Annotated in this window: 49 protein-coding genes, 1 other RNA gene and 2 pseudogenes (2 of these 52 running past the window's edge); 26 read left to right on the top strand and 26 right to left on the bottom strand. The window is 73.2% G+C overall.

What is annotated here, in order from left to right:
• Positions 1-948, bottom strand: partial view of a small ribosomal subunit Rsm22 family protein gene (locus KME66_RS25400; RefSeq protein WP_216326294.1) — the 5' portion only. It extends 48 nt beyond the left edge of the window; only the first 948 of its 996 coding nucleotides appear in the window; it begins with the start codon at positions 946-948; the stop codon falls past the left edge of the window.
• A gap of 230 nt (positions 949-1,178) precedes the next feature.
• Between KME66_RS25400 and KME66_RS25395 the strand changes: the two genes are divergently transcribed.
• Positions 1,179-2,504, top strand: a complete 1,326-nt coding sequence (locus KME66_RS25395; protein ID WP_216326292.1) for a hypothetical protein — start codon at positions 1,179-1,181, stop codon at positions 2,502-2,504.
• 150 nt (positions 2,505-2,654) lie between these two features.
• Here KME66_RS25395 and KME66_RS25390 read toward each other — a convergent pair whose 3' ends face one another.
• Positions 2,655-4,085, bottom strand: coding sequence for a multidrug effflux MFS transporter (locus KME66_RS25390; RefSeq protein WP_216329626.1), 1,431 nt, complete (start codon positions 4,083-4,085; stop codon positions 2,655-2,657).
• A gap of 89 nt (positions 4,086-4,174) precedes the next feature.
• Here KME66_RS25390 and KME66_RS25385 point away from each other — a divergent pair, with 89 nt between their 5' ends.
• Positions 4,175-5,170: a Gfo/Idh/MocA family protein gene (locus KME66_RS25385; protein WP_216326289.1), complete on the top strand. Its 996-nt coding sequence runs from the start codon at positions 4,175-4,177 to the stop codon at positions 5,168-5,170.
• 99 nt (positions 5,171-5,269) lie between these two features.
• Here KME66_RS25385 and KME66_RS25380 read toward each other — a convergent pair whose 3' ends face one another.
• Positions 5,270-6,937, bottom strand: a complete 1,668-nt coding sequence (locus tag KME66_RS25380) for an alkaline phosphatase (protein WP_216326287.1) — start codon at positions 6,935-6,937, stop codon at positions 5,270-5,272.
• Positions 6,938-7,081: 144 nt separating this feature from the next.
• Between KME66_RS25380 and KME66_RS25375 the strand changes: the two genes are divergently transcribed.
• Complete coding sequence (locus tag KME66_RS25375) at positions 7,082-7,882, top strand: SDR family oxidoreductase (protein ID WP_073218354.1); 801 nt, start codon at positions 7,082-7,084, stop codon at positions 7,880-7,882.
• A gap of 63 nt (positions 7,883-7,945) precedes the next feature.
• Positions 7,946-8,800: a PhzF family phenazine biosynthesis protein gene (locus KME66_RS25370; RefSeq protein ID WP_216326285.1), complete on the top strand. Its 855-nt coding sequence runs from the start codon at positions 7,946-7,948 to the stop codon at positions 8,798-8,800.
• 451 nt (positions 8,801-9,251) lie between these two features.
• Here the strand turns inward: KME66_RS25370 and KME66_RS25365 are convergent, their stop codons facing one another.
• On the bottom strand, positions 9,252-10,274 hold the full coding sequence (locus KME66_RS25365; RefSeq protein WP_216326282.1) for a hypothetical protein: 1,023 nt from the start codon (positions 10,272-10,274) through the stop codon (positions 9,252-9,254).
• Between the two features lie 127 nt (positions 10,275-10,401).
• Positions 10,402-10,992 (bottom strand): TetR/AcrR family transcriptional regulator, encoded by a 591-nt coding sequence (locus KME66_RS25360; protein ID WP_073218846.1) that lies wholly within the window; start codon positions 10,990-10,992, stop codon positions 10,402-10,404.
• Positions 10,993-11,324: 332 nt separating this feature from the next.
• Here KME66_RS25360 and KME66_RS25355 point away from each other — a divergent pair, with 332 nt between their 5' ends.
• The 3 genes from KME66_RS25355 (at position 11,325) to KME66_RS25345 (ending at position 14,555) form a co-directional block, all read left to right on the top strand.
• Positions 11,325-12,713, top strand: coding sequence for an MFS transporter (locus KME66_RS25355; protein ID WP_216326279.1), 1,389 nt, complete (start codon positions 11,325-11,327; stop codon positions 12,711-12,713).
• A gap of 304 nt (positions 12,714-13,017) precedes the next feature.
• Positions 13,018-13,572 carry a GNAT family N-acetyltransferase gene (locus KME66_RS25350; RefSeq protein WP_216329624.1) on the top strand — a complete coding sequence of 185 codons (555 nt, stop codon included), beginning with the start codon at positions 13,018-13,020 and terminating at the stop codon, positions 13,570-13,572.
• Positions 13,573-13,652: 80 nt separating this feature from the next.
• On the top strand, positions 13,653-14,555 hold the full coding sequence (locus KME66_RS25345) for a glycosyltransferase (protein WP_216326276.1): 903 nt from the start codon (positions 13,653-13,655) through the stop codon (positions 14,553-14,555).
• A gap of 407 nt (positions 14,556-14,962) precedes the next feature.
• Here KME66_RS25345 and rnpB read toward each other — a convergent pair.
• Together rnpB and KME66_RS25335 are read right to left on the bottom strand one after the other, a co-directional pair.
• Positions 14,963-15,370, bottom strand: an RNA gene (gene rnpB / locus KME66_RS25340) — RNase P RNA component class A.
• 73 nt (positions 15,371-15,443) lie between these two features.
• Positions 15,444-16,013 (bottom strand): Uma2 family endonuclease, encoded by a 570-nt coding sequence (locus KME66_RS25335; RefSeq protein ID WP_216329623.1) that lies wholly within the window; start codon positions 16,011-16,013, stop codon positions 15,444-15,446.
• Positions 16,014-16,192: 179 nt separating this feature from the next.
• On the opposite strand from KME66_RS25335, the gene KME66_RS25330 reads away from it, so the two are divergent.
• The 4 genes from KME66_RS25330 to eda all read left to right on the top strand — a co-directional run bounded on the left by KME66_RS25330 (position 16,193) and on the right by eda (position 19,538).
• Positions 16,193-16,942 carry a MerR family transcriptional regulator gene (locus tag KME66_RS25330; protein ID WP_216326273.1) on the top strand — a complete coding sequence of 250 codons (750 nt, stop codon included), beginning with the start codon at positions 16,193-16,195 and terminating at the stop codon, positions 16,940-16,942.
• A complete protein-coding gene (locus KME66_RS25325; protein WP_216326270.1) occupies positions 16,939-17,823 on the top strand; it encodes a hypothetical protein in 885 nt (294 codons plus the stop codon). Before KME66_RS25330 ends, KME66_RS25325 begins: the two co-directional genes overlap by 4 nt.
• 174 nt (positions 17,824-17,997) lie before the next feature.
• Entirely contained in the window at positions 17,998-18,798 is an 801-nt protein-coding gene (yaaA, locus tag KME66_RS25320; RefSeq protein ID WP_216326267.1) for a peroxide stress protein YaaA, read from the top strand.
• 74 nt (positions 18,799-18,872) lie between these two features.
• Positions 18,873-19,538, top strand: coding sequence for a bifunctional 4-hydroxy-2-oxoglutarate aldolase/2-dehydro-3-deoxy-phosphogluconate aldolase (gene eda / locus KME66_RS25315; RefSeq protein ID WP_073218385.1), 666 nt, complete (start codon positions 18,873-18,875; stop codon positions 19,536-19,538).
• Positions 19,539-19,599: 61 nt separating this feature from the next.
• Here the strand turns inward: eda and KME66_RS25310 are convergent, their stop codons facing one another.
• From KME66_RS25310 to KME66_RS25290, 4 genes are all read right to left on the bottom strand, one after another.
• Positions 19,600-20,901, bottom strand: coding sequence for a bifunctional RNase H/acid phosphatase (locus tag KME66_RS25310; RefSeq protein ID WP_216326264.1), 1,302 nt, complete (start codon positions 20,899-20,901; stop codon positions 19,600-19,602).
• Positions 20,898-21,644, bottom strand: a complete 747-nt coding sequence (locus tag KME66_RS25305; RefSeq protein ID WP_178378956.1) for a C4-type zinc ribbon domain-containing protein — start codon at positions 21,642-21,644, stop codon at positions 20,898-20,900. Before KME66_RS25305 ends, KME66_RS25310 begins: the two co-directional genes overlap by 4 nt.
• The gene (locus KME66_RS25300; RefSeq protein WP_216326261.1) at positions 21,641-22,477 is read right to left on the bottom strand and encodes a Nif3-like dinuclear metal center hexameric protein; all 837 of its coding nucleotides are present in this window, start codon (positions 22,475-22,477) and stop codon (positions 21,641-21,643) included. Before KME66_RS25300 ends, KME66_RS25305 begins: the two co-directional genes overlap by 4 nt.
• Before the next feature lie 399 nt (positions 22,478-22,876).
• Complete coding sequence (locus tag KME66_RS25290; protein WP_216326239.1) at positions 22,877-23,914, bottom strand: ABC transporter substrate-binding protein; 1,038 nt, start codon at positions 23,912-23,914, stop codon at positions 22,877-22,879.
• Between the two features lie 566 nt (positions 23,915-24,480).
• Here KME66_RS25290 and KME66_RS25285 point away from each other — a divergent pair.
• Positions 24,481-25,692 carry a hypothetical protein gene (locus tag KME66_RS25285; protein WP_367303632.1) on the top strand — a complete coding sequence of 404 codons (1,212 nt, stop codon included), beginning with the start codon at positions 24,481-24,483 and terminating at the stop codon, positions 25,690-25,692.
• Between the two features lie 383 nt (positions 25,693-26,075).
• Here the strand turns inward: KME66_RS25285 and KME66_RS25280 are convergent, their stop codons facing one another.
• The 6 genes and pseudogenes from KME66_RS25280 to KME66_RS34160 form a co-directional block, all read right to left on the bottom strand.
• Positions 26,076-27,023 (bottom strand): 3-oxoacyl-ACP reductase, encoded by a 948-nt coding sequence (locus tag KME66_RS25280; RefSeq protein WP_216326233.1) that lies wholly within the window; start codon positions 27,021-27,023, stop codon positions 26,076-26,078.
• A gap of 34 nt (positions 27,024-27,057) precedes the next feature.
• Positions 27,058-28,134 carry a Zn-dependent alcohol dehydrogenase gene (locus KME66_RS25275; RefSeq protein ID WP_216326230.1) on the bottom strand — a complete coding sequence of 359 codons (1,077 nt, stop codon included), beginning with the start codon at positions 28,132-28,134 and terminating at the stop codon, positions 27,058-27,060.
• A gap of 73 nt (positions 28,135-28,207) precedes the next feature.
• Positions 28,208-29,062: a MaoC/PaaZ C-terminal domain-containing protein gene (locus KME66_RS25270; protein WP_073218411.1), complete on the bottom strand. Its 855-nt coding sequence runs from the start codon at positions 29,060-29,062 to the stop codon at positions 28,208-28,210.
• Between the two features lie 404 nt (positions 29,063-29,466).
• A complete protein-coding gene (locus KME66_RS25265; RefSeq protein ID WP_253208478.1) occupies positions 29,467-30,903 on the bottom strand; it encodes a DHA2 family efflux MFS transporter permease subunit in 1,437 nt (478 codons plus the stop codon).
• A 311-nt stretch (positions 30,904-31,214) separates the two neighbouring features.
• On the bottom strand, positions 31,215-32,417 hold the full coding sequence (locus KME66_RS25260) for a lipid-transfer protein (RefSeq protein ID WP_216326226.1): 1,203 nt from the start codon (positions 32,415-32,417) through the stop codon (positions 31,215-31,217).
• 31 nt (positions 32,418-32,448) lie between these two features.
• Positions 32,449-32,569, bottom strand: a pseudogene (locus tag KME66_RS34160) (acyl-CoA dehydrogenase); the annotation flags it as partial.
• A gap of 203 nt (positions 32,570-32,772) precedes the next feature.
• Between KME66_RS34160 and KME66_RS25255 the strand changes: the two are divergent.
• The 5 genes from KME66_RS25255 to KME66_RS25235 all read left to right on the top strand — a co-directional run bounded on the left by KME66_RS25255 (position 32,773) and on the right by KME66_RS25235 (position 38,393).
• Positions 32,773-34,344 (top strand): MFS transporter, encoded by a 1,572-nt coding sequence (locus KME66_RS25255; protein ID WP_216326224.1) that lies wholly within the window; start codon positions 32,773-32,775, stop codon positions 34,342-34,344.
• 133 nt (positions 34,345-34,477) lie between these two features.
• Positions 34,478-35,065 carry a class I SAM-dependent methyltransferase gene (locus KME66_RS25250; RefSeq protein ID WP_236726283.1) on the top strand — a complete coding sequence of 196 codons (588 nt, stop codon included), beginning with the start codon at positions 34,478-34,480 and terminating at the stop codon, positions 35,063-35,065.
• Between the two features lie 296 nt (positions 35,066-35,361).
• Positions 35,362-36,246 carry an N-acetylmuramoyl-L-alanine amidase gene (locus KME66_RS25245; protein WP_216326219.1) on the top strand — a complete coding sequence of 295 codons (885 nt, stop codon included), beginning with the start codon at positions 35,362-35,364 and terminating at the stop codon, positions 36,244-36,246.
• Between the two features lie 167 nt (positions 36,247-36,413).
• Positions 36,414-37,268: a DUF5336 domain-containing protein gene (locus KME66_RS25240; RefSeq protein ID WP_216326216.1), complete on the top strand. Its 855-nt coding sequence runs from the start codon at positions 36,414-36,416 to the stop codon at positions 37,266-37,268.
• A gap of 114 nt (positions 37,269-37,382) precedes the next feature.
• Positions 37,383-38,393, top strand: coding sequence for an LLM class F420-dependent oxidoreductase (locus KME66_RS25235; protein WP_216326213.1), 1,011 nt, complete (start codon positions 37,383-37,385; stop codon positions 38,391-38,393).
• Between the two features lie 272 nt (positions 38,394-38,665).
• Here the strand turns inward: KME66_RS25235 and KME66_RS25230 are convergent, their stop codons facing one another.
• Positions 38,666-39,463: a maleylpyruvate isomerase family mycothiol-dependent enzyme gene (locus KME66_RS25230; RefSeq protein ID WP_216326210.1), complete on the bottom strand. Its 798-nt coding sequence runs from the start codon at positions 39,461-39,463 to the stop codon at positions 38,666-38,668.
• A 159-nt stretch (positions 39,464-39,622) separates the two neighbouring features.
• Between KME66_RS25230 and KME66_RS25225 the strand changes: the two genes are divergently transcribed.
• Complete coding sequence (locus KME66_RS25225; RefSeq protein ID WP_073218440.1) at positions 39,623-39,913, top strand: hypothetical protein; 291 nt, start codon at positions 39,623-39,625, stop codon at positions 39,911-39,913.
• A gap of 23 nt (positions 39,914-39,936) precedes the next feature.
• On the opposite strand, the gene KME66_RS25220 is transcribed toward KME66_RS25225, so the two are convergent.
• From KME66_RS25220 to KME66_RS25210, 3 genes are all read right to left on the bottom strand, one after another.
• Positions 39,937-41,010 carry a prenyltransferase gene (locus KME66_RS25220; protein WP_216326208.1) on the bottom strand — a complete coding sequence of 358 codons (1,074 nt, stop codon included), beginning with the start codon at positions 41,008-41,010 and terminating at the stop codon, positions 39,937-39,939.
• Positions 41,007-41,738 carry a class I SAM-dependent methyltransferase gene (locus KME66_RS25215; RefSeq protein ID WP_216326193.1) on the bottom strand — a complete coding sequence of 244 codons (732 nt, stop codon included), beginning with the start codon at positions 41,736-41,738 and terminating at the stop codon, positions 41,007-41,009. The genes KME66_RS25220 and KME66_RS25215 overlap by 4 nt, the downstream gene beginning before the upstream one ends.
• 88 nt (positions 41,739-41,826) lie before the next feature.
• A complete protein-coding gene (locus KME66_RS25210; RefSeq protein ID WP_073218449.1) occupies positions 41,827-43,140 on the bottom strand; it encodes a glycosyltransferase family 4 protein in 1,314 nt (437 codons plus the stop codon).
• Between the two features lie 263 nt (positions 43,141-43,403).
• On the opposite strand from KME66_RS25210, the gene KME66_RS25205 reads away from it, so the two are divergent.
• Complete coding sequence (locus KME66_RS25205) at positions 43,404-44,027, top strand: TetR family transcriptional regulator (RefSeq protein ID WP_073218453.1); 624 nt, start codon at positions 43,404-43,406, stop codon at positions 44,025-44,027.
• A 205-nt stretch (positions 44,028-44,232) separates the two neighbouring features.
• On the opposite strand, the pseudogene KME66_RS34155 reads toward KME66_RS25205, so the two are convergent.
• From KME66_RS34155 to KME66_RS25190, 3 genes and pseudogenes are all read right to left on the bottom strand, one after another.
• Positions 44,233-44,778, bottom strand: a pseudogene (locus tag KME66_RS34155) (4'-phosphopantetheinyl transferase superfamily protein); the annotation flags it as partial.
• An 86-nt stretch (positions 44,779-44,864) separates the two neighbouring features.
• Positions 44,865-45,116, bottom strand: a complete 252-nt coding sequence (locus KME66_RS25195; protein WP_073218456.1) for an acetyl xylan esterase — start codon at positions 45,114-45,116, stop codon at positions 44,865-44,867.
• Positions 45,117-45,182: 66 nt separating this feature from the next.
• Positions 45,183-46,043: a hypothetical protein gene (locus KME66_RS25190; protein ID WP_216326186.1), complete on the bottom strand. Its 861-nt coding sequence runs from the start codon at positions 46,041-46,043 to the stop codon at positions 45,183-45,185.
• Positions 46,044-46,364: 321 nt separating this feature from the next.
• Here KME66_RS25190 and KME66_RS25185 point away from each other — a divergent pair, with 321 nt between their 5' ends.
• The 6 genes from KME66_RS25185 to KME66_RS25160 all read left to right on the top strand — a co-directional run bounded on the left by KME66_RS25185 (position 46,365) and on the right by KME66_RS25160 (position 54,361).
• Entirely contained in the window at positions 46,365-47,471 is a 1,107-nt protein-coding gene (locus KME66_RS25185) for a phytanoyl-CoA dioxygenase family protein (RefSeq protein ID WP_253208477.1), read from the top strand.
• Positions 47,453-48,763: a DUF6271 family protein gene (locus tag KME66_RS25180; RefSeq protein ID WP_216326181.1), complete on the top strand. Its 1,311-nt coding sequence runs from the start codon at positions 47,453-47,455 to the stop codon at positions 48,761-48,763. Before KME66_RS25185 ends, KME66_RS25180 begins: the two co-directional genes overlap by 19 nt.
• Positions 48,760-50,562 carry a condensation domain-containing protein gene (locus KME66_RS25175; protein WP_216326180.1) on the top strand — a complete coding sequence of 601 codons (1,803 nt, stop codon included), beginning with the start codon at positions 48,760-48,762 and terminating at the stop codon, positions 50,560-50,562. Before KME66_RS25180 ends, KME66_RS25175 begins: the two co-directional genes overlap by 4 nt.
• 1 nt (position 50,563) lies before the next feature.
• The gene (locus tag KME66_RS25170) at positions 50,564-51,844 is read left to right on the top strand and encodes an MFS transporter (protein WP_216326179.1); all 1,281 of its coding nucleotides are present in this window, start codon (positions 50,564-50,566) and stop codon (positions 51,842-51,844) included.
• 685 nt (positions 51,845-52,529) lie between these two features.
• The gene (locus tag KME66_RS25165) at positions 52,530-52,700 is read left to right on the top strand and encodes a hypothetical protein (RefSeq protein ID WP_216326176.1); all 171 of its coding nucleotides are present in this window, start codon (positions 52,530-52,532) and stop codon (positions 52,698-52,700) included.
• Between the two features lie 101 nt (positions 52,701-52,801).
• Positions 52,802-54,361 carry an FG-GAP-like repeat-containing protein gene (locus KME66_RS25160; RefSeq protein ID WP_253208476.1) on the top strand — a complete coding sequence of 520 codons (1,560 nt, stop codon included), beginning with the start codon at positions 52,802-52,804 and terminating at the stop codon, positions 54,359-54,361.
• A gap of 120 nt (positions 54,362-54,481) precedes the next feature.
• Here KME66_RS25160 and KME66_RS25155 read toward each other — a convergent pair whose 3' ends face one another.
• Together KME66_RS25155 and KME66_RS25150 are read right to left on the bottom strand one after the other, a co-directional pair.
• A complete protein-coding gene (locus KME66_RS25155) occupies positions 54,482-54,715 on the bottom strand; it encodes a ferredoxin (RefSeq protein ID WP_216326173.1) in 234 nt (77 codons plus the stop codon).
• Positions 54,715-56,184, bottom strand: coding sequence for an aldehyde dehydrogenase (locus tag KME66_RS25150; protein ID WP_216326170.1), 1,470 nt, complete (start codon positions 56,182-56,184; stop codon positions 54,715-54,717). Before KME66_RS25150 ends, KME66_RS25155 begins: the two co-directional genes overlap by 1 nt.
• 210 nt (positions 56,185-56,394) lie before the next feature.
• Here KME66_RS25150 and KME66_RS25145 point away from each other — a divergent pair, with 210 nt between their 5' ends.
• Positions 56,395-56,618: the start of an MBL fold metallo-hydrolase gene (locus KME66_RS25145; protein ID WP_216326167.1), read on the top strand. The gene runs 832 nt beyond the window's last position; the window shows 224 of its 1,056 coding nt (coding positions 1-224); it begins with the start codon at positions 56,395-56,397; its stop codon lies off the right edge, out of view.

The following is a 56,618-nucleotide window of genomic DNA, read 5'->3' as shown; positions in this document are numbered from 1 at the left end:
GGCCGCGCGGTACAGCTCGCCGTGGCGCTTGGTGACCGTGGAGCGGGCCAGTCCCTCGTCCCGGGTGCACAGCTCCAGCAGGACCTGGCCCTTGCGGATCTGCGGCCTGCGGGTGATCCGGGCGGCCGCCGGGGCGGCCGGGAAGCGGGTGCCGACGACGTAACTGAACTTCTCGTCCTCGTGGCTCAGCGAACCCCCCTTGACCCGGCGGTGCAACGAGGAGCGGCTGACCCGCGCCGAGAAGTGGCACCAGTCGGCCCCCGGCTCGATCGGGCAGGCGTCGCTGTGCGGGCAGGGGGCCGCGATGCACAGCCCGGCGGCGATCAGCCGGTCGCGGGCCTCGATGACGCGGGCGTAGCCGTCGGGGGTGCCGGGCTCGACGATCACCACGGCCCGGCCGGCCGCGGCGGCCGCGTCGACCAGCGCGGTCCTGGCCTCCGCGGTCAGCTCCTTGAGGACGTAGCTGACGGTGATCAGGTCGGCCGGGGCCAGCTCCAGGGCCGTGCCGATCCGGGCCCGCTCCCAGCGCGCGTCGCGGAGCGAGGGCACACCGGACGCGTCGGCCAGTTCGCGGCCGAGCGCGAGGGCCGGTTCGGCCCAGTCCAGGACGGTGGTCGCCGGGCCCTCCCAGGCCCCGGCGACCGCCCAGCTAGCCGCGCCCGTGCCGCCGCCGACGTCGGTGTGGGTGGCGGGGGCCCAGTCGGGCGCGGCCTCGACGAGGGCGTCCAGGGCGGACCGTACGGCCTCGAAGGTGGCGGGCATCCGGTACGCGGCGTACGCGACGACGTCGGACCGGTCCCGCAGGACCGGGGCGTCCGTCGGGGTCTCCCCGCGGTAGCTGGCGATCAGCCGGTCGACGGCCTGCGCGGCCTGCTTGGGCGGCAGTCCGTCGAGCAGCCCGGCCAGCGCCGCGCGCAGGGACTCTGCGGTGGGGAGGGTGACGTTCACCGGCGAATTGTAGGCGGAGGCGACCCGTCGGCCGCATTCCGCTTCGCCGGGGCGGGAGGGGGTACGCAGGGACGTACGCGTGCGGCACAGGGGCCGCGGCGGGCCCGCACCAGGCGTTCAGGTCACCGGTACGGAACGGGAATCCGGCGAACTCCACCCGGCCGGAGCCCTGTTGCTACGCTGACCCGCGCGTGCGGGGCACCGGGGCGAGATGGTCCAGCGGGGGAGCCATGAGGCAGAAGATCGTGCGGCTGACGCTGGTCGGCGGGGTGGTCTTTCTCGCCCTGCTCCTGCTGCTGGCGACCTGCGGCGGAAGCCCCGAGGACGGCGGGAGCACGGACGGCGCCACCTCCCCCGCCGCCGCGAAACCGGCGCTGCCGAGCGCGGGTCCGGTGACCCGGCTGACCGTTCCGCCCGCCTACGTGACGGACCGGGGGTGGGAGATCATCGGCGCCTCCCCCGATGTCGCGGTCTCCCACGCGACGGGTCTGCTGGCCTATCTGGAGCGGTCCGGGGAGAACCGGTACCGGCTGCGCACCGTCGACACGGCCACCGGCGAGCTGGGCTGGCGGGGACAGGCCTGGCAGCCGCCGGACCCGCTGCACTACCCGAAGCTCGCCACCGTGACCAAGGACGACCGGCAGTACTTCGTGACCTGGTCCTACGGGAAGGCCGGCGACGGTCTCTCGCCGTCGGGCACCTTCCTCGCCCTCGATCTGTACGACGTGACGAACGGGAACCGGCAGCGCGTCGAGGTGCCGTGGTCCGGGGCCCCGAAGGTGACCACGACCGGGCCGGGCATCGTGATCAGCGACGCGAAGGCGAACAGCACCCTGATCGACCCGGTCACCGGCGAGGTGACCGAACTCGGCGCGGACAGGCTCGGGTACCCCAAGGGCTGCCCGGCCTGCAAGCAGCTCACCGAGGTGCACGGGCAGACCGCCGAGGGCCTGCTCCTGGGCGGGGCACGCGAGTTCTGGGTGCGCGGCGGCTGGTTCAGCCGGAACGTCGCGCCCGAGGGGACGGAGAAGGGCAGCGGCGTGGTGACGTCGATGACCCCGGACCACGTCCTGGCGAAGTGGCGGCCCGCGAAGAAGACCGGGCGGGCGGCGACCCACGAGCTGTGGGCGGTGCACGACGCGGCGACCGGGAAGGTGCTCACCTCGGTGGAGTGCCACAAGCCGGCCATACAGCCGGGGCGCTACCCGCAGGCGGTCCTCTCTCCCTCGGGCGACTACCTGATCGCCGGGAACCTGGCTTTCGACCTGGCGGCGAAGAAGGGCCGCTGCTTCGAGGACGAGGGCGGCACCGCGCATCTGACGCTGGCCACGGTGACGGACGACGGGATCGCGTACGGGGCGGAGAACGCGCGCGACGCCTCGGAGGCGCTGTCCGGCGGCGGGCTCCCGGTCGTGATGGACTTCGCCACCTGGAGCACCGAGCGGCTGTCGCGCAACGCACGGCTGCCGGGGACGGAGACGACGGGGGTCGGGGTGTTCCGCTGGACCGACCGGCAGGACCGGACGCATCTGATCGGCTACCCGCGCACGGGCTGACCGGTCCGGCCGGCGACCTCCACCGCCCGGTCGCCCGATCGGCTGCCCCTCCCGGTCACGTGCCGGCCGACCCGGTGGGACGGACACGGCCCGATCCCGCCCGGACGCGCTCGGGCCCGCCCTCCCGGGCAGGTTCCTCTCCTCGGGACCTCAGAGGCCGTCGGCCCCGCGCCCCGCACGCTGCCAGGGGCGGCACAGGAGGAGGAAGCAGCCCACCGCCGCCACCGCGCAGCTCACCTGGACGACGGCCATCGGAACGGCCGTGTCCTCCCCCGCGATGCCGACCAGCGGGGAGGCGACGGCTCCGATGAGGAACGAGGACGTGCCGAGCAGCGCGGAGGCGGAACCCGCCGCGTGCTTGGTCCGCATGAGGGCCTGGGCGTTGGTGTTCGGCATCGCGAGGCCCATCGCCGACATCAGGACGAACAGCCCGGCGGCGACGGGGAAGAGGCCGACCTCGCCGAAGACACCGGTCGTCATGAGGAGCAGCGCGACGGCGGCCAGCACGATGACGGTGAGGCCGAAGCCGAGCACCTTGTCGAGCCGGAACCGGCCCACGAGGAGCTTGCCGTTGATCTGCCCGACGACGATCAGACCGATGGAGTTGAGCCCGAAGAGCAGGCTGAAGGTCTGCGGCGAGGCCCCGTAGATCTCCTGCACGACGAACGGGGAGGCGGAGATGTACGCGAACAGGACGGCGAAGGCGAGGCCGCCGGCGACCATGTAGCCGGTGAAGACCCGGTCGGCGAGCAGCCCGCGCATGGTGCGCAGGGCGTCGGTGACACCGCCGGTGTGGCGGGAGGCGGGCGGCAGCGTCTCGTGCAGCCACTTCCACACGACGAGGGTGAGCGCGATGCCCACGGCGGTCAGCACCACGAAGATGCCCCGCCAGTCGGTGACCCGCAGGACCTGCCCGCCGATCAGCGGGGCGACGATCGGGGCGGCGCCGGAGATCAGCATCAGGGTGGAGAAGAACCGGGCCATCTCCACGCCGTCGTAGAGGTCACGCACCACGGCCCGCGCGATGACGATCCCGGCCGCGCCCGCGAGTCCCTGGAGCAGGCGGAAGCCGATGAGGAGTCCGGCGGTGGGGGCCAGGGCGCAGAGCGCGGTGGCGACGACGTAGACGGCCATGCCGAGGAGCAGCGGCGTGCGGCGGCCCCAGCGGTCGCTCATCGGGCCGACGACGAGCTGGCCGAGCGCCATTCCGGCCAGGCACGCGGTCAGCGTGAGCTGGATCGTGGCGGCGGGGGCGCTCAGGGAGTCGGTGACCGCGGGGAGCGCCGGGAGGTACATGTCCATGGACAGCGGCGGCAGGGCGGTGAGCCCGCCGAGGACCAGGGTGACCAGGAGCCCGGCGCGCCGGGCGGCGTTCGCCGCCGGGGCGGGCAGTGGGGGGCTTCCGGGCCCGCCGGGCGCTCCCGGCAGGCCGGCGGGGGTGGTGGCCGGCGGGGCGGCCGGGTCGACGGAGAGGGCGCCCGCGTCCCCGTGCGGGACGGCCGAGCCGTCGTCGGCTCCGGGTCCGGTCCCGGAGGTGGGTATGGGTGCTCGCTGGGCCCGGCTGCCGCCGCTCTCCGGCATTCTCATCTCCACATCGTTGAATCCGCATCTATGCTCTCAGCTCGACCGGAGTGGTCGATACCTTTTTCGGGCTGGCTGGGGTGGCGGGCATGGGTGACAGGGTGCGCTGGGGTGTGCTGGCGACGGGCGGCATAGCCGCGACCTTCACGGCGGACGTGCAGGGACTGCCCGACGCCGAGGTGGTGGCCGTCGCCTCGCGTACGGAGACCTCGGCGCGGGCGTTCGCCGACCGGCACGGGATCGCCCGCGCCTACGGCAGCTGGGCGGAGCTGGTCGCCGACGACACGGTGGACGTGGTCTACGTGGCCACCCCGCACTCGGCGCACCACGCGGCGGCCGGGCTGGCGCTGCGGGCCGGAAAGCACGTGCTGTGCGAGAAGGCGTTCACGCTCAACAGCCGGGAGGCCAAGGAGCTGGTGGCGCTCGCCCGCGAGCGGGGCCTGTTCCTGATGGAGGCCATGTGGACCTACCTGAACCCGGTGGTCCGCCGGCTGACCGAGCTGGTCCGGGACGGGGCGATCGGCGAGATCCGTACCGTCCAGGCGGACTTCGGCTTCGCGGGCGACTTCGCCCCCGGTCACCGGCTGCGCGACCCGGCCCTCGGCGGCGGGGCCCTGCTGGACCTCGGGGTCTACCCGGTGTCGTTCGCCCACCTGCTGCTGGGCGAGCCGGACCGGGTCCGGGCGGACGCGCTGCTCTCCCCCGAGGGCGTGGACCTGAACACGGGGATGCTGCTCGGCTGGGAGTCCGGCGCGACCGCGCTGCTGTCCTGCTCGATCGTCGGCCACCATCCGACGGCGGCCACCGTGATCGGTACGGCGGGGCGGATCGACATCCCGCGCGACTTCTTCCACCCGGACCACTTCGTGCTGCGGCGGGCGGGCGCGGAGCCGGAGACGGTGACGTCGGGGCCGGGCCCGCAGGGTCTTTCGGGCATGCAGTACGAGGCGGTCGAGGTGGCGCGCGCGGTGCGGGCGGGCGAGACGGAGTCCCCGCTCGTCCCGCTGGAGGGTTCGCTGGCGGTGATGCGGACGCTCGACGCGGTACGGGACCGCATCGGCGTCCGCTACCCGGCGGACGCCTGAACCCGGAGGCGTCCGGCCCCCGCTGCGCGGGCATGGGCCCCGTCACGCGGGCCGGGGCCCCCGCCACGCGCGGGTGAGCCGTCGTGCGGGCATGAGCCGTCACGCGGGCGTGAGCCCCGGGTTCCCGGCTTCCGTGACGAACGAGGCCGCGGTGGTGACGGGCGCCCCGGGCGTCGTGACGGCCGCGACCGTACGGAAGTCGGCGCGCGCCTCCTCCGTACCGAGGGTGACGAGCGCGTAGCCGCGCCGCCCGTTGTAGTGCTTGAGGTGCGGGTTGGCGCGGGTCTGGTTCTCCCAGTTGGCGGGCCGGTCCGCGCCGTCCTTGCCGCTGGCGATGGAGGTGGTGACGATCTCCGTGCCGACGGTGCGCGAGGCGGAGTCGTCGAAGTCCTTCTTCAGGTCGAAGGCGTACGAGACGTGGACGTCGCCGGTGAGGACCATCAGGTTGTCGATCCCCGCGGCCTCGGCACCGGCCAGCACGCGCTGCCGGGAGGCGGGGTAGCCGTCCCAGGAGTCCATGGAGAGCTTGAAGGCGTCGGTGGGCACACTGCGCCGCTGGGCGAAGGTGACCTGCTGCGGGACGACGTTCCAGGTGGCGTTCGAGGCTCGCCAGCCGTCGATCAGCCAGCGCTCCTGGGTGGCCCCGGTCATGGTGCGGGCGGGGTCCTCGGACTCGGGGCCCGGGGTGCGCCAGCCGTCGCCGTACGCCTGGTCGCTGCGGTACTGGCGGGTGTCGAGGATGTCGAACTGGGCGAGCCGCCCGAAGCGGAGGCGGCGGTAGAGCGTCATGTCGGGCCCGGTGGGGCGCTGCGGGGTGCGCAGCGGCTGGTTCTCCCAGTACGCGCGGTACGCGGCGGCCCGGCGGAGCAGGAACTCCTCCGGGGGGACGTCGTTCTCCGGGATGTCGCCCGCGTAGTTGTTCTCGGTCTCGTGGTCGTCCCAGGTGACGACGAAGGGGTGGGCGGCGTGGGCGGCGCGCAGGTCCGGGTCGGACTTGTAGAGGGCGTAGCGCAGCCGGTAGTCCTCCAGCGTCGTCGTCTCGCGGTTGAAGAGGTCCGGGAGGCGGCGGTCGGTGTAGTCGCGGGCCCCGCCGGCGGCGTCGACGGCGTACTCGTAGAGGTAGTCGCCGAGGTGGAAGACCACGTCGACGTCCTCGGCCGCGAGGTGGCGGTGGGCGGTGAAGTACCCGTGGTGGTACGCCTGGCAGGAGACGGCGGCCAGGGCGAGGCGGCTGTTGCGGGCGCCGGGGGCCGGGGCGGTGCGGGTGCGGCCGACCGGGCTGGTCCAGCTGCCGGCGCGGAAGCGGTAGTAGTAGAGGCGGCCGGAGTCGAGGCCCTGGACCTCGGCGCGGACGCTGTGGGCGAACTCGGGGTGGGCCGTGGCCGTTCCGCGCCGCTCGACACGGCGGAAGCGCTCGTCGCGGGCGACCTCCCAGCGCACCTGGACCCGGCCGCGCGGCAGTCCGCCGCCCGGCTCGAAGGGACGGGGGGCGAGCCGGGTCCAGATCAGGACGGACGTGGGGTGCGGATCACCGGAGGCGACGCCGAGGGTGAAGGGGTCCTCGGCGATCCGGCGGGCGTCGGCCTCGGCCGCGCTCGCCGTGCCGGCGGCGGGCAGGTTGACGGCGAAGGCGAGTGCGGCGGCGGCTCCGGTGACGGTCAGGAAGCGCCGGCGTCCCACGCCTGGTTCCAGTAAGCGGGCGGCGGTGCGGAGTTCGCTGGCTCGGGTGCCCTGATCGGGCGTCATGATGGTCCGTGCGGCTGTCATATGCCCCTCCTCAGCCCGGATGGTGTCGGTATTCATGGCAGCGGGAGGGGACGACGCACCGTTGTCGCGTGCACAACATCCGCATGGCGGGTCGATGAGCACCGCGTGCCCCGTGCACGGATCCGTCCCGTACGCTGCCGGGCCATGAACACTGAGCAGACAGAGCACGCCGGACGGGCCACGCGGACCGGGCGGGCCGGCCGCGGGGTCGCGGTCGTCACGGGGGCGGGGTCGGGGATCGGGCGGGCGGTCGCGCTCGCCCTCGCGAGCGGGGGGTGGTCGCTGGCGCTCGCGGGCCGGCGGGCCGAGCCGCTGGCGGAGACGGCGGCGGCGGCCGGGGACACCGAGGCGCTGTGCGTCACCACGGACGTGACGGACGCCGAGGAGGTGGCCGCGCTCTTCGCCGCCGTACGGGAACGGTTCGGCCGGCTGGACCTGCTGTTCAACAACGCGGGCACGTTCGGCCCCGGCGGTGTGCCGCTGGAGGACCTGGCCGTGGCGGACTGGCGGGCGGTCGTCGAGGTGAACCTGACGGGCGCGTTCCTGTGCGCGCAGGCGGCGTACCGGCTGATGAAGGAGCAGGACCCGCAGGGCGGCCGGATCATCAACAACGGCTCGATCTCGGCCCACGCACCGCGCCCGCACTCGATCGCGTACACCGCGACCAAGCACGCGGTCACCGGGCTGACGAAGTCACTGTCGCTGGACGGCCGCCCCTACCGGATCGCGTGCGGCCAGATCGACATCGGCAACGCGGCGACGGAGATGACCGAACGGATGCGGACCGGGATCCTCCAGGCCAACGGGGAGCTGGCGGTGGAGCCGGTGATGGCGGCGGCGGACGTGGCGCGGACGGTGCTGCACATGGCGGAGCTGCCGCTGGAGGCGAACGTCCAGTTCGCGACGGTGATGGCGACGAACATGCCGTACGTCGGGCGAGGCTGAGAGCGGAGGCTCGGCCCGGGGCGGGCCGGGAATGGCGGGGGCGGCGGCACGGTTGTCTGCTGCATGACACACGATCACCGGCCCGAGGTCCTGCGCTACACCGCCTTCTCGGCCGATCCCGCGGGCGGGAACCCCGCCGGGGTCGTCCTGGACGCCGCCGGACTGGACGAGGAGCGGATGCTCGCGATCGCCGCGGAGCTGGGCTACAGCGAGTCGGCGTTCCTGACGGAGCGGACCGGCGAAGGCGCGTACACGATCCGCTACTTCAGCCCGAAGGCCGAGGTGCCGTTCTGCGGCCACGCCACGGTCGCCACGGCCCTCGCGCTGGCCGAACGGGACGGACCGGGCGCGCTGGAGTTCACGACGCCCGCGGGTCCGGTCCCGGTCTCCGTCGTCCGGGAGGGCGGTACCCTCCTCGCCACCCTGACCAGCGTGGTGCCGCACGTCGAGGAGGCCGCGGCGGCCGACCTGGCGGAGGCGCTGGCGGCCCTGGACTGGGCGGCCGCTGATCTCGACCCGGCCCTGCCGCCCCGGATCGCCTACGCGGGGGCCCGGCACCTGGTGCTGGCCGCCGCCACCCGGGAGCGGCTGGCGGACCTGGACTACGACTTCGCGCGGCTGGAGGCGCTGATGCGGCGGCTCGACCTGACCACCCTGCAACTGGTGTGGCGCGAGGGCCCCGAGGTGTTCCACGTCCGGGATCCGTTCCCGGTGGGCGGGGTCGTCGAGGACCCGGCGACGGGCGCGGCCGCGGCGGCCTTCGGCGCGTACGCACGGGACCTGGGCCTCGCTCCGGAGGCTGCCGTGCTGACCCTGCACCAGGGTGCGGACATGGGCCGCCCCGGCACCCTCACGGTCGAACTGCGCGCCGGCGACCCCCGGATCCGGGTGAGCGGAACGGGCACCCGGATCGGCTGAACCCTGCGGCCGGTCCGCCGGCGGGTGGGCGGCTCCGGGGAGGCCGCTCCGGGGTACCCGGCAGGGGCGGGTCCGGGGTACGGGAGTGCGCCGGGAGGCGGCGGACCGGCGGGCTCCGGGAGGGGCGGGTCCGGGGTCCGGGGTTCCGAGGTACGGGGCCGGGAGCGCGCCGGAGCGAGACCCAGGCCCTCCGCGTACGGGCCGGGGAGCCCCCAGGAGCCGGACCAGGCCCTCCGCCTACCGGCCCGGGTGGGCCGAGGGGCGGACGGGCCGGGTGCCCGGACGGGCCGAAGGCTCGGACCGGTCGAAGGCCCGGACCGGCCGAAGGCCCGGACCGGCCGAAGGCCCGGACCGGCCGAAGGCTCGGACCGGCCGGGGGCCCGGGTGTGCCAGGGGCCCGGGTGCGTCAGGGGCCCGAGCGGCCCGAGGTCCGAGCGGCCCGGGGACCGGTTCAGCCGGTCGCGCTCCCGGCCGGGGAGACATGGGCGTACCAGCGCTCCGTCTCCTCCGGGTCGAGGGCGCGTTCCAGCAGGGCGTCACCCCGCATGCCTGGCAGGAAGCGGCCCGCGGGCCAGGTCCGCCGGTAGGACGGCTCGTCCAGGACCAGCAGCCGGGCGCCGTCGACGACGGGTATGTCGGCGGGGGCGCCCTCGTTCCAGATCAGTCCGCCGTCCGGCGCCACCAGGTCGAAGGAGCCCACCGTGTCCACCTGGCCGGGGGTCTCCCGGCAGACGGCGGCCTCCTGCGACGAGGGCGCGTGGCCCGCCACATGGCCACCGCCGATGAGCGCGTCGGCGAGCAGGGTGTGCAGCTGGAAGTTGTCCCCGATGCCGGAGATCCGCAGGAGGTAGCCGGTACCGCTCGCCCGGTGGAGGGCGACCAGCGGTTCGTCGTCCAGCACCAGGAGGGCGTGGGTGAGGGACTTCAGCTCGACGCCGGAGGCCCGCTCCACCGCACCGAGCAGCCGCAGCGCCTCGCCCCGGGAGCCGGCCTCCCGCCGTACGCCGGGGTCATTCAGCATCGCGACGGCGGCAGCCTCCCACTGGAAAAGCGTCACCCAGCCGACGGCCGCATCGGAGCCGGCCCGCTCCACGAGCTCCGGGCCCGGCTCGCCGCCGTCGGGGGCGGGAAACGCGCCGCCTCCGGTCGCGGCCCAGGCGTCGGCGAACGCCACGGCCTGCTCCAGAGCCCACCGCAGCCCGGCCAGCACCCCCGGGGCACAGCGTTCGGCATCCGCCCCACGCTCGACGCAGGCGCCGACGAGCACGGCGACCACGGCACGCGGGCCGGGCGGCGTCTGCTCCAGCAGGGCGGCGAGCCGCGGCCCGCCGTCCAGCAGCTCCGACTCCCTGGCCTGCCCGAAGGTCTCCTGCAACCGGACGAACGCCTTGCCGGACCGCTTGGCGTCCTGCGCCGACACCGCCGCCTCGAAGTCGGCGACGGCCCCCCTGAACCCGGCTTTACCGAATATCATCCCCCCACTTTATCGACGGCCCGTCGGATGCCACGAAGCCGGTCCCGCCCACGGGAAACCGGCCCCGCCACGGGCCCCCGCGCCCCTCACCGTACGAACGCCACCGCGCCCCTCACCGCCCGGACGCTCACGCTTCCCGCCGCACGAACACTCCCGCCCGCGCGGCGGCGACGGCCGCGTCGGCCGCCCGGTCGGCGGCTTCCTCGTCCAGTGGGGCACCGCTGGCGAGCAGCCGGTAGTACAGCGGCGCCGACACCGCCGCGATCACCTCGCCCGGGTCCGTACCCGCGGGCAGTTCCCCGCGTTCGACCGCCGCTCCGACGCAGCCGGACCACTCCCCGATCCGCACCGCGTAGAAGCGGTGGAGGGCCTCGGCGGTCCGCGCATCACAGGCGGCGGCCGCGATGACGGCCACGAAGAGAGCCCCTTGGCGGGGGTCGGTCAGCGTGCGGACCACGAGGCGGGCATTGGCCCGGAGGTCCTCGGCCAGGGATCCGGTGTCCGTACGCGGCAGCGACTGCTCCGCCATGTCCGTGAGCAGATCGGCGACCAGCCCGGCGGGGGCGGACCAGCGGCGGTAGACGGTCGTCTTGCCGACCTCGGCCCGCCGGGCGACGTCGGCCAGGTCGAGCCCGTCGAAGCCGTGCTCGACCAGGGCGTCACCCGCCGCACGCAGCACCGCCTCGCGCACCCGGGCGGTACGGCCGCCGGGACGCACGGTGCCGGGCTCCACCCCCTCGGCCCCCGCCCCTCGGGGGGCCGCACTCTCGGGCCCCGCGCCTTCGGGCCCCGTACCACCGGGCCCGGCACCACCGGACCCCGCACCACGGGTGTCGACGCCTTCAGCACCTTCCGAAGCCATAACGGTCCTCCAGTTCCATTAACAACGCCCTCCTGTTACGGTGACACCACCCTAACGGAACCACAGAACCGTTAAGCGTTTCCCGTGTTCAGGAAGGCACTCCTGCCATGCCCGCATCCAGTACCGCACCCTCCGGCCTCGGCCCCGCGCCGGACCCCGCGCCCGGCCGGTCCGCCACATCCCCCCGCATGTCCAGCCGCCAGAAACTCGTCCTGGCCCTGCTGCTCGGCTCCCAGTTCATGATCGCGGTGGATTTCTCGATCCTGAACGTGGCACTGCCCGTCGTCGGGGAAGGACTCGGCTTCTCCCTCGCCGGCCTCCAGTGGATCGCCACCTCCTTCGCCCTCGCCGCCGCCGGGTTCACCCTGCTCTTCGGCCGGGTCGCGGACCTCGTCGGCCGCAAGAACCTGTTCGTCGGGGGCATGGCCGTGCTCGGCCTCTCCTCCGTGCTCGGCGGCCTCGCCGCCTCGCCCGAGGTGCTGCTCACCGCCCGGGTGCTGCAGGGTCTGGCCACCGCGGCCGTCACCCCGGCCGGACTGGCGTTGCTGACCACCGCGTTCAAGGAGGGGCCGCTGCGCGAACGGGCGCTGGGCCTCAACGGGGCCCTGATGTCGGCCGGGTTCACCGCCGGGGCGATCCTCGGCGGGCTTCTGACGGACCTGCTCTCCTGGCGCTGGGCCTTCTTCGTCAACGTCCCCGTGGCGGCCCTGGTCGTGATGCTGGCTCCGTCGGTGATCACCGACTCCCGGCCGGAGCGACGCCCCCGGCTGGACGTGCCCGGCGCGGTCACCGTCACCGGAGGGCTGCTGCTCCTCGTCCTGGGACTGACCCGGGCCGGCGAGACCGGCTGGACCAGGCCGGCCACGCTGGCCGCGCTGGCCGCCGGAGCCGCCCTCCTGGCCGCGTTCGTCCGCATCGAGCAGCGAGCCGCCGCCCCGCTCGTGCCCGTCCGCGTCCTGAAGCGGCGCAGCGTCGTCTGGGGCAACACCGCCGGGCTGGTCGCCTTCGCCACCGAGACCTCGCTGGTCTTCCTGCTGACCCTCTACCTACAGGAGGTCCTGGGTTACTCCGCACTCGCCACCGGTCTCGCGTTCGGCGTGCTCGGCGCGGGCACGGTCGTCGGCGGGGTGCTCGGCGGACGGGCGGTGGGCCGCTTCGGCAACCGCCGCGCCATCGTCCTCGGCGGCACCGTCCAGGCGGCCGCCACCCTGTCCCTGGTGGCGCTCGGCACCTCCGGGGCCTGGATCTGGCTCCTCCTGGCGGCCACCTTCGTCGGGGGCGCCGGCAACATGCTGATGATCGTCGGCTTCATGGTGACGGCCACCTCGGGCCTGCCGGACGAGGAGCAGGGGCGGGCCACCGGGCTGGCCACCATGACACAGCAGGTGGGCATCGCCCTCGGCATTCCGGTGATGAGCGCGGTCGTGACCGCCCGGATGGGGGCCGCGAACGGGCCGGGCGCGGTACTGTCCGGCGTCTCCACCGCCATCCTGGTCAACTCCGCCCTGGTCCTGGCCGGGGCCGTACTGGCCGGATACTTCCTGGCGGGCGGTGCCCGGAGGCCGAAGGACGGGTGACGCCGAAGGACCGGTGGGGCCGGGGCGACCGGGAGCCTGTCCGGAGAGGACCGGCCCGGCCCGGCAAGCGGAACCGGATCGACAGCGGGAGGATACGGACATGGCTGCCCCCGAGCCTGCCCCCGGCACCGACCCCGACATCGGCCCCACCGCCGACACCCCGAGCACCCCCGGCGCCCTCGGCCCCACCGCCGACACCCCGAGCACCCCCCGTACCACCGCCGACACGCCGAGCACCCCAGGGCCCACCGCCGACCCGGCCCCCGATCCAGGCCCCGGCCCCGACCGGCTGACCGTTCCGAGCATGTCCGCGGGCCCGGATTTCGTGCTGCGCCCCTGGGAGATGAGCGACCTCCCGCTGGTCCGCGAGGCCTCGCTCGACCCGTACATCCCACTCATCACCACGGTCCCGGCCCCCTACTCCGAGGCGGCCGCCGAGGCGTTCGTACGCAGGCAGTGGGAGCGCGCGGCCACCGGCGCGGGCTACCCGTTCGCCATCGTGCGCTCCCGGGACCGGCGTCCGGTCGGCGCGATCGGGCTCTGGCTCCGCGAGCTCCCCGAGGGCCGCGCCTCCCTCGGTTACTGGCTCACCGCCTCCGCCCGCGGACAGGGGGTCGCGAGGGCCGCGCTGCGTACGGTGACGGGCTGGGCCCTGCGCGACCTCGGCGTACCGCGCCTCCAGCTCTACATCGAGCCGTGGAACACCGCCTCCGCCCGGATCGCCGAGGACATCGGCTTCCGGCGGGAGGGCCTGCTGCGCGGCTGGCAGCAGGTGGGCGACGAGCGACGGGACATGGCCGTGTACGCACTGCTGAACGACGACGGGCCGGTGGATGGCCGGGCGGTAACCGTGAACTGAACACCGAGGCGTTACGATCGCGGGCACCGCTGCCGACCAGCAGCCGGCCACCGGCAGCCGAGCTCCAGGAGTACCGAACCGTGTCCGCACCGCGCATCGGCGTATCCATCGTGACCATGGGAGACCGCCCGCAGGCGGTCGAGGCGCTGCTGGCGTCCGTGGCCATGCAGGACGTCCGGCCCACCCGGCTCGTGATCATCGGCAACGGCACGGCTCTCCCGGACTACGCCTCCGCCCCCGGCCTGGCGGACCTCGACGGCGGGGTGACCACCATCGAGCTGCCGGAGAACCTCGGCTGTCCGGGCGGCCGGAACGAGGGGCTGCGCAGGCTGGCCGAGATCGGCGACGTCGACGTGGTGATCGAGCTGGACGACGACGGGCTGCTGGTCGACAAGGACGTCTTCCGCCGGGTGCGGGACCACTTCGCGGCCGACGACCGGCTGGGCATCGTCGGCTTCCGGATCGCCGACGAGACCGGCGAGACGCAGCGACGCCATGTGCCGCGCCTGCGGGCGGGCGACCCGATGCGCGGCGGCCCGGTCACGGCGTTCCTGGGCGGCGGCCACGCGTTCTCGATGAGGATGCTGGCGGAGACGGGGCTGTGGCCCGCGGAGTTCTTCTTCACCCACGAGGAGACGGACCTGGCCTGGCGGGCGCTGGACGCCGGCTGGAAGGTGGAGTACGACCCCGCGCTGCTGCTCCAGCACCCGAAGACGAGCCCGGCCCGCCACGCGGTCTACTACCGGATGACGGCCCGCAACCGCGTCTGGCTGGCCCGCCGCAACCTGCCCCTCCCCCTGGTCCCCGCCTACCTCGGCACCTGGACGCTGCTCACCCTCGCCCGCACCCGCGACCCGAAGGGCCTGCGCGCCTGGGCGGGCGGCTTCGCCGAGGGGGTCCGCACACCGTGCGGGGAGCGGCACCCGATGCGCTGGTCCACGGTGTGGCGGATGACGCGGCTGGGCCGCCCGCCGGTCATCTGACCGCCGGGCTCACGGGCCCGTCGGCCGGACACCGACCGGCCCCGGCCCTCGGTCAGCGGTGACCGGTACGCCCATGGGCCTGTCGTCGAACGCCGCCTGCCGCGCTCCGGTTCCGGTCCGGCGGCCACGGCCCGCAGAACGTCGCCCAGGACCGTTCCGTCGTTCTCGCGGGAGTCCGCGTCCCGAGCCCGGGAGGCGATCTCGGCACCCAACGCACCGGCCCATCCGCAGTCGCCTGCCGAGACGCGCGAACGGATTTCCCTGCCGAGGGCGGAGATGTCGTCCGGGCCGGCCGAGGACAGGCCGCCCGGCGTCCGGGACGGTTCCGTATCCACCCCGAGGAACCCTGTTTCCCTTGGTACGCCGACGCCCCGGAGGAGCGTGCGGCGGCCGTGCCGGGTGGGCGGCAGACGAGTCGTGCTGTACGCCGGGTTCTGTCACCCGGTCGCCTCGCGGCGGCCGGGGAGACGGCCATCCATCTAGGGCCGGCATTGCTGCCGGCCTCGTGCGGTCTACCCGCGAACTCGGGCGAGCAGCCCTCGAACGTCCGCGCAGGGCCGTCCCGTTTCCGGCACGGCCCCTCTTGACCTTGCTCCGGGTGGGGTTTACCTAGCCGCCTGAGTCACCTCAGGCGCTGGTGGTCTCTTACACCACCGTTTCACCCTTACCCGCGACCGAAGTCCCGGGCGGTCTGCTTTCTGTGGCACTGTCCCGCGGGTCACCCCGGGTGGCCGTTAGCCACCACCCTGCTCTGTGGAGCCCGGACGTTCCTCGGGAGGATCCGGGGATCCCCACGCGGCCGTCCGCACGGCTCGTCTGCCGTGATCGCCATCCTACCGGGCTGTCCCGGCCGGCCGGTCCTCGGTGTCCCTCGCCCTTCGGCGGCCCTCAGCCGAAGTCACCGGTCTCCAGGTCGAAGGCGAAGGGCTCGGGAAGCGCCAGCGGTTTCCCGTACGGGATCGTGAGGTGCTGGCGGTAGTCGTCGCGCTCCGGGTCGCTGAACAGCGTCACCGAGCTGTCGTCCCGGTCGATGAGCAGATAGAGCGGAATGCTTCCGCGTGCGTAGCAGCGGCGCTTGGCCTCGCGGTCGGCCTGCGGTTTGGTGGAGGTGACCTCGACCACGAGGGCGACGCCCTCACAGGGCATCCAGGGGTCGGCGCCGCGGAAGAGGCGACGCTCGGTGGGGGCGAAGGTGCCGTCGGGGATGGCGTGGTTCTTGGGGCAACCGCCCCCGCTGCGGAGCTTCAGGCCCTTGTTACCGGAGAAATCCATGTCGGTGCGGGACTTCCTCAGCACCTGCTTCAGAACCAGGCTGATGTAGTCCTCGTGGTCCCCGTCCGGCGGCGGCGTCACGACAATCTCCCCCTCGATCAGTTCCGCCCGGAAGCCTTCCGGCGTGTCCAGGGCCAGGAAGCCCTCCAGAAGGACTTCTGCCTGCGTGAGCGGCTCGTGCGCCATGGCAGTCATGTCACGCTCCTTCCTCGGTCGCTCGCCAGACTGGGACATCAGGGGACCAGCCGTCCGTGAGATGGGAGTTCTTCCCCCGATCGTGGCACAGGAGCGCCCAGCGTGGACGAAAGCGCGGGAAGGAACGTGGCGCTTGACCTTGTCGCAGCGTCAACGTTTCTACTGGCCGCATGCGTATCGGAGAGATCGCCGCGCTCGTCGGAGTCACCTCCCGGGCCGTCCGGCACTACCACCACATCGGCCTGCTGCCCGAGCCCGCCCGGCGGGCCAACGGCTACCGGGCGTACACCGTCCGTGATGCCGTGCTGCTGGCCCGGATCCGGCGGCTGACCGAGATCGGGCTCTCGCTGGACGAGGTGCGGGACGTGCTCGCCGATGACGCGGGGCGGGAGCTGGGCGAGGTGCTCGCGGAGCTGGACGCCGATCTGGAGCGGCAGGAGCGGGAGATCCGGGAGCGGCGGCAGGTGCTGGCCGTGCTGCTGGAGGCGCCGCTCGCCTCGGGCGGGCCGCTCTCGCCCGCCCTGGCCGCACTCCTGGAGCGCGCGCCCGCCACCACGTCCCCGGCCGCCGCGAAGGACCGCGAGCATCTGGCGTTGCTGGACACGGTGGTCGACGAGGCCGGGGCCGCGGTGTTCGCGGCACTGCTGCCGCTGGCCGAGGACCCGGGCGTCATCGCGCTGTACGAGCGGCTCGACGCGCTGGAGGGGGCCGGGGTGGACGACCCGCGGATCGCGCCGCTGGCGGCCGAACTGGCCGCCGCCGTACCGGACGGGGTCCTGGCGGTCATCCCCGAAGGGGAACCGTCGGCGACGGGGTTCGGGCGGGTGCTGCTCGACGACTATCCGCCCGCGCAGCGCGCGGTCGTGCACCGGGTGATGGAGGAGCTGTCGGAGCGGGTGCGGAGGAGGGGATCGTCATGAGGGCACGGGTGATACGGGGGCTGCGGTGCGCGATGTGGGCGGTGCTGCCCGGGGAACTGGCCCTGGTGGTCTGCCTGGTCGCCGGGGTGCGGATACCCGGCGCCGTTCTGCTGGGCGCCGAGGCGCTGGTCGTGGGGATGCTCGCGCTGGAGGCGTACGTGATGTGGCCCCGGTACGCGGACCGGCGGCGGGCGGGCGACACACGGCGGGCGGCAGGGCTCGCGGCGGTGCGGGCGGTGGTGCCGGTCGCCCTGCGGCGGCTGATCGTCCACGAGTTCCGGGCGCTGCACAGCCTCGGGCTGTGGACGGTACGGCGCCGCCACCGGATTCCGGAGGAGTCCCGGCCGTTCTCGTACACCGAACCGCAGACCGGGATCATGGGGGTGTTCCTCCTCGTCACCGTCGTCGAGACCGTGGTGCTGGCCCTGGTGATCCCCTGGCCGCTGGTCCACGCGGTCCTGCTGGTGGTGGACGTGTACGGGATCGTCGTCGTCCTCGCCCTGCACGCCGCCTCGGTGACCCGGCCGCATCTCGTGGGGGCCGACGGTTCGCTGCGGCTGCGCTACGGGGCCCTGTTCGATCTCCGGGTGCCCGCCGCGTCCATCGCCTCCGCCCGGGTCGAGCGGCGCTTCCCGGACGGGGGTCCGGTCCGGGTCGACGAGGACGGGACGCTGGACCTGGCGGTGGGGAGCCGGACGAGCGTGACCGTGGAGCTGACGGGGCCGGTGGAGTTCGTGCGGCCGCTGGGGCGGTGCGGGAGTGCGCGGACGCTCCGGTTCCACGCGGACGATTCCCGGGCGGTCGTCGCCGCGCTCGCCGCTCCCGGGGGCCCGGCCCGGGGTGCTTCCCGAAGCCACCTCCCCGGGCCCCTCCCGGGGTGATCCCGAGGGCGCCCGGGAGGCCGCGGGCGGACCGCACCGACCGCGCGGGAGGATCGGCGCCGGGCCCCGCCGCCGTACCGGAGCCACCGCCGGGTCCCCGTACCCTTGCCGAGGACCCGGCGCGCCCGCACGCCCGCCGGTCCGCGCTCGCCGTACGTCAGAAGGAGAACCGCCGTGCTCGTGCTCTTGCCGCCCTCCGAGGGAAAGGCCGCCTCGGGGCGCGGGGCCTCGCTGAAGCCGGAGTCGCTGTCGCTGCCGGGGCTCGCCCCGGCCCGTGCGGCGGTCCTGGACGAGTTGGTCGAGCTGTGCCAGGCGGACGAGGAGAAGGCCCGTGAGGTGCTCGGGCTGAGCGTGGGTCTTGCGGGCGAGGTCGGCAAGAACGCGCAGCTGCGCACCGCCGGGACCCGCCCGGCCGGGGAGCTGTACACCGGCGTGCTGTACGACGCCCTCGGCCTGGCCACCCTGGAGACGGCCGCGCGGCGCCGGGCGGCCGCCTCACTGCTGGTCTTCTCGGGGCTGTGGGGCGCGGTCCGCATCGGTGACCGGATTCCGCCGTACCGCTGCTCGATGGGGGTGAAGCTGCCCGGTCTCGGCGGCCTCGGCGCGTACTGGCGCACCCCCATGGAGACCGTACTGCCCGAGGCCGCGGGCGACGGGCTCGTCCTGGACCTGCGGTCCTCCGCGTACACGGCGGCGTGGAAGCCGAAGGGCGAGGTGGCCTCGCGGACGGCGAGCGTACGGGTGCTCCAGTCGCAGATCGTCGACGGGGTGGAGAAGCGGTCCGTGGTGAGCCACTTCAACAAGGCGACCAAGGGCCGGCTGGTGCGCGACCTGCTGGTGGCCGGTGCGCGGCCCGAGGACCCGGCGCGGCTGGTGGAGGCGCTGCGCGACCTGGGCTACGTGGTGGAGGCCGAGGCCCCCGCGCGGGCCGGGCGGCCGTGGTCCCTGGACGTGGTGGTGACGGAGATCCACTGACCTCACCGGACGAAGCGTTGCATGATGCGCAACGCTCGTTGCGCATCATGACTCGCTCGCGGCAGGATGCCCCCATGACCTCCTCCGTGCCGCCCGTCACGCCCTCCGCCGCGCCCGGCCCCGGCGCCTCCGTGCTCGATCTCGCGCCCGTCGTCCCCGTCGTCGTCCTGCACGACGCCGCCGACGCGGTGCCGCTGGCACGGGCGCTGGTGGCGGGCGGGCTCCCGGCCATCGAGGTGACGCTGCGGACGCCCGCCGCGCTGGAGTCGATCCGGGCGGTGGCCGCCGAGGTGCCGGGCGCGGTGGTCGGCGCGGGCACGGTGATCTCGCCGGAGCACGTCCGCGAGACGGTGGCCGCCGGGGCCCGGTTCCTGGTCAGCCCGGGATGGACCGACACGCTGCTGGAGTCGATGAAGGCGTCCGGACTGCCGTTCCTGCCCGGGGTCTCGACCACCTCCGAGGTGGTGGCCCTCCTGGAGCGCGGAGTGCGGGAGATGAAGTTCTTCCCGGCCGAGGCGGCGGGCGGGACGGCCTACCTCAAGGCGCTGTCGGCGCCTCTCCCCCAGGCCCGTTTCTGCCCGACCGGCGGCATCTCGCCCGCCTCCGCGCCTTCCTATCTCGCACTGCCCAACGTCGGCTGTGTGGGAGGCAGTTGGATGGTCCCAGGCGATGCGGTGGCGGCGAAGGACTGGGACCGGGTGGCCCGCCTGGCGGCCGAGGCCGCGGCACTCGCCCCGTAGGCGCCGGCCCCGCGCCGGCACGCACGGACCCGCGGGAGGCCGGCTCCCGCGGGTCCGTCCGTCAGCGCAGGTGCGAGGCGTCGTTGAGCAGCCGCACGGAGGCGTTGCCGTCTCCGTAGTACGCGACCTCGGAGACCGAGGCCGCCGACAGCTCCATCCGGAACAGCGCCTCGGGCGGGGCCCCGAGGGCGAGCCGCACGAAGGTCTTGATCGGCGTCACGTGCGTGACCAGCAGGACCGTGCGGCCCGCGGAGCGGGCGACGAGCCGGTCCCGGGTGGCGGCGACCCGATCGGCGACCTCGCTGAAGCTCTCGCCGCCACCGGTCGGAGCGGTGTCCGGGGAGGCCAGCCAGGCGGTGAGGTCGTCGGCGTACCGCTCCCGCACCTCGGCGAAGGTCAGGCCCTCCCACGCACCGAAGTCCGTCTCGCGCAGGCCCTCCTCGATCCGGACGCCGAGGCCGAGGCGGGCGGCGACGACGGCGGCGGTCTCGCGGCAGCGGCGCAGCGGGGAGCTGACGATCTCCTGGACGGTGCCGAGGGCGGCGAAGTGCTCGGCGGCGCGCTCGGCCTGGCCGCGGCCGACGGCGGAGAGTTCGGGGTCCGTGCCGCCGCTGCCGGAGAACCGCTTCTCGGGCGTGAGGGCGGTCTCGCCGTGCCGGAGCAGGAGGAGCGTGGCGGGCGCGCCCAGGTCGGGGGCCGAACCCCAGCCGGTCTGCGGGGTTCCGGCCGACTGCCGCGGAGCGGAGCGGGCGTCCGCCGGTTCCGCGACCGGTTCCGCCGCGTCCTCGGGCAGGGGGAAGAGCGCGTCGGCGGCCGGGGAGTCCAGAAGGCCCGGGGCCGGGGAGTCCGAGGGGGCCGGGGAGTCCGAGGGGGCCGGGGCAGCGGCCGGGGAGTCCAGGGCGGCCGTCGAGGCGGATGCCTCCCACTGCCGGCCGTCGCGCCCCGCGTCCATCGCCTCGTTGGCGAGCCGGTCCGCGTGCTTGTTCTGCGCACGCGGGATCCATTCGTACGTCACCGAGGCCGGCGGCAGGATCGCGGCGGCCCGGGCCGCCAGCGGCTTCATGTCGGGGTGCTTGATCTTCCAGCGCCCCGACATCTGCTCGACCACCAGCTTGGAGTCCATCCGGACATGGACCCGCAGCGCGTCCCCCGCGTCCGGGAACAGCGCCTTCGCGGCCGCCAGGCCGGCGATCAGGCCCCGGTACTCGGCGACGTTGTTCGTCGCGACGCCGATGTACTCGGCGGCCTCGGCGAGGGGCTCCCCGGTGGCGGGGTCGATGACGACCGCACCGTAACCGGCGGGCCCCGGGTTGCCCCGGGAACCCCCGTCGGCCTCGACCACCACCTGGCGGGCGACGCTCATGACAGGCCCGACTCCGAGGTACGGACCAGGATGCGGTGGCAGTTCTCGCAGCGCAGAACCGTCTCGGGGGCGGCGGCCTTCACCTCGTTGACCTCGGCCATGTTCAGCTCGAGGCGGCAGCCCTCGCAGCGGCGCTGGTAGAGCCGGGCGGCACCGACCCCGCCCTGCTGGACGCGGAGCTTGTCGTACAGCTTCATCAGGTCGGCAGGGACGGCCTCGGCGACGACCTGGCGGTCCTTGGTCACCGTGGCGGCCTCGGCGTCGAGCTCGGCGGTGGCCGCGTCGCGGCGGGCGGTGGCGTCGTCGACCTTGGCCTGGACGGCGGAGACCCGCTCGGTCAGCTCGGCGACCCGCTCCTGGGCGGCCTCGCGGCGCTCCATGATCTCCAGGACGACGTCCTCCAGGTCGCCCTGGCGCTTGGCCAGCGAGGTGATCTCGCGCTGGAGGCTCTCCAGGTCCTTGGGCGAGGACACCGCACCGGAGTCCAGGCGCTGCTGGTCGCGGACGGCGCGCTGACGCACCTGGTCGACGTCCTGCTCGGCCTTGGTCTGCTCGCGGGCGGTGTCGCTCTCCTCGGTGGTGGAGGCGACCAGCAGGTCGCGCAGCTGCGCGAGGTCGCTGCTGAGCTGCTCGATCTCGGCGTGCTCCGGCAGCGAGGACCGCTTGTGGGAGAGCTGGGCGAGCCGGGTGTCGAGGGCCTGGACGTCGAGAAGTCGGATCTGGTCGGCGGGCGCGGCGTTCAGTTGGGGGCTCCAGAGGAATGGTGGGTGGTCCAGGGGTCGGTGACCTGCGTCGAGACATGGACCCGCAGGTCCCATCCGTGGCGGTCGGAAAGCGCTTCGAGCTGGGCCGCCGCCTGCTCGCACCAGGGCCATTCGGTGGCCCAGTGCGCGGCGTCGACGAGACCGAGCGGCGAGTGCTGCACCGCCTCGGACGCCGGGTGGTGGCGCAGGTCGGCGGTGAGGAAGGCGTCGACGCCCGCGGCGCGCACGGCGTCGAAGAGGCTGTCGCCGGAACCGCCGCTGACGGCGACGGTGCGCAGCCGCGCCTCCGGGTCGCCGGCCAGCCGGATGCCCTGCGCGGTGGCGGGGAGCCGGGCAGCGGCGCGCGCGGCGAAGGCGGCCAGGGTCTCGGGGCGGTCCAGCTCGCAGACCCGGCCGAGTCCGCGCCGCCCGTGCGGGTCGGTGGGGTCCGGTACGAGGGGTCCGGTGACCCGCAGGCCCAGGGCGCCGGCGAGGGCGTCGGAGACGCCGGGGTCGGCGGTGTCGGCGTTGGTGTGCGCGACGTGGAGGGCGATGTCGTGCTTGATGAGGGTGTGGACGACCTTGCCCTTGAAGGTGTCGGCGGCGACCGTCGTCGTCCCGCGCAGGTAGAGCGGGTGGTGGGTGACGATCAGCTGGGCGCCGAGCTCCAGGGCCTCGTCGGCGATCTCGCGGACGGGGTCGACGGCGAACAGCACCCGGTCGATCTCCGCGTCCGGGTCGCCGCAGACCGTCCCGACCGCGTCCCATCCCTCGGCCCGCTCGGGGGGCCAGAGGGCGTCGAGGGCGGCGATGACTTCAGACAGACGGGGCACGGGGGAAAGGCTACCTGTCCGGGGTGGTCCGCCGCCCCCGGCCGCCGGTCCGGTACGCGGGGACCGGCGGCCGGACACGCACCGTCACCTCACGGGGTCCGGGCGGAGGCTCCCCCGTCACCGGGACCGGGTGGAAGCGGTCCGTTTCCCAGGTCCGGAGGGACGGCAGCTCCCGGTCCGGAGGGACGGCAGTCCCCCGGTCCGGAAGGACGGCAGTCCCCCGGTCCGGAAGGACGGCAGTCCCCCGGTCCGGAAGGACGGCAGTCCCCCGGTCCGGAAGGACGGCAGTCCCCCGGTCCGGAAGGACGGCGGCCCCTTCCCCCGGTCCGGAAGGACGGCGGCCCCTTCCCCCGGTCCGGAGGGACGGCGGTCACTTCACCAGGTCCGGAGGTGCAGCGGTCACTTCACCAGGTCCGCGCGGAGGTCGTCCAGGACCAGCCCGGCCGAGGTGACGCCGAGGCCGAGGTACCAGGTCTCGTCGGAGACGTCCTTGGCCCGGCCCTCCTGCACGGCCTTCAGGTTCTTCCACAGCGGGTTGGACCGGGCGGTGTCGCGCTGGGTGGCCTTCGGGTCGCCGTAGACACCGGTGAAGATCCAGTCGGCGTCCGCCTCGTCGATCTTCTCGGGGCTGATCTCGGTGGCGAGGTCGTCGATCTGCTGGTTCTTCGGACGCGGCAGCCCGACGTCCTCCAGGATCGTGCCGATGAACGAGGCCTTGCCGTAGAGCCGGAGGCGGTCGGGCATGTAGCGGACCATCGACACGGTCGGCTTGTCGGGGCCGATGTCCCGGCCGAGCTTCCGGGCCTTCTCCTCGTACGCGGCGAGCGCGGACTCGGCCCGCTCCGTGCGGTCCAGCGCCTGGGCGTTGAGGAGGTAGTTCTCCTTCCAGGTGAAGCCGGGGCGGATGGAGAACACCGTCGGGGCGATCGTGGACAGTTCGTCGTACTTGTCGGCTGCGCGGAGCTGGCTGCCGAGGATCAGGTCCGGCCGGAGGCCCGCGATGGCTTCGAGGTTCAGGCTGTTGATGGTGCCGACGCTCTTCGGTTCGCCCGCGGCCTTCTCCAGGTACGAGGGGATGGCCGCGTCGCCCTCGCTGGGGGCGTAGCCGACCGGCTTCAGGCCCAGCGACACCACGTTGTCGAACTCGCCGACGTCGAGGACGACCACGCGCCGGGGCGCGGACTTGATCTCGGTCTTCCCCATGGCGTGGGTGACCGTACGGGGGAACTCGCCGGCCTCGGCATCCGTGCCGTACGACGCGGTCTTCTTGGCCGCGTCCGCGAAGTCCTTGCCGCCCGTGGCGACGGCGGCCTTCTCGCCGCCGTCGGCCTTCGCCGCGTCCGCGCCCCCGCCGTCACCGCCTCCGCAGGCCGACAGGGAGAGGGCGGCCGCCAGGGCCAGGGCTGCGGCGGCGGTGCCGCGGGGGCGTAGGGACATCGCTTGCTCCAGTAGTCCGCTGCATGCGGGCGGTAGGGAGGGGACGGGTGAACGTGGGGGCACCACTGCGTGGGGCCGCGGGTGCTGGTCAGGGCCGCCTCACCCTAGACAGGGCCGTCGCCGGCAGCACACTCACCCCCTGCACCTCAGGAGAATCCGGGCATCGCCACCCTTATGTGTGAAGTGAGGTGGCTCGTGTTGTTCGGCTGGAAGTGCGAAAACTAGCTTTCGTAGCCGGAGGTGACGAGTCCATGACTGCCTGTGCCATCGAGGGTGGGTCCGCCGGGGCCGCCGCGACGGCGGACCCCGAAGCCGAGCCGGGAGTGGAGCCCGATCCGGAGGCCGGCCCGGTGGGGTCCGGCGCCCCCGGGGAGCCCACCGGGGCGGCCGGTTCCGGCCCGTCCGGCCCCCCTGCGGACGCGCCCGCCCCGCCCTTGGCCGGACCCGCCGCGAACGCGGGAACGGGAACGGGAGCGGAACCGGGAGCACGTCCGGAAGCCGGAACGGAAGCGGAAGCACATCCGGACGAGGGAAGGGGAGCCGGAACGGAAACAGGGCCCGGACCGGTGGCGGCCCACGCCCACGGGCCGGCGCCGTCGGCCGACGGCGCACCGGCCGGGGACCGGCCGGCAGGTGACGCGCCGGCCGACGGCACACCGCTCACCGGCGGATTCACGCTCACCGCGGACGGCGCCTATGCCGCCCGGCTCACCGCCGCCCCCGGGCCGCCGGGCGCGCGCGCCTGGTATCCGGAGCGGTGGACGCTGGACGGGCCCGAGCCGTATGCGGTGCCCCTCCCCCTCGACCAGCCCGAGGAGCCGGACTCCGAAGTGGCCCCGCTCGCCGACGGGCGGGTGCTGATCCGGCGGCGGGTGGCGGACCGGCAGATGTTCTCGCTGCTCTACCCGACCGGCCCCGGGACCGGTGAACTCCTGCTGGGCGCGGTCGGACGCACCGAGATGACCCTGCTGCCGCCGTCGCCGGACGGCCGGAGCGTGTACGCCTTGGCGGCGGGTGAGGACCACGCGTCCCTGTGGCTGGTGGCGGGCGGCGCCTTCGGGCCCGAGGAGGTCGCGCGGATTCCCGGGCGCTGTTCGGGCGGGGTGTGGCTGGACCGGGCGGGCCGGATGCTGGCGCTGGACCGGCGGGAGCCGGGCGGCGGGTCGGTCAAGGCGATCGCCGTCGACCTGGGTCGGCAGGGCGAGGTCACGCCCCTGCTGCAGATCGCACCGGGGAGCAACGACCGGCTGGTGCTCGCGGACCCGGACAGCGGGCTGCTGCTCCTCCGCTCCGACGCCCCGGGCCACGACCGGCTCGGCTGGGGCGTGCTGGGCAGCTGCCTGCCCGTGAGGTTCCCCGAGTGCCTGCGCCTCGCGGACGTGACGATGACGCCTTTCGCGGTGCAGCCGGACCAGATGCTGATGCCGGAGAGCTGCGCCGTAGCGCTGCGGATCGACGGGGCGAGGGGTAGCTGGGTGGGTGTGTGGCGCCCGGCGGGACGGCAACTGCACCAGTTCGCGGCCCCGTTGGGCTGGATGCCCGGCGCCGGGTACTGGAGCAGGGACGGTGTGCTGCGCCTGCCGTACGCGAACGGCGCGACGCCCTGCGGCGTGGCCCTGCTGGAAGCCCCCGAGGATGTGGACCCCGTCTCCGCGGCCGGGCGCACGGGTGCCGGGGAAGGTGGAGGGGAACCGTCCGCCGCCGATACCGCTCCTGCCGTGTGTAAGCCCGTTCCGTTGGGGCAGGCGCCTCTGCACGGAGCCGCTCGACCTGATTGAATTCGGGACCTGGGCCACGCGACCGTTCCGGGCGGGTACCGACGGTGACCGGGTCGGACGACGGTGGCGGGGCCGACGACATACGCAGGCGCGAGACAAGCAAGCGATCACGACGGGGTGACTTCCCAGATGTCCGAAGCACGGACCGACACGACCCAGCAGCGCCCGGCGGGGGCGGACGAAGGGGCCGCGACCGGTGGTTCCGGAAGGCACCGTGGGGGTGCGTCGGCGGAGAACACGTCGGTGCAGCCGCACGGCCGCCACCGCCGGCCCGCCGAAGCGGAGCCCGCGGCTGCCTGAGCCGCGGAGCAGTGCGGCACGGGAGGGCCTGGACCGGCGGACGACCGCCGGTCCAGGCCCTCCCGCACGTGCGGTGCGCACGGCTACCGCCGCTTCAGCTCCAGCACCTCGGCGGCGGCGAAGGTCTCGTTCGGCGGCCGGTCCGCGTAGTACGGCGTGAGCAGCTCGTCCAGCTCCGCGAAGGTGAACGCCTCCTTCGCCGCGTCGAACCGGGCGGCCACCCGCGGCCGTTCGACGACGGCGACCATCCCTCCGTGGACGACGAGCAGTTGCCCGTTGACCCCGGCCGCCGCCGGTGAGGCGAGATAGCCGACGAGCGGGGAGACGTGCTCGGGAGCCAGCGGGTCGAGGGCGCCGTCCGCCGGTTCCTGGAAGCCCGCGAAGACGTCCTCGGTCATGCGGGTACGGGCGCGCGGGCAGATGGCGTTGGCGGTGACGCCGTACTTGGCGAGGGCGAGGGCGGTGGAGGTGGTGAGCCCGACGATGCCGCCCTTGGCCGCCGCGTAGTTGGGCTGGCCCGCCGAGCCCGCGAGGAACGCCTCCGACGAGGTGTTGACGATCCGCCCGTAGACCGGGCCGCCGGTGGCCTTGGAGCGGGCGCGCCAGTGGGCGGCGGCGAAGTGCGTGGTGTTGAAGTGGCCCTTGAGGTGGACACGGACCACGGCGTCCCATTCCTCCTCGGTCATCGAGAAGACCATCCGGTCGCGCAGGATGCCCGCGTTGTTGACGAGGATGTCGAGCCGGCCGTGCGCGGAGACCGCCGACTCGACCAGTTCGCGGGCCTGTTCGTGGTCGGAGACGTCACCGAGGTGGGCGAGGGCCCGGCCGCCCGCCGCGCGGATCTCGGCGGCGACCTCCTCGGCGGGCGCGGCGGAGGCCTCGCCGGAGCCGTCGCGGCCGGGCTGTCCGTAGTCGTTGACGACGACGGCCGCGCCGAGGCGGGCCAGTTCGAGGGCTTCGGCGCGGCCGAGGCCGCGGCCCGCGCCGGTGACGATCGCGGACAGCCCGTCCAGCGGGAGGGAAAGTGACATCACGGTCCTCGGCTTCCTCGGGTGCGGGCGGGGTTCAGAGCTCGATGCAGGTGCGCAGCGCTTCGCCCGTGCGCATCTGGTCCAGGGCGTCGTTGATCCCGTCCAGCCGGACCCGGTGGGTGATCATCGACTCCAGGTCGATGCGGCCGGCCCGCCAGAGCGCGATGGCCCGCCCGTAGGAGCGCAGGACGTCCCCGCCGCCGTACAGGGAGGGAAGGATGCGCTTCTCGTCGAAGAACAGCTCGAACATGTTGGCCTGGAAAGTGTCGTCCATGGCTCCGGCCCCGACGACGCACAGGGTGCCGCCGCGGCGGGTGTTCTCGTAGGCGGTGCGGGCGGTGGCGGACTTGCCGACGACCTCGAAGACGTAGTCGAAGCCCTCGCCTCCGGTGACGCGCTGCTTGGCGTCGGCCAGTTCACCGGGGGCGACGGCCTCGGTGGCGCCGAAGCGCAGGGCGGCCTCGCGGCGGGAGGCGACCGGGTCGACGGCGATGATCTGGGCCGCGCCCCGGACCCGGGCGCCCTGGATCGTGGAGATGCCGACGCCGCCGCAGCCGATCACCGCGACCGACGAACCGGTCTCCACCTGGGCCGTGTTGATGGCCGCACCGAGGCCGGTGGTGACCCCGCAGCCGATCAGGGCGGCGATCTCGAACGGCACGTCGTCGGGGATCGGCACCGCGCAGGACGCACCGACGACGACCTCCTCGGCGAAGGTGCCGGTGCCCGCGAAGCCGAAGACGTCGCCGCCGGGACGCTTGAAGTTGGGGGTGCCCGCGTTCATGAAGCCCGCCAGGCACAGATGGGTCTGGCCGCGCTTGCAGGACGGGCAGTCCCCGCAGGCGGGCAGCCAGCAGACGAGGACCCGGTCGCCGACGCGCAGTCCGCTCACCCCGTCGCCGACGTCGACGACCTCTCCCGCCCCCTCGTGGCCGGGGACGAAGGGGGCCGGCTGCGGAAGGACGCCGCTCATCGCGGAGACGTCGGAGTGGCAGAGGCCGGTGGCGCGGATGCGGAGCCTGACCCTTCCCGGGCCGAAGCCCACCGCCTCGACGTCGTCGAGGACTTCGAGCTTCTCCTGGCCTGTCTCGTGCAGTACGGCTGCGCGCATGGCTGCGGCTCCCCTCACATCGTGATCTACAGCAGGGTTCTGGTGCGCCTCGGGGGTGGGTTCGGAGCGGTGCTCAGGAGTGTTCGACGAGCGTGTCGGTGAGGACCGGCGCGTCGTCGCGCTCGGCGGCGGTGACCGCGACCAGGACGCGGCCGTCCCCGGTCCACATCCGGATACGGAGGGTCTCGCCGGGGAAGACCACTCCGGCGAAGCGGGTGCGGTAGGCGGCGATCCGGGAGACGTCGCCCTCCAACAGGGTGTCGGTGACGGCCTTGAGGGTCATGCCGTACGTGCAGAGCCCGTGCAGGATCGGCCGCTCGAACCCGGCGAGCTCGGCGAAGGCGGGATCGGCGTGGAGCGGGTTCCAGTCGCCGGAGAGCCGGTAGAGCAGAGCCTGGTCCTCGCGGATGTGCCGTTCGACCGTGCGGTCGGGGGCCCGCTCGGGCACGGTGAGCCGGTCGGACGGCCCGCGCTCCCCGCCGAATCCGCCCTCCCCGCGGACGAAGATCTCGGCGTCGTTGGTCCACAGCGGGCCGTCGTCGTCGCCCGCCTCGGTCCGCAGCACGATGACGGCGGCCTTGCCCTTGTCGTACACCGCCGCGACCTTCGAGGTCTGCACGGCCCGGCCGGTCACCGGGATCGGTCGGTGGACGCGCACGGTCTGGCCGCCGTGCAGGACCGCGGTGAGGTCCACGTCGATGCCGGGCGCTCCCATTCCCCCGAGGGCCGCGGTGCCCGCGCCCGCGACGGTGGCGAAGCCGGGCAGCACCTGGAGCCGGGACTCCAGGGTGTAGCGCAGTTCGCCGGGGTCGGTGGCGGGAATGCCCGCGCCGAGGCCGAGGTGGTAGAGCTGGACGTCCTTGTGGTCCCAGCCGATCTCGGCCCGGCGGGGTTCGGCGGCGAGGGCCGCCGCGGCATCAATGGGCATGACGGAGCAGCTCCTTGATGGTCCTGGGGTGGTTCCGGGTCGGTCCTGAAGTGGTCCTGGGCGGCTCTTGGCGGTCCTGGGTCGGTCCTGAGTGTTCCGGGTCGGTCCTGGTTTTCGGGTCGTTCCTGTTTTACGGGTCGTTCCTGAGCTTTTCCGGGTGCCCCCCGGGGGCGCCGGGGTGTCCAGGGTGGTGGCCCTTCACGGCGGGAAGACCTCGGCGCGGCCGTCCGCACCGTCGGCCGCACCGAGGTCGTACGGTGACCGGCAGGGCGCGCCCCGTCGAGAAGGGACACACCTCTCCTAGAACGCGTTCTAGCCGATGCCGATGGCCCATGTATAACGCAGGCCAGAGAAGTTGGGAAGAGCACTGACGGACCGTCAGATCGTGGTGACGGGAAGAGCCTTCACGGCGCGCGGCGGGGCGTGCGGCGGTTCGGCAGCCAGAGCAGCATCACGATCACCCCGGTCAGCAGCACGCCGCTCGCCGTGCGGAACGCCATGGCGTACCCGGCGGTGATCTCGGCCAGTCCGTCGGAACCCGCCGTGCGCGCGGCGGCGACGGTGGACAGCACCGCGAGGCCCAGCGCACCGCCCATGGTGCGGGAGGTGTTGACCAGGCCCGAGACGAGTCCGGCGTCGCCCGGTTCCGCGCCGGAGGTGGCGAGGGTGGCGAGCGGGGTGGAGGCGAGGCCGGCGCCGGCCATCATGAGGACACCGGGCAGGCAGATCGCGGTGAGGTAGGAGCCGTCCACACCCATCGTGGACTGCCAGCCGAAGCCCGCGGCGGTGACCAGGACCCCGGCGACGGCGAGCGTCTTCGCCCCGGTGCGGACCATGAGGCGGGGGGCCGCCTTGGAGCCGATGACGACGGCGGCCGAGGTCGGCACCAGAGCGAGACCGGCCTCCAACGGCGTGTAGCCCAGGACGTTCTGGGCGTACACCGTCATGAAGTACCACATGGCAAAGGTCGCCGATCCCATGAGCAGCATCGACACATTGGCCGAGGAGACGGCCCGTACGGAGAAGACGCGCAGCGGCACCAGCGGGACGGCGGTCCGCGCCTCGACCAGCACGAACGCGGCCAGCACGGCGAGCCCGGAGAGCAGCGGGACGAGCGTGGCGGCGGCCGTCCAGCCCTCGGCCTCGGTCTGGACGATGCCGTACGCGACGGCGGCGAGGCCCGCGGTGACCAGGACCGCGCCGAGCAGGTCGATGCGCCGGCGGTCGCCCGCGCGGCCCTCGGTGATGCGCAGGGCTGCGGCGATCAGGACGAGCGCGCCGACGGGCACGTTGATCAGGAGGACCCAGCGCCAGGAGAGGGCGTCGGTGAGGGCCCCGCCGATGAGCCCGCCGGCCGCGCCGCCGCCCGCCCCGACCGCCATCCACGTGCCGATCGCCCTGGTCCGGGCGGGCCCCTCGGGCACGGCCGCGGTGAGGATGGTGAGGGTGGCGGGCGCGAGGACGGCGGCCCCGAGGCCCTGCGCGGCGCGGGCGGCGAGGAGCTGCCAGCCCTCCTGGGCGAGACCGCCCGCGAGGGAGGCGGCGGTGAAGAGGCCGAGCCCGACGAGGAACATCCGCTTGCGCCCGTAGATGTCGGCGGCCCGCCCGCCCAGGAGCATGAACCCGGCGAACGCGATCGAGTAGGCGTTGACGACCCACTGGAGTCCCGCCGCGCTCAGCCCCAGGTCGGCCCGTAGGGAGGGCAGCGCCACATTGACGACGGAGACGTCGAGGACGACGAGGAACTGACCGGTACAGGCGGCGAGTACGACGGCCCAGGTGCTGGGGCGTATGCGGGTGGTGGCGGGTGGGGCGGAGACGGGCGCGGAGACGTCGGGCATGACGGATATGGTCGCAGGCGTCGCGTGGCCCGTACATCGGGTATCGGATCCAGGTCCCGGGTCCCAGACGACCGGGACGGAGGTCCCGCCCCGCCCCGGTCGCCGGACCGAGGCCCTGCACCGGCCCGATCAGCCGGGAACGACATCCTGCGCCCACCCGGCCCTGGAGCCCGCACCCACCCCCGGCCCCGGGATCCGCGCCCACCCGGACTCGCCCGGACCCGGGGCCCGCACCCTGCCGACCGCACCCGGACCGAAGCCCCGCACCCCGGCGACGCAGCCGCCCCCGGCGTCCGCCCCTCAGCCGACCGTCAGCCGTGCCGCAGCAGCGTGACCACCGCCGCTCCGCCGAGGCCGATGTTGTGGGCGAGGGCGGTCCGGGCGCCGGGGACCTGGCGGGCTCCGGCCTCCCCACGCAGCTGCCAGGTCAGTTCGGCGGCCTGGGCGATGCCGGTCGCGCCCAGTGGATGCCCCTTGGAGATCAGCCCGCCGGACGGGTTCACCACCCACCGGCCTCCGTAGGTGGTGGCCCCGGACTCGACGAGCTTGCCGGACTCCCCCTCGCCGCACAGACCCAGCGCCTCGTAGGTGAGGAGTTCGTTGACGGAGAAGCAGTCGTGCAGCTCGATGACGTCGAGGTCGTCGGGGCCCAGGCCCGACACGGCGTACACCCGCTCGGCGGCGGCCCGCGCCATCGGGGCGCCGACCACGTCGATACAGCTGCCGGAGGCGAACGACGCCTCGGTGTCGGTGGCCATGGCCTGGGCGGCGATCTCCACCGCCCGCTCCCCCAGGGCGTTCCGCTCGACGAACCGTTCGGAGACCACGACGGCCGCCGCCGCGCCGTCGGAGGTGGGCGAGCACTGGAGCTTGGTGAGGGGGCGGTGGACGGTACGGGCGGCGAGAACCTCCTCGACCGTGTACGGGTCCTGGAACTGGGCGTACGGGTTGTGCACCGAGTGCCGGTGGTTCTTGGCCCCGACCGCGGCGAGCTGGGCGGGCGTCGTCCCGTACCGCTCCATGTGCTCACGGGCCGCGTTGCCGAAGATCTGGGCGGTGGGCGGGGACGCCTCGAAGCCGTGGCGGGCCGCCATGACGCCGTAGTGCCGCGCGACGGGCGAGGTCGCGAAGTCCGCGGCGCCGGACCCGCCGCCCGCCCCGCCGCCCAGGGAGCCGCGGGCCATCTTCTCGAAGCCGACGGCGAGGACGCAGTCGCTGCCGCCGCCCTCGACGAACTGCCGGGCCAGCATCAGGGCGGAGGACCCCGTGGCGCAGTTGTTGTTGACGTTGTAGACGGGTATGCCCGTCAACCCCAGCTCGTAGACGGCACGTTGACCGGCGGTGGAGGGCTGGAAGCAGTAGCCGACGGGGACCTGCTCGACCTGGTCGTAGCGGATCCCGGCATCCGCCAGGGCGGCGGCGCCGGCCTCGCGGACCATGTCCCAGTACTGCCAGTCGCGGGTCTCGGGCTTCTCGAACTTCGTCATGCCGACACCGATGATGTACGCCTTCATCGCTTCCGACTCCTCGTGGTGGAAGGGGGGTTCAGTCCCGGGGCAGGCCGAGGACGCGCTCGGCGACGGCATTGAGCCGGATCTGGGGTGGTGCCGCCCGCGATGGTCAGGCAGCGGGGCATCAGGAATCCGTGGAGGGCGCGCTCACCTGCTCCTGCCCCTGCGCGTCTCCGCCGGTCGCAGCCACGGGAACGGCGCAAGAGTAGAACACGTTTCTATCTGACGGAAGGTCAGGAAGCTGCCGGGTGCGAACCGAAGTGAACCGGACCGGAATGAAAGCGCCACCAGAAGCGTTCACCCTGCACGCACTTGGGGGGAGCCCGGGTGACCGACGGCTGCCCGGGAGGCCCCGCACATGCGACCGACACGACGGATACCGCACCCACAGGAGCTTCCCGCGCCGCCGAAAGCGCGGCGCCATGGCGGCATCGTGCCCGTCCTGGCCTTCGCGGGCATCACCGTCGCGGTCATGCAGACCCTGCTCGTCCCGGTCATCAAGGATCTGCCGGTCCTGCTGGACACCGCCCCGGCCGACGCCACGTGGGTGATGACCGCCACCCTGCTCGCGGGTGCCGTCTCGACCCCGGTCATGGGACGGCTCGGCGACCTCCACGGCAAGCGCCGGATGCTGCTCGCCTCGCTGGCCGTCATGGTGATCGGCTCGCTGATCTGCGCCTCCACCGACGACCTGACCGTGATGATCGCCGGCCGCACGCTCCAGGGCTTCGCCATGGGCGCCATCCCGCTCGGCATCGGCATCATGCGCGACGAGCTGCCGCGCGAGAAGCTCGGCTCGGCGATGGCGCTGATGAGTTCGTCCATCGGCGTGGGAGGCGGACTCGCGCTGCCCGTCGCCGCGCTGGTCGCCCAGCACACGGACTGGCACGCCCTGTTCCTCGGATCGGCCGGGCTCGGCCTGCTCGCGATGGCGCTCACGTACACATGCGTCCCCGAACCTCCGCTGCGCGCGCCCGGCTCCTTCGACCTCCCGGGCGCTCTCGGACTCTCGCTCGGCCTGGTCCTCCTTCTCCTGCCGGTCACCAAGGGCAGCGACTGGGGCTGGACCTCGGCACCGGTCCTCGGGCTGCTCGCCGCGTCCGTGGCCACCCTGGTGCTGTGGGGCCTGTTCGAACTGCGCACCCCGGCACCGCTGGTCGACCTGCGCACCACCGCCCGCCGCGAGGTGCTGCTCACCAACCTCGCCTCGATCATGGTCGGGGTCGCCTTCTACGCGGTCTCCCTCGTCCTCCCGCAACTGCTCCAGCTGCCCACGTCGACCGGTTACGGCCTCGGGCAGTCCATGGTGGTCGCCGGACTCTGCGTGGCCCCGCTGGGCGTGACGATGATGTTCGTCGCGCCGCTGTACGCCCGGATCTCGGCCCGCCGCGGCCCCCGGACCACGCTGATGCTCGGCATGCTCGTCATCGCGACCGGTTACGGGGCCGGCCTCGGCCTGCTCTCCGCCGCCTGGCAGACCGTGCTGATCGCGGTGGTGCTCGGCGCGGGCATCGGCCTCGCCTACTCCTCGCTGCCCGCTCTGATCATCGGGGCCGTCGACCCGTCGGAGACCGGCGCCGCCAACGGCCTCAACACCCTGATGCGGTCCATCGGCACCTCGGTGTCGAGCGCCGTCATCGGCATGGTGCTGGCCAACACCTCCGTGACCATGGGCTCCCACCAGGTGCCGTCCATGGAGGGGTTCCGGATCTCGTTCCTGATCGCCATGGGCGCGGTGCTGGCCGGCCTGGTGCTGGCGGCGTTCCTGCCCTCGCAGCGGCCGTCCGCGCACCCGGTGCTCCTGGCGAGCAGTGCGGACGCCGGGCCGGGCCCCGCCCCCGCGCCGGTCGCCCCGGCCTCCGCCGAGGCCCCCGCCGAGGCCGTCGGCCGGAACGTACGGCACGATGGGGCGCCGTCGACCGGCCCGTGAGCCGACCCGCCCCACCTGGAGGAACCCCGTGACCGCCGAGTCCGCCGCCGCTTCCGCTTCCGCCTCCGGACCCGCTGCGGCCGCCGGACCCGAGCCGGAGATCCTCGCCGCGTTCGAGGCCGCCAAGGGCTTCATGCCGGTCCATGAGGGCCTCGCCCTGTACGCCGCGGCCATCGAGGCCGGCGCGCTCGGGCTGCCGCTGCTGGAGGTGGGCACGTACTGCGGGCGCTCCGCCATCCTCCTCGCGGACGCGGCGCGGGGTGCCGGGGTGACCGCGCTGACGGTGGACCACCACCGGGGCAGCGAGGAGCAGCAGCCGGGCTGGGAGTACCACGACCCGAGCGTGGTGGACCCGGAGGTCGGGCTGATGGACACGCTCCCGACCTTCCGCCGCACCCTGCGCCGGGCGGGCCTGGAGGATCACGTGGTGGCGCTCGTCGGGCGATCCCCGCAGGTCGCCGCCGTGTGGAGCGGTCCGCTCGGGCTCGTCTTCATCGACGGCGGGCACACCGACGAGCACGCGAGCGCCGACTACGAGGGCTGGGCCCCGCATGTCGTCGAGGGCGGGCTGCTGGTGATCCACGACGTGTTCCCCGACCCGGCCGACGGCGGGCAGGCCCCGTACCGGATCTACCGTCGCGCGCTGGCCTCCGGGGCGTTCACGGAGGTGTCGGCGACGGACTCGCTGCGCGTGCTGCGCCGTACGGCCGCCGGAGTCTGAGCCGTACGTACCGCCTCCGGGCCACGTCCCCACGGGACCGGAGCCGAGGCCGGGACCGGGCCCGAGGCCGGGACCGGGGCCGAGGCCGGGACCGGGGCCGAGGCCGGGACCGGGGCCTGAACCAGGGCAGGCACCGGAGCCAGGGCAGGGGGCGAGGCGGGTCCGGAGCCGGGGCAGCGGGGGGGGGTGAGGCGGAGTCGGAACCCGGGCGGGGGGCGAGGCGGCACCGGTATCCGGCCCGTCCGGATGCGGGCGGGTGCCGGTCGCCCCGGAGGGCCGGTCGGTACCATCGCCGCGTGCCGTACGACGACAGCCCTCCCCCCACCCGCCGCGCCCGGCCGCTGTCCGTGGCCGCCGCACTGGCCGCCGTATGCCTGACCGCCGCCGGATGCGGCGGCGCGGAAACCGGCGCGTCCGGTGCGGCCTCGCCCCGGGCCGGCGCGGACGCCGCCTCCCCCGCACCTGCGAAGACCTCCGCCTCCCCGTCAGCGAAGCCGCTGCCGGAAGGACCGCTGACCGGCCGGACGGTGGTGATCGACCCCGGTCACCATCCGGGCAACCGCGATCACACCCGGGAGATCAACGAGCAGGTCGACATCGGCACCGGCCGCAAGGAGTGCGACACCACCGGGACGGCCACGAACGACGGTTACCCGGAGGCCCGGTTCACCCTGGACGTCTCCCACCGGCTGCGCACCCTGCTGGAGGCCGAGGGCGCCCGGGTGCGGCTGACGCACGACGCGGACCGGCCGTTCGGGCCGTGCATCGACGAGCGGGCCCGGATCGGGAACGAGGCGAAGGCGGACGCGGTGGTGTCGGTCCACGCCGACGGCTCCGCGGTGGGCAACCGGGGCTTCCACGTGATCCTGCCCGCCGAGGTCAAAGGCGGCGGGGCCGACACCTCGAAGATCGTGAAGAGTTCGGCCGATCTCGGCGCGAGGATCGCGGGACACTTCGCCCGCTCGACCGGAAGCGCACCTTCCAATTACATCGGCGGAAATACCGGCCTGGACACACGGGATGATCTCGGCGGACTGAATCTGTCGACCGTGCCCAAAGTGTTCGTCGAATGCGGCAATATGCGTGATCCGGAGGACGCCGCACTGCTCACCGCCGCGGCGTGGCGGCAGAAGGCGGCCCAGGGACTGGCCGACGGCATTACGAGCTACCTGAAGGGGTAGTTCTGCGGTGATATTGGGGGGACAACCGTTCATGACCCGGGCTGCGGGGCAACCCGCCCGGGCAGACGATAGATTCATCCGTACGATGGGGAGCCGCTCCCGAGCTTCGAGCCGCACCGGCGGCAGCGACGACCGCCCCGACGAAACGACCGACTAAGGACCTTCACGTGAATATCCGATCCCTCACACGAGGCGACGGCGTGGTGATCGGAGCAGCGGTCGTGCTGTTCATCGCCTCTTTCCTCGACTTCTCCAGCTACGAGTGCCCGCAGGGCGTCGACTGCTCCCGGTTCGACAGCCCCAACGCCTGGGATTCGCTCGGGCTGTTGATGAGCGTCTTCCTCGCCGGTGTGATCGGCGCGGCGCTCCTGATCGTCAGCCGCGCGATGCCGGGCCGCAAGGTCGTCGGCCTGGACCTCGGTCAGTTCGGTGTGGCGCTCACCATCTTCGCCCTGTGGACCGCGTTCTGGACGATTCTCGACGTCAACAACGCCGGAGCAGGCCTGATCCTCGGCCTGCTGGCCGCCATCGTGCTGGCCGCCGCAGCCGTCGCCGGCCCGCTGGTCCCCGCGCTCAAGGCCCCGCTCCTCAGCCCGTCCGGCCCGGCGCAGGGAGCGCAGGGCGGCCATCAGCCGTACGGGGCGCAGCCCGGCCAGGGCTACGGCTACCCGGGCCAGCAGCAGGCGCCGTACGGCGCCCAGCCGGGCCAGGGGTACGGCTACCCGGGCGGCCCCCAGCAGGGGCAGCCCTCCCACGGCGACCCGGCGCAGGCGCAGCAGGCCCAGGCCCAGCAGCCCGCGCAGGGCGGCGCGGCACAGGCGGGCGACTTCGCCCCGTTCTGGTTCGCCGTCCCGGTGGCGCGCCCGCTCTACGGCGAGGACGGTTCGCCGAACCCGATCGCCGAGCTGGCGCCGGGCACCTGGTACCTGGCGGTGGAGCAGCGCGGCCAGAACCTCATCGCCCAGACGCAGGACGGCCGTCGTGGCGTCCTGCAGGACACCACGGGCATCCAGCGCGGCTGATCCCCCGCGCGCGCACCGCGGCCCCTCGCCCTTCCGGGCGGGGGGCTGTTGTCGTACAGTCCAGTCCGCACCCACGTATCTGACGATACGTCAGTCACGGTCGGAGGGAGTGCCATGCGGCTCGGACTCGCGCTCGGGTACTGGGGCCGCGGCCCGGACACCGGTCAGCTCGCCCTGGTCCAGGAGGCCGAGCGGCTCGGCTACGACTCCGTGTGGACGGCGGAGGCATGGGGCTCGGACGCCTTCACCCCACTGACCTGGATCGCCGCCCACACCTCGCGGATCCGGCTGGGGACCGGCATCGTCCAGATGGCGGCCCGCACCCCCACGGCTACGGCCATGCACGCGCTGACCCTGGACCATCTCTCGGGCGGGCGGATGATGCTGGGGCTCGGCCTGTCGGGGCCGCAGGTGGTGGAGGGGTGGTACGGGCGGCCGTTCCCGAAGAGCCCGCTGACCGCGACCCGGGAGTACGTCGAGGTCATCCGGCAGGTGCTGGCGCGCCGGGGGCCGGTGGAACTGGCCGGCCGCTTCCACTCCCACCCGTACGACGGACCGGACGCCACCGGGCTCGGCAAGCCGCTGAAGCCGATCACGCATCCGCTGCGCGCCGCGCTTCCGGTCCTGCTGGGGGCGGAGGGCCCGAAGAACATCGCGCAGACGGTGGAGATCGCGGACGGCTGGCTGCCGCTGTACTGGTCGCCGCTGCGCACCGACGTCCACCGCGCCTCGCTCGCCGGGCTCCGGGACGGGTTCATGGTCGCGCCGATGGCTCGCGCGCACGTCTGTGACGACGTGGCCGAGGGGCTGTGGCCGGTGAAGGCGATGCTCGGCTTCTACATCGGCGGGATGGGGCACGCCGCGCGCAACTTCCACGCCGATCTGATGGCCCGCATGGGGTACGAGGAGGAGGCCCGGCGGATCCAGGAGCTGTTCCTCCAGGGCCGCAAGGAGGAGGCGGTGCGGGCGGTCCCGGACGCGTTCGCCGACGAGATCTCGCTGATCGGGCCGCGCGCCCGCATCGCGGAACGGCTGGAGCTGTGGCGTGCGGGCCCGGTGACGGATCTGCTGGTCACCGCCCCGGATCCGCACACGCTGCGGACCCTGGCGGAACTCAACAGCTAGGCCTTGGCGTCAGACTGCCGTCGTCGCGCGGCAGGCGACAGTTCGACGACAGGCCCGACGGCGCCTGGGCAACTCGGCAACTCGGCAACTCGGCAACTCGGCAACTCGGCAACTCGGCAACTCGGCAACTCGGCCCGGCAGGCGTCGCACCGGCAGACGGCAGACGGCAGACGGGAGACGGGAGACGGGAAACCCTCCACGCCCCAAACCGCAGACACCAACCCCCACCCCCTGGACCGCAGTTCGACGACCGCGCCCGGGGGCGGAACGCCTCAGCCGAACGAGGAGCGGTCCAGCCAGAAGTCCAGCAGCGCCGCGTCGCCCAGCACCTCCACGCGCGGATCGGTGGGCTCCAGGCGGCGGTTGAAGACGAGCATCAGATCGGTGAGCGTGCCGCGCAGCGCGACCGTCGCCTTCTCGTGCGCGTGCCGCCAGGTGAAGCGGTCCTCGCCGAACTCGATCAGCCACTCCGCGCCGGACACGTCGGTGGCGTGCAGATGCAACGAGCGCCCGCCGCCCCGCAGTTCCGCCGCCTCCGGGTCGCCCTCCTCCTGGGCCAGGGCGACGATGCCCAGCCACTCCTCGATGGTGTCCGCGGCCACCTCGGCGTCGACCTCGTACGGGGCACGGGCGGCGAGCGCCGCGTCCGCCCGGTGCACGGCCGTCTCGTGCGTCATGCGGCGCGCCCAGAAGGCCGTACGCCGCTCCCTCACCCACGTCCAGACCTCCGCGTCCGGCCCGGCCTCGCGCAGCGCGGCGACGGTGGCGGCCGCGCCTTCGGCGAGCCAGGCGTCCAGCGCGGCCGGGTCCTCACTGTCCGGCCCCTCGAAGCCGGGCACCTTGTCCTCCGGAACCTCTTCGGCAGCCCGGGTCCGGACGATCTCGCCGACCCAGCGGTGCGCGCCGCCGACGTGCACGGCGAGCTCGCGAAGGGTCCAGTCGGGGCAGCTGGGAACGGTGGCACCGAGATCGGCGCCGTTCAGCGCCGCGCGCAGGGCGTCGGTCTGGGCCAGGATCTCGTCGCAGCAGCGATCGTAGGAGAGGGAGGAGACTGAGGAGCAAGACGTCATGCGGCACTCTAACCGCGGATCCCGGGATGACCATCCTGATATCCGCCCGGTGCGGGAGGCCCTTCCCGGCGCTTCCGCCCGGACGCGCCCGTTCCCCGGACGGCCACCCGGCGCGGGCCCTCCGGGTTTCACCCTCGGTAAAGCGGCAACCAGAGCTCCATGTCTCCCAGAACCCGTTCAGGAAGCAGCTCAGCGGCACGTGTCATCGCCGTCGTGGCCGACATCTTGGCCTTCATCATCATCCTCTGGATCCTGATGTACCTGCTGGACGCCAACCGCGGCAACGACTTCGTGCAGTGGGTGCACGACGCGGCCCGCTGGCTGGCCGGCTGGTCGTACGACCTGTTCACGTTCGACCGGGCCTGGGCGAACGTCGTCGCCGGGTACGGTCTCGCGGCGGCGGTCTACCTCTTCATCGGGCACGCCGTGGCGGGCCGGATCCGTCGCTGAACCGGCGCCGCCCCCGGCGGTGCTCAGCGGCAGCAGTCCGGCTCCAGGCCGACCGGCAGCCGCTCGCCGCCGAAGACCGCGGTGGTCGCCTCGTCCCCCCCGAGCGCGGCCACCGCGAGCAGCAGGGAGCCCGCCGTCCAGGTGGTCAGCTCCTCCGGCCAGACGGCCTTGTCGCCCTCGAAGACGTACCCCGTCCAGTACAGCCCGCCGTCGGCGCGCAGATGCTGGATGGACTGCAGGATCTCCAGGGCCCGGTCCGACTCCCCCGTCATCCAGAGGGCCAGGGCGAGTTCGCAGCTCTCTCCGCCGGTCACCCAGGGGTTGGGCAGCACACAGCGCACCCCGAGGCCGGGGACGACGAAGCGGTCCCAGCCCTCCTGGATGCGGTTGGTCGCCTCGTCCCCGGTGACCGCGCCGCCGAGGACCGGGTAGTACCAGTCCATCGAGTAGCGGTTCTTGTCGAGGAAGCGCTCGGGGTGCCTGCGGATCGCGTGGGCCAGTGCCCCGGTCGCCAACTCCCAGTCGGGCTGCGGCTCCTCGCGCCGCTCGGCGATGGCCAGCGCACAGCGCAGCGCCTGGTGGATCGAGGAGGAACCGGTCAGCAGCGCGTCGTCGACCGGAGTGCCGTCCGGCTCCCGCTTCCAGCCGATCTGGCCACCGGGCTGCTGGAGCCGGAGCACGAACTCGATCGCCGCGTAGACCGTGGGCCACATCCGGTCGACGAACGCCTCGTCGCCGGTGGCGAGGTAGTGGTGCCAGACGCCCACGGCCACGTACGCGCAGAAGTTGCTCTCCCGGCTGCGGTCGGTCGGCTGCCGCGGATCGCCGTCGTGGTAAGCGGCGTACCAGGACCCGTCGCCGTTCTGGTTGCGGGCGAGCCACTCGTAGGCGCGGGCGGCGGCCTCGTGCGCGCCGGCCGCGTCCAGGGCCATCGCGGCCTCGGTGTGGTCCCACGGGTCGAGGTGATGCCCCCGGAACCAGGGCAGCGCCCCGTCCTCCCGCTGTACGGCGGCGATCGCGGCGACCGTCTCGGCGGCCTGGGACGCCGTCAGGACGCCCGGCAGAACGAGGTGTTCGGTCTGTTCGGGAGTGCTCACGCCTCGGCCTTCGGAAGGTGCGGCTTGGTGGCGTACGCGACGAAGCTCTTGCCGACGACCGGGTTGAGGAGTTGCTCGGCGACCCGGGTCGCGAGCGGCTTCTTCATGATGTCCCAGACCAGCAGCTTGTGGTACGCCCGCACCGGCAGGGCCTTGTCGTTGTCGACGCCGAAGGCGCACTTGAGCCACCAGTACGGCGCGTGCAGGGCGTGCGCGTGGTGGGTGCCGTACGGCTTGAGGCCGGCCTCGCGGATCCGGGCGAGGAGCTGGTCGGCCTTGTAGATACGGATGTGGCCGCCCTCGACCTCGTGGTACGCGTCGGAGAGGGCCCAGCAGATCTTCTCGGGGCCGTAGCGCGGGACGGTGATGGCTATCCGGCCGCCCGGTTTGAGCACCCGGACCATCTCGGCGAGGACGCCCTTGTCGTCCGGGATGTGCTCCATGACCTCGGAGATGATCACGACGTCGAAGGAGTCGTCGGGGAACGGCAGGTTGAGGGCGTCGCCCTCCATCGCGGTGGCGGTGGCGCCCTCGGGGGCCTCGCCGGCCTCCTTCATCGCGGCGAACCACGTGGCGACCTCGCGGATCTCCTCGCCGTTCCGGTCGAGGGCCACGACCTGAGCTCCGCGCCGATAGCACTCGAAGGCATGCCGGCCGGCACCGCAGCCCAGATCGAGCACTCGGTCGCCGGCGGCGAGCGGGAAGCGGGTGAAGTCGACGGTCAGCACGAGGGCCTGCCTTCGAGGTCGGAGGTACGGGTTGCGACGAGCGGGTCCACGCTCGCCCGGGGGCGCGCGGCCGCCCGGGGGACGGCGGTCACCTGCGGACTCCGCGGGCGGTGATCGCCTGACGGTACAGCTCGGCCGTTCCGGCGGCCGCCCGGGCCCAGGTGAAGTTGGCCAGCACCCGGTCACGGCCCGCCGTGCCGAGCCGGGCGCGCAGCTCCGGGTCGGCCAGCAGCCGGGCCAGCGCACCGGCCAGCGCGTCCGCGTCTCCGGGCTCCACCGCGAGACAGGTCTCCCCGTCGCGCCCGGAGACCTCGGGGATCGCTCCGCCGGTGGTGGCGACGAGCGGGGTGCCGGTGGCCATGGCCTCGGCGGCGGGCAGCGAGAAACCTTCGTACAGCGAGGGCACACAGGAGACCTGGGCGCTGCGCACCAGGTCGACCAGCTCGGCGTCGCTGATGCCCTTGACGAACTCGACGGCGTCCGCGAGCCCGTGCCGCTCGATCGCGCGGGCCACGGGCCCGTCCTCGGCGCGCTTGCCGACGACGACCAGGTGGGCGGCGGGGTTCTCGGTGCGGAGTTTGGCGAGCGCGTCGACGAGGTGGACGAGCCCCTTGAGGGGGACGTCGGCGCTGGAGGTGGTGACGATGCGGCCCGGCACCTCGGGGACGGCGGGGTCGGGCGACCACAGGTCGGTGTCGGCGCCGATATGGACGACGCTGATCCGGTCCTGGCGCACGCCGAGGTCCTCGACGATCTCGTCGCGGGAGGAACCGGAGACGGTGAGGACCGTGTCCAGCTTGCGGGCGACCCGCTTCTGCATGCGGGTGAAGGCGTACCAGCGGCGTACGGAGGCACGTCGGCGGCGACCGGCCGCGGCGGCCAGGTCGAGCCTGCGGTCCACGGTGATGGGGTGGTGGATCGTCGTCACGAGCGGGGCCCCGAGGTCGCCGAGGAGCCCGTAGCCGAGGGTCTGGTTGTCGTGGACCACGTCGAAATCGCCGCGCCGGGCCAGCAGGTGGCGGCGGGCGCGCAGGCTGAAGGTGAGCGGCTCCGGGAAGCCGCCGGTCCACATGGTGGCGACCTCGGCGAGGTCGATCCAGTCGCGGTACTCGCCGCGCTTCGGGGTGCGGAAGGGGTCGGGCTGCCGGTAGAGGTCGAGGCTGGGCAGCTCGGTCAGCGGGACGCCCTCGTCGAGCACCGGGTAGGGCTGCGCGCCGATCACTTCGACGCTGTGCCCCAGGCGGGCCAGCTCGCGCCCGAGGTGGCGGACGTAGACGCCCTGGCCGCCGCAGAAAGGATTGCCCTTGTATGTGAGGAGTGCGATGCGCAACGGCCGGTCGCCGGTCCCGGCGGAGCTGCCGTCGCCCGTGCGGGGGCCTGTCTCTACGGCCTCAGCGGTCACACTCGGCCCCCTTCTGACTGCGTGTTCGCCGGAGCGTAACCGGTCGCGCTAATCTAGAACAAGTTTCAGACTCGCTGGAACGAGTTTCCTACTTGATCGCTCGACGTGCGTCGAATCTACCGGCAGGTAGCGTCGGCGGAACGGCCGGATCAGGTGATTCGCGCCACGACGGACGCCCTGGCATGCTGTCCGCGCCCGGACGGCTCGTTTCGCCCGTCCGGGCGGATCAAGCCATGGATCATGGATCGTGGAACGGGGACAGCATGACCGCGGACGCCAGACCGGCAGCGCCTGCGCTGACCGAGCGCCAGGAGGCTCGTCGCCGCCGCATCCTGCACGCCAGTGCCCAGCTGGCGAGCCGGGGCGGGTTCGAGGCGGTGCAGATGCGGGAGGTGGCCGAGGCCGCCGGGGTCGCGCTGGGCACGCTCTACCGCTACTTCCCGTCCAAGATCCATCTGCTGGTCGCGACCATGCAGGACCAGCTCCAGCACCTGCACACCACGCTCCGCAAGCGCCCGCCGGCCGGCGAGGACGCGGCCCAGCGGGTGGCCGAGACGCTGATGCGCGCCTTCCGCGCCCTGCAGCGCGAACCGCACCTCGCGGACGCCATGGTCCGCGCGCTCACCTTCGCGGACCGCAGCGTGAGCCCCGAGGTGGACACGGTCTCCCGGCTCACCACGGCGATCATCCTGGACGCGATGGGCCTGGAGCACCCGACTCCGGAGCAGCTCTCCGCGGTACGGGTCATCGAGCACACCTGGCACTCGGCACTGATCACCTGGCTGTCGGGCCGGGCGTCGATCGCCCAGGTGAAGATCGACATCGAGACGGTCTGCCGGCTCATCGACCTGACGGCGGAACCGGGGGCGGGGAAGCAGCGGGGCTGAGCGGAGGCACGAGCGCGCCGGAGGCTCCGTCCACCCCGGCGGCCCCGTCCACGTCTGCCGCGGCGGCTCCCTCCGCGCTTGTCCCGGCGGCTCCGGCGGCCCTGTCCGAGTCTGTCCCGGCGGCTCCGGCGGCTCCGTCCATGCTTGTCCCGGCGGCCCCGTCGGCCCTGTCCACCCCGGAGGCTCCGTCCACGTCCGCCCCGGCGGCCCCGGCGAGTGCCACCACGGCCCCGCGGTGCCGGTCCGTCCACGTGGTCACCGGGAGGTCGTCCCGCCCGGCCTTGAACAACGCCTCCCGGCGGACCCACAACCGCAGCAGCGCCGGACCGGGTTCGGTCTCGGCGCAGGCGGCGTCCACCTCGCCGGGCGGCAGGAGCCGTCGCAGTACGGAGGTGGGCCCCGGCCGACGGGTCAGGGGCTCCACGTCGATACCGACCGGGCCCGGCCCGACCACCGCGGCGGCCAGACCGTCGGCATGGCTGAAACCGGCGCCGAGACCGGGGTGGCCCGGGAGGTACGGCCGCCCGTGCCCGTCCCGCCCGCATCCGGGGCAGCGCTGGCCCGGCTCCACCTCGCGCGGTGGCAGCCCGGTGACCCGGGAGGCGCAGAGCCGCAGCAGCAGCCGGGCCGCCAGCACGTCGTCGCGCCGGGCGGGCACCCGGACGCCCGCGAGCCGGCGCCGCTCCCAGGGGGCGAGCAGGCTCTCGTCCAACTCCGGGTGGGCCAGCACCTCGGCGGTGGTGGCGACCAGTGCGAGGGAGTCCCCGCCCTTCCCGTGCGCGGCGGGCGGGACACCGGAGGAGGCCGGCGCCCCGCCCGCCCGGCCGGGTCCTTCGCTCACCCGGCCGGGACCTCCGCGTGGCCGGCGGGGTCGAGGAAGCGCTCCTTGACGCGGGCGAGGGTGCGGAAGTCGTCGATGGTGACCTCCTGCAGATCGATGCTGCCGCCCGAGATCTCCTCCAGGAGATCCACGAACTCCAGGAAGTCCATCGAGTCGATGAGGCGGGCCTCGATGAGGTCCTCGTCCACGCCGATCGGGCCGTCGAGGCCCGGGTTCTTCTCGTGGAGCCACGCTGAGACCTGGTCCATGGGAAAATCGCTCCTCTTGCTGTTCTGGTGACTGAGCCGCTCCGGGGGCGGCGCTCGGGGTGGCCGTCAGGCCCCGGTGGCGGTCCGGAGCCGCTCCAGCGCCCGCTCGGCCGTGCCGTGGGCGAGGATCATCGCGTGCACCCAGCGCTCGACGCCGAAGGCGACGCAGGAGCTGTACGCGGGCCCGTGGGAACCGGCGCGGATGCCGAGCCGCTCGCCGAAGAAGTTGCGGTGCCGGTTGACGGAGGCGATCGCCGTGCCGTCGGGCGCGCTGTACTCGTACTTGACCGGGTCCAGCGCCATGAGGCGGGCCCGCGAGCCCCCGTTGTCGTAGAACGGGTCGTCGGCCGCCGCCCTGGTCAGCGTCAGGCCGAGCCGCCCGGCGACTTCCTGGACGAACTCCCCTCCACGCGCCTGGTGTTCGGTGGCCCCGTCCTTGGTTCCGAGATAGAGCACCTCACGCATGTGGAACCCCCACAGGCGGCGCAGGCCGTCGTAGTGGGTCTCGTTGCGGAAGCAGCGGCCGACCGCCGAGAGCCGCAGCCCGTCATCGCCGACGTCCTGGCCCTCCAGGGAGAGCAGCAGTCCGTAGCAGGTCGCGGACGGCAGCACATGGCCGGTCGGGTCGAGCGGAAGGTCCTGGGGGGAGCCGCCGGAGGCGAGAGCGTCGAGCACGTCCGGGCCGAACCGGCCTGCGGAGACCCCGAGATGAGGGAAGTTGCGGAAGAAGTCCAGCCGTGCCAGTCCGTCGACGGAGAGCAGCGGCGGCCCCACCACCTCCGGAGCGGAGAGCTGCGCGGCCAGGCCGGTCAGCAGGTCGTCCAGGCCCCACAGCAGCGCGGTGCGGACCGGGTCCAGCGTGATCAGCCCGGGGCCGGGGCTCTTCAGCTCGATGTCCGGAAGGGAGGTGGTGCTGGATCTGTTCATGAGACCGCGTCTTTCTGGAAAAGCGGGCTGACAGGTCGTCACGAACCCGACCACGCAGTTGGACACTAGGCCCGTCGCTCACCTGTTGTCTAGACCAAAAATTCCGAACAAGAGGTATCAGTTCCGTGGCCGCCGGGAACGGGACGGCATGCCATATCCCCATATGTACCGGGCACTTGACAGTCCGGGCGGTCTGGACCAATCCTGCTGATCGACGTGGTCACGGCTCCTCGCACCACGGCACTCCCATCCGTCCCGCCGACCGTGGCGCCCCCGCTCCCCCGGGGTCGCCGCGCGGCCGGCCGAGGAGAAGAACCTGCCATGAACCTCATGACGACCCCCGCCCCTCGCCGCCGGGCCCGTCTGCACCGCGCGGCCTCGGACATCCCGTACTTCAGCGCGGACGGCGAGGCCTACCTCGCCCAGACGGCGCTGCGGGAGCTCGACAAGTCGCGTCCGCTGCGGGTGCTGTCCGAGGAGGACTTCGCACACTGGCAGAGCTACGGCTACGTCATCGTCCGGGAGGCGATACCGGCGGCGACGGCCCGCCGACTGCTGGACTTCACGTGGGAGTTCCAGGGCCTGGACCCGGACCGCCCGGAGAGCTGGTACGAGGACCGGCCGCTGCGCTCCGAGCTGGACCAGCAACTGCACATCTACGGATTCGTGGAGGCGTACCACCACCAACTCCTCTGGGACAACCGGCAGTCGGAGCGGGTGTACGACGCCTTCGTCGACGTGTGGGACTGCGAGGAGCTGTGGGTCACCCTGGACCGGCTCAACCTCAACCCGCCCAACCGGGGCAACCGCGACCGTGCGCTGATCGAGCCGACGGACCGGGGCTTCGACATCGAGCTGCACTGGGACATCGACACCACGCTCGCCGTGCCGCCGCAGCGGGTGCAGGGCATCATCGCGCTCAACGACACCCGGCCGGAGACGGGCGGCTTCCAGTGCTGCCCGGAGCTGTTCCGGCAGTTCGACGCCTGGAAGGTCGCCCAGCCCGCGGACCGGGACCCGTTGCGCCCCGCCGTCGACCGGGACGAACTCCCCGTCGTACGGCCGGATCTGCGCCCCGGCGACCTGCTCATCTGGAACGGCCTGCTGGCCCACGGGGTGGCCCGCAACCTCTCCGAGAACGGGGTGCGGGCCGTGCAGTACCTGTCGATGATGCCCGCGCTGGAGGAGCACGAGCGGCTGCGCAAGTCCCGGGTGGAGTCCTGGCGCCACCTGCGCACCCCGCGCTGGAACCGCACCCTGGTCGGCGACCCGGTGCTGCCCGAGTCCAAGCGCTACCCGACGGCCGAGCTGAACCCGCTGGGCAGCCGGCTGCTGGGGCTGTCCTCCTGGCAGGACCCGGTCGAGGACGCCGCGGGCCCGGCAACCGCCGCGCGGAGCGGGGAGCCCTCGTGCGCCGCGTCTGCCTGACTCTGCCCACCCACCGGGCCTGCACCGGCACCATCGCGGCGATCGCGGAGGAAGCCGCGCACGGAGCACGGGAGTTCGGGGCGGAGGTGCACCTGCTGATCCTGGACTCCTCGCCCGCGCCGGTGCTCGCCGGGCATCGGCGGGCGGTGGCCGCGCTGCCCGCCGCGCCCGGGGTGAGGGTCCACCACCTCGACGAGGACGAGCAGCGGGCCTTCCTGCGCGAGGTGGCGGACCGGTCCGGCGCGGCCCGGCCGGACCGGCTGCTGGAGCTGATGCTGCCGGATCGTGTCTCCTACGGGGCGTGCACCAACCGGGCGTTCCTCATCGCCCAGGCCCTCGGCTGCACGTCCGTCCACCGCCGGGACTCCGACAGCCGCTACCAGCACGCCGGCGGCGAGCCGGTCTTCCCCCTCCACCAGGAGCTCACCTACCTGGGCCAACGGGCGGACGAGGCGGGGAAGTCCGTGACGAGGAGCAAGCTGCCCCCGGGCTCGGGCGGCCGCCGGGTGGCGGTGGCGGGCGGGTCCTTCGTGGGCGAGATGTCGGTGGACGTCGCGGAGATCCGCGAGCTCGACCCCGGCACGTACCGCGAACTGGTCGGCCTGTCGCTCCCCGAAGGCTCCCCGGAGATCTGGCGCGACCACCTGATCGACGCGTCGTTCCGGGGCGCGGGGAACGGGACGTTCGACGGCGACCGCACCACGCTCGCCCCCATCAGCCCGATGCGCGTGGACATGTGCAACATCGGCTTCGACCACGAGCTGTACGGCAGGGTCCCGCTGCCGCCGGCGACCGACACCATCGGCAGCGACTACTTCCTGCTGCACCTCGCCCACGACGCCCGGCTGCCCGGCCTGGAGCACAACCGGCACATCGTGAACTTCCACACGGAGGAACGGCGTACGGACGCCGGTTTCCTCGCGTACCAGGTCCGGTTCGCGAAGTTCCTGCTCGCGAAGGCGTATCTGAACACCGTGTACGCGAGGACGGCGGCGGCCGGGGAAGCGCTGCTCGACGCCGAGGGCCGCCTGCGGGCCCCCGTGGTGGCCGGTTTCGTCCGGGACAGCACCGGCCTCGGCCGTACGGACGTGGAACGCCGCCTCGACGTCGTCGAGCGCGCCTACCGCCGGCTCGGCGACCGCTACACGACGGTCGCCGACACCCTCGCCGAGCGACGTTCCGGGCTCCTGGACGAGGCCCGCGACGACATGGCCGGCTTCGCGCACCTGATGGACCACTGGGAGGCCCTGACCCGCGCGAGCACCGAAGCGGGCCTGGCCGTGACCCGATGAACCCCGCCGCCGGCAAGGACACCATGCACCCGAACACTCCGCACACCACCACGACCACGGTCACCCTCGCCTACGCGGGCGGCGAGGAGCGGCGCGGCCCGGTCACCATGGGCCAGGCCAACATGATCCGCTGCATCCTGCGGGACGACCCCACCCACATCAACATCCACGACGTGTGGCCCGTCCCCGAGGGCACCGCTCAGCAGGCCGTCACCGACGCCCTGCGGGCCCTGACCGTACGGCACGAGGGGCTGCGCACCACCTTCCCGCACCGACCGGGGTGCGCACCGGTCGACCAGGTGGTGGCGACGGAGGGCACGTTCACGGTGACCGTCCTCGACCACGCCGAACTCCCCGGCGACCCGGCGGGGTACGCGGAGTCGGTGGCGCGGGCGGCCCGGGCCGGGCGGTTCGACCTGGAGCGGGAGTTCCCGCTGCGGATCACCCTGCTCACCGTGGCCGGAGCACCGGTCCACGTGGCGCTGGCGTTCAGCCACGCGGTGGCGGACGGCAGCGCGATGGCCGTCCTGCGCGAGGAGTTCGCCGAACTGCTGGCGGGCAAGGAGCTGCCGGAACTGACGTCCCTGCCCCCGGTCGACCTGGCAGCCGTGGAGGCATCCCCGGCCGGGCTGCGGAAGTCGGAGGCGTCCCTGAGGTACTGGGAGCGGATCCTGCGCACCGGGCCGCAGGAGATGTTCGCGGAGCAGCGCGGCAGGCGGCCGGGCACCGACGAGGAGGCCCGGCAGCTGACGCTGCGCTCCCGCCGGGGCGGCCGGGCGCTCGCCGGGGCGGCCCGCCGCACCGGGCACCCCGAGGCCACCGTGCTGATGGCCGCCTGGTGCGCGCTGGTGGCCCACCGGGCGGGCCAGGACAGCTGTGTCACCGCCGTCCCGAGCGCCAACCGCTTCCACCCCCGGGTCGCCCGTTCGGTGACCACCACGTCCCAGGACGCGCTGCTCCACCTGGACGTCCGGGTGCCCGCCTTCGACGCCCTGGTCGCCCGGACCTGGGGGGCGGTGCTCAACGCCTACCGGCACAGCCAGTTCGACTCCCTGCGGCTGTGGGAGATGATCGGCCGCGTCACCGCCGAGCGCGGCAGCCACTTCGGCCGGGACGTGGTCTTCAACGACGTGAGCGCCCTGCCCGCCCCGCTCCTGGGCACCGACGCGCAGGACCGCGACGACGCCGAGCACGAGCTCACCTGGGGTCCGCCCCAGACGCTGCCGACCCGGCTGCTCGCCTTCACGTACCGGACGGCCCCCCAGCTCCACATCTCCCTGTGGGCCGCCCCCTCGCTGTTCGCCCCCGAGGAGGCGGAGGGGTTCCTCTCCGGCTTGGTCCTGCTCCTGGAGGCGGCCGCCGCCGGGGACGTGCCGATGGACTCACTGACCGACGTGACGGGGGTCCGCCCCGCCGGACACGGGCCCGGCTGGCTGCGGGTGGACGGCTGCTGGGTCTCACCCGACGCCGTGCGCGAGACCCTCGGCCGGGCGGTGGGCGGACTGCCCGTGCGGGTGGCGAAGGAGCCAGGACCCCACGGGACGACGGACGGCACGGCGGGGGCGGCGGCTGTGGCGGACCCGCACCTCACGGCGTACATCGCCTGCGGCGCAACGCCGTTGACGCCCGAGGCGGCCCACCGGGCACTGACCGCCCTCATCCCGGCCGCCGGTTCGGGCGTCCTGGCGCCCCACCGCTACGTACTCGTCCGGAACCCGCCCGGCGAGCCGGACCGGAGCGACGCATGGCGTCGGCTGGAGATCATCGAGGAAGGGACCGGCAGAAGCCGGCAGGTGTGACATGAGCGTTGACGACACGACCCTTCCGCAGCAGGCGGCCCCGCTGCCGAGCCCCTGGCGGTCGACCCGTTTCCGGCTGTTCTTCACGGCCCGCAGCGCGTCGCTGCTGGCCGACGGCATGCTGATGGTCTCCCTGACCACGGCGGTGCTGGGGGCGGGCCACGGGGCGAGCGGCGTCGGGTACGCGCTGGCCGCGTGGATGACCCCGATCGTGCTGCTGGTGCTGTTCGGCGGGGTGCTGGCCGACCGGTTCACGCCGCAGCTGATGATGATCTGCGCGGACGTGGTGCGCATGCTGGCCATGCTCACGCTGGCCACGCTCCTCTTCTCCTCCGACAGCGTCCCGCTGTGGCAGATCATGGGGCTGATGGCGCTCAGCGGGGCCGCGACGGCGATGTTCCAGCCCGGGATGGCGAGCATGGTCCCCCGGGTCGCACAGGACATCCAGAAGGCCAACGCGCTGCTGCGGATCTCCGAGGCGCTGAGCACCCTGCTGGGTCCGGGCCTGGCGGGCATCCTCGTCGCGTACTGGCAGGTGTCGGGCTCGTACGTGGTGATCGCGGCGGCGTACGCGCTCAGCGCGCTGGTCCTGCTCCCCCTGCGCAAGCTGCATACGGAGCGCGACGAGGGCGACGCCCCGATGTGGCGCCGGCTGATGACGGGCTGGCAGGAGTTCCGGTCCCGTCAGTGGCTGTGGGGTGTGATCGCGGTCTGGTCGGTGTACGGCCTGTTCGTGTTCGGCCCGGCGCTGCCGCTGGGCGCGGCGCTGATGATCGAGCAGCACGGGGCGAGCGGGTACGGCTGGATCGCCTCGGCGGACGGCGCCGGCACGATCATCGGCGGCCTGATCGGCATGCGGGTCCGCCCGCGCCGCCCACTGGTGGCGGGGGCCCTGGCGATGCTCTGCTTCGCGCTCAACCCCCTCGCCCCGGCGCTGGAATGGTCGTTCACGGCCACGGCGATCGCCCACGTGATCGCGGGCTACGGCTTCGCGTTCTGGGGCGTGATGTGGGCGACGAGCGTCCAGTCGCACATCCCGCTGACGGTCCTGAGCCGCGTCTCGGCGTACGACGTCGCGGGCTCCATCATGGTCATCCCCCTGGGCCGCGCCCTGGCGGGCCCGGCGGCGGACGCGTTCGGCGCGAACGAGGTGCTGATCTTCTCGTCGGTGATGTCGTGCGCCCTGCTGGCGGTGATGCTGAGCGTCCCGGCGATCCGGGCACTGCGACGGGCACCGGAGGGGCTGCTCCGGACCGGGGCGGGGGGCGAGCCGGCGGTCTGAGCGTAGGGCGGGGCGCGGGATGCCCGAAAACCCGGCTGCCACAAAGCCCTGCCGGTCGGTGAACCGGATCGCGGATGACAGGTGACACCGGTCGAGAACCCGCACAGCGCCAGTTTCAGCTCTTTCCACTCAGCCTTCCCAACTATGAAGGCGAACAGTCCAGTTGGAGAAACTCCCCTCCCCAGCAGGGCAAGGCAATCAATCTCGCTCAGACCACCCCGCGAACTCTCAATGCCCCCGGGTTACCAGATCGTGATCATCCGCTTGGTCCACATATGGACAGTTTGCTCGAATGCCGGGATGTTCTAATCAGAAGAGCGCCGAGGGGGGCAAGGCGATGCATTCTCCGCATCGCCCGCTTTTGGGGAGATTCACCCCTTCGACCGTTGACCACATACATGTTGGGACTTCTTGCGCCATGGGCGCACAGCCACCCGCCTGAGCATCGAACGCCAAGTCGACGTAGGCGAGGGCCGTCTGGGGGGACTTCTGCAATGCGCTCGCCGGAGCCGGGTCGCCAGGTGAGCATGGAGCCGCCAGCACCCAGACCCACTTCTGTGCGGCGATCCATCCACCCCCGTCCGCGGATCCCGCTCCGCCAGTACGCACTGATGTTTTTGGGCGCAGGGAACGCCGACCCACCAGTATGCCGGGCGGAGCTGCGCTGGAGAGATCCCCTTGGTGCGTGAATGAGATTTCTGACGGCGGCTTTCTCCCGATGGAGATCCTGTCCGTATCCGCCGTGAAGACCTCGGACATGGACGCCGATCTGACGCTGACCGCCAAAGGGGAGAGCACCACCGTCCAGGTCGGCAAGGACACGTACGAGCCGGTCGGTGAAAACCGTCGACCCTGAGGGACGCGAACACGTCCTCGTCGAGATCCGCACCTTCAAGTAGCGTCAGCCCCAGGGCCTGCGCACCCTTCTCCGTCTTGCGGAGTTCATGGCTTCACGCCGTGCTGCGCAACCGGTCGCTCAATCCATTTTCAGAAAGGACGCCTCCTCCCGTGTATCGCACACGTTCTCGATCCGCGCTTCTCGCGGCCGCTTTGGCCACGGTCGCCAGCACCTCCCTGCTCGGCGCCACACCTGCCGGCGCGGCCGCAGGGCCCGCCACCCCCGCCGCCGCGCAGGCCGCGGTGGTACGCCTGCACATCGGTGAGGGCGAAGCCACCCGCTCCTGCTCCGGTGGGCTGGTCAACGGCGAGTGGGTGCTGACCGCCTCCTCGTGCTTCGCCGAGAACCCTCAGCAGGCCGGTGACATACCAGCGGGCAAGCCGGCGTGGACGACCGTCGCCAGCGTCGGCCGGAGCTCCCTGGACGGCAGCGGTGGGCATGTCAGCGAAGTCGTCGAGCTGGTCCCCTACTCCGGCCGTGACCTCGTTCTGGCACGACTGGCCACTCCGGCCTCCACTGCCATCGCTCCGATCGCGCTCGCCACCGCCCCCGCCGATTCGGGCGAGGTCCTTCAAGGCATCGGCTTCGGCCGCACGCGGACCGAATGGGTTCCGGGTACCGCGCACACGGCGCAGTTGAAGGTCGGCGGCGTCTCCACCGCGGAAGTCAACCTGGTCGGCGCCACCACCGACGACGGTCTGTGCAAGGGCGACTCCGGTGCTCCGCTGCTGCGTCAACTCGATGGACGCACGGAGCTCGTCGGCATCGCCACCCGGTCTCGGCAAGGCGGCTGCCTGGGGGAGACCGAGACACGCACCGATGCGGTGGCCACCCGCACCGACGACGTGGGCGCCTGGATCGCGGACACCATGGGGCGTTCCTGGGCCCAACTGATGACTGCCACCGACTTCAACGGTGATGGCAAGGCCGATGTCCTGACGGTCGATTCCGCCGACAAGAACCTTTACACCCAGCCCGGCGACGGCAAGGGCACGTTCGGCGATCGTGTCAAGATCGGCCAGGGCTGGTCCAACATGCGCCTGCTTGCCGCCAGCGACTTCACCGGCGACGGCAAGCCCGACGTGCTGGCCGCGAATCTGAACGGCAACCTCTACCTTTACCCGGGCAACGGGAAGAACGGCATCACCGGTTCCTCCGTCGCCGGCACGGGCTGGAACAACATTCGCCTGTTCTCCGCCGGGGACTTCAACGGCGACAAGAAGGGTGACCTGCTCGCCGTCCACACCGACGGGACTCTGTACTTCTACGCGGGCACGGGCTCCGGCTTCGCCAGCGCCTCAGTCGCCGGTACCGGCTGGGCCAACATGCGGATGATCTCCACCGGTGACTTCAACGCCGACGGCAAGGCTGACATCGTCGGCGTGCACAACAATGGTTCGCTCTACCTCTACACCGGCCGGGGAGACGGCACCGTCAAGAGCGTCGGCAAGACCAGCGACGGCTGGACGAACATGCGTCTGCTGAGCGGCACGGACTTCAACGCCGACGGCAAGGCCGATCTGATCGCCATCCACACCAACGGCAACATCTACGCCTACCCGGGCAACGGAACGGGCGGATTCAGGACTCCCGTCATCACCGCCTCGAAGAGTCAGTAGCGGCTCCGGTGCGTCCCCTGCAGAGGCTTCCTACCTGCAGGGGACGCACCGGCCGGTCGACACGGAGGAGAGCCTCCGTCCCCCTTCCTGCCGACCGGAAAGCCAGGAAGCCAGGCCCCCTCACTCCTCCGGCGGGAACACCACCTCCCCCGACCCCGCCAGCGTCAGCGTGATCGCCTCCACCGGGCAGCCCTCCGCCGCCGCCAGGACGTGTTCGCCCGCGTCGCGGTCCTCCGTCGTCGGGTGGGACTGGCGGGCCGAGTCCAGGTGGAAGGCGTCGCCCGCGTGGTTGACGCACATGCCGGAGCCGATGCAGACGGAGCGGTCGACCTCCAGGTGCCAGCGGTCGCCCATCACGCCTCCCGGTAGCCGGCGGGCAGGTGGATCATCTTGTGCTCGAAGAACTCACCGTAGCCCTCGGGGCCGAACTCACGACCCAGGCCCGAGTTCTTGTAGCCGCCGAACGGGCCGAGCATGTCGAGGCTGAAGGTGTTCACGCTGTACGTGCCGGTGCGGATGCGGCGGGCGATGTCGATGCCGCGTTCCGTGTCCGCCGTCCAGACGCTGCCGCTCAGGCCGTACGGGGAGTCGTCGGCGATGCGGACCGCGTCGGCCTCGTCCCCGTACGGGATCAGGCAGATGACCGGGCCGAAGATCTCCTCGCGGGCGATGCGCATGGAGTTGTCGACCGAGCCGAAGAGGGTGGGTTCGACGTACCAGCCGCGCTCCTGGGAGGCGGGGCGGCTGCCGCCGGTGAGAATCTTGGCGCCTTCCTCCTGGCCCAGCCTGATGTAGTCCAGGGAGCGTTGCTGTTGGCGTCGCGCCACCAGCGGGCCCACTTCGGTCGTCGGGTCCAGGGGGTCGCCCACGCGGAGCGCGCCTGCCGCTGCCGCGAACGCCTCCGCCATTTCCTCGTAGCGGCTGCGCGGGGCCAGGATGCGCGTCTGTGCCACGCACGCCTGGCCGTTGATCATCCAGGCGAACGGGACGATGCCCGCCACCGCGGCCTCCAGGTCCGCGTCCGGGAGGATCACTGCCGCCGATTTGCCGCCCAACTCCAGGGTGACGCGGGTCAGGTTGCGCGAGGCGACCTCCATCACCCGGCGGCCTGCCGCCACCGAGCCGGTGAAGGAGACCTTGTCCACGTCCGGGTGGCCCACCAGGTACTCACTGACCTCCCGGTCGGCCGGGAGGATCGAGAGGACCCCGGGCGGCAGGCCCGCCTCCTCCGCTATCTCCGCCAACACGTAGGCGTCCAGGGGGGTTTCCGGGGAGACCTTCAGGACCGCCGTGCAGCCCGCCAGCAGCGCCGGGGCCAGCTTCGCCGCCGCCGTGAACTGCGGGACGTTCCACGGGACGACCGCCGCCACCACACCCACCGGTTCGCGGCGGACCAGGAGCGGGCCGAGGACCCCGTCACGCCGTTCCTCGTACGGGAACGTCCGCGCCACCGTGATCGCCGAGTCCCACACCATCATCGCGGCCAGCGCCTGCACCATGACGCTCGCGCTGTACGGAGTGCCGTTCTGCGCGCTGATCAGGCGCGCGAACTCCTCGTGGCGTACGGCGAAGGCGTCCTTGATCCGCGTGATCACCGCGATCCGCTCGTCCAGCGGCATCCGCGGCCAGGGGCCCTCGTCGAAGGCCCGGCGGGCCGCCGCGACGGCCCGGTCCACGTCGGCCCGCGAGGCATGCGGCACCCGGCCGATGACCCGTTCGGTGTGCGGGGAGACCACCTCGATGACCTCGGTGGAGAGCGGATCGGTGAACTCCCCGCCGATGAACAGGCGTCCGTGCTCCACCAGTTCCGTACGTTCCGTCATGGCCGTCGCCTCCCGTGAAACCGTGAACCAACCCGGACGCCCGATGCACCCTCAACTGACTGCCCGTCAGAACTGATACCAGTTCTTGTTTCAGTAGTCCACGGAGGCCACGACGTCAATGCCCACCACACTCCGACGATGTGGTAGACCCGGGCTACCACTGGAACGAGTTCTCGTTAGAGTGGAGGCCGGAGCGGAGAAGGGGAGCCCATGGCGCAGGTGACACACGTGACGCAGGTGACCGACCATGGCGGAGGCGTCCACAGCATCAAGGTGCCCATCCCGGACAACCCGCTCGGGCACACCCTGGTCCATCTCGTCGACACCGACCGGGGGCCGGTCCTCATCGACACCGGCTGGGACGATCCCGCCTCCTGGGACACCCTGGTGGCCGGGCTCTCCGCCCTCGGTACCGCCGTCACCGACATCCACGG

This window comes from Streptomyces sp. YPW6 (assembly GCF_018866325.1).
Taxonomy (GTDB): Bacteria; Actinomycetota; Actinomycetes; order Streptomycetales; family Streptomycetaceae; genus Streptomyces.
The sequence above is the reverse complement of the archived record's forward strand: the minus strand, read 5'-3'. Positions and strand labels throughout refer to the sequence as shown.

Excerpts from the sequence above, each read along its gene's own strand:
- KME66_RS25395 (WP_216326292.1), top strand. The coding sequence starts at position 1,179 with ATGAGGCAGAAGATCGTGCGGCTGACGCTGGTCGGCGGGGTGGTCTTT.
- KME66_RS25390 (WP_216329626.1), bottom strand. The coding sequence starts at position 4,085 with ATGCCGGAGAGCGGCGGCAGCCGGGCCCAGCGAGCACCCATACCCACC.
- KME66_RS25385 (WP_216326289.1), top strand. The coding sequence starts at position 4,175 with ATGGGTGACAGGGTGCGCTGGGGTGTGCTGGCGACGGGCGGCATAGCC.
- KME66_RS25380 (WP_216326287.1), bottom strand. The coding sequence starts at position 6,937 with ATGACAGCCGCACGGACCATCATGACGCCCGATCAGGGCACCCGAGCC.
- KME66_RS25375 (WP_073218354.1), top strand. The coding sequence starts at position 7,082 with ATGAACACTGAGCAGACAGAGCACGCCGGACGGGCCACGCGGACCGGG.
- KME66_RS25370 (WP_216326285.1), top strand. The coding sequence starts at position 7,946 with ATGACACACGATCACCGGCCCGAGGTCCTGCGCTACACCGCCTTCTCG.
- KME66_RS25365 (WP_216326282.1), bottom strand. The coding sequence starts at position 10,274 with ATGATATTCGGTAAAGCCGGGTTCAGGGGGGCCGTCGCCGACTTCGAG.
- KME66_RS25355 (WP_216326279.1), top strand. The coding sequence starts at position 11,325 with ATGTCCAGCCGCCAGAAACTCGTCCTGGCCCTGCTGCTCGGCTCCCAG.
- KME66_RS25350 (WP_216329624.1), top strand. The coding sequence starts at position 13,018 with ATGTCCGCGGGCCCGGATTTCGTGCTGCGCCCCTGGGAGATGAGCGAC.
- KME66_RS25335 (WP_216329623.1), bottom strand. The coding sequence starts at position 16,013 with ATGGCGCACGAGCCGCTCACGCAGGCAGAAGTCCTTCTGGAGGGCTTC.
- KME66_RS25330 (WP_216326273.1), top strand. The coding sequence starts at position 16,193 with ATGCGTATCGGAGAGATCGCCGCGCTCGTCGGAGTCACCTCCCGGGCC.
- KME66_RS25325 (WP_216326270.1), top strand. The coding sequence starts at position 16,939 with ATGAGGGCACGGGTGATACGGGGGCTGCGGTGCGCGATGTGGGCGGTG.
- eda (WP_073218385.1), top strand. The coding sequence starts at position 18,873 with ATGACCTCCTCCGTGCCGCCCGTCACGCCCTCCGCCGCGCCCGGCCCC.
- KME66_RS25310 (WP_216326264.1), bottom strand. The coding sequence starts at position 20,901 with ATGAGCGTCGCCCGCCAGGTGGTGGTCGAGGCCGACGGGGGTTCCCGG.
- KME66_RS25290 (WP_216326239.1), bottom strand. The coding sequence starts at position 23,914 with ATGTCCCTACGCCCCCGCGGCACCGCCGCCGCAGCCCTGGCCCTGGCG.
- KME66_RS25280 (WP_216326233.1), bottom strand. The coding sequence starts at position 27,023 with ATGTCACTTTCCCTCCCGCTGGACGGGCTGTCCGCGATCGTCACCGGC.
- KME66_RS25275 (WP_216326230.1), bottom strand. The coding sequence starts at position 28,134 with ATGCGCGCAGCCGTACTGCACGAGACAGGCCAGGAGAAGCTCGAAGTC.
- KME66_RS25270 (WP_073218411.1), bottom strand. The coding sequence starts at position 29,062 with ATGCCCATTGATGCCGCGGCGGCCCTCGCCGCCGAACCCCGCCGGGCC.
- KME66_RS25265 (WP_253208478.1), bottom strand. The coding sequence starts at position 30,903 with ATGCCCGACGTCTCCGCGCCCGTCTCCGCCCCACCCGCCACCACCCGC.
- KME66_RS25260 (WP_216326226.1), bottom strand. The coding sequence starts at position 32,417 with ATGAAGGCGTACATCATCGGTGTCGGCATGACGAAGTTCGAGAAGCCC.
- KME66_RS25255 (WP_216326224.1), top strand. The coding sequence starts at position 32,773 with ATGCGACCGACACGACGGATACCGCACCCACAGGAGCTTCCCGCGCCG.
- KME66_RS25250 (WP_236726283.1), top strand. The coding sequence starts at position 34,478 with ATGCCGGTCCATGAGGGCCTCGCCCTGTACGCCGCGGCCATCGAGGCC.
- KME66_RS25235 (WP_216326213.1), top strand. The coding sequence starts at position 37,383 with ATGCGGCTCGGACTCGCGCTCGGGTACTGGGGCCGCGGCCCGGACACC.
- KME66_RS25230 (WP_216326210.1), bottom strand. The coding sequence starts at position 39,463 with ATGACGTCTTGCTCCTCAGTCTCCTCCCTCTCCTACGATCGCTGCTGC.
- KME66_RS25225 (WP_073218440.1), top strand. The coding sequence starts at position 39,623 with ATGTCTCCCAGAACCCGTTCAGGAAGCAGCTCAGCGGCACGTGTCATC.
- KME66_RS25205 (WP_073218453.1), top strand. The coding sequence starts at position 43,404 with ATGACCGCGGACGCCAGACCGGCAGCGCCTGCGCTGACCGAGCGCCAG.
- KME66_RS25195 (WP_073218456.1), bottom strand. The coding sequence starts at position 45,116 with ATGGACCAGGTCTCAGCGTGGCTCCACGAGAAGAACCCGGGCCTCGAC.
- KME66_RS25190 (WP_216326186.1), bottom strand. The coding sequence starts at position 46,043 with ATGAACAGATCCAGCACCACCTCCCTTCCGGACATCGAGCTGAAGAGC.
- KME66_RS25185 (WP_253208477.1), top strand. The coding sequence starts at position 46,365 with ATGAACCTCATGACGACCCCCGCCCCTCGCCGCCGGGCCCGTCTGCAC.
- KME66_RS25175 (WP_216326180.1), top strand. The coding sequence starts at position 48,760 with ATGAACCCCGCCGCCGGCAAGGACACCATGCACCCGAACACTCCGCAC.
- KME66_RS25170 (WP_216326179.1), top strand. The coding sequence starts at position 50,564 with ATGAGCGTTGACGACACGACCCTTCCGCAGCAGGCGGCCCCGCTGCCG.
- KME66_RS25155 (WP_216326173.1), bottom strand. The coding sequence starts at position 54,715 with ATGGGCGACCGCTGGCACCTGGAGGTCGACCGCTCCGTCTGCATCGGC.
- KME66_RS25150 (WP_216326170.1), bottom strand. The coding sequence starts at position 56,184 with ATGACGGAACGTACGGAACTGGTGGAGCACGGACGCCTGTTCATCGGC.